Source organism: Corallococcus sp. AB045, from assembly GCF_003668895.1.
Classification (GTDB): domain Bacteria; phylum Myxococcota; class Myxococcia; order Myxococcales; family Myxococcaceae; genus Corallococcus; species Corallococcus coralloides.
Genome location: NZ_RAWN01000035.1, coordinates 1 through 56289 on the forward strand (window position 1 = coordinate 1; position 56289 = coordinate 56289).

Genomic DNA, 56289 nt, shown 5'->3' on the forward strand with positions numbered 1-56289 from the left:
GTGGGACGCCGGTCACGTCGGGTGGGAAGGGTGGGGTGACGGTGGCGCAGTTGCGGCGGATCATGCCGAACCTGTCGCAGGCGAAGGCGGAGCAGTACCTGCCGCACCTGAACAAGGCGATGGCGGAGGCGAACATCAACACGCCCCGGCGCAAGGAGATGTTCCTGGCGCAGCTGGCGCATGAGAGCGGCGAGCTGCGCTACATGGAGGAGATCGCCTCCGGCGCCGCGTACGAGGGCCGCAAGGACCTGGGCAACACGCAGCCTGGAGACGGCAAGCGCTACAAGGGCCGGGGTCCCATCCAGCTGACGGGCCGCGCGAACTACCGTGCGGCGGGCAAGGCGTTGGGTATCGACCTGGAAGGGAACCCGGAGCGCGCGAAGGATCCGGACGTCGCGTTCCGCATCGCGGGTTGGTACTGGCAGTCGCGCAACCTGAACAGCTACGCGGACGCGGGCAACTTCCGTGAAGTCACCCGCCGCATCAACGGCGGCTACAACGGCCTCGCGAGCCGCGAGATGTACTACCGCCGCGCGCAGGACGTGCTGGGCTGAGCCCGTCTGGGGCGCGGGACCCGGGTCCCGTGCCCGGGCGCATGGAGGCGAACGGGTGCCTGTGATTCCGGGCACCTGACCGTGGCGCACCAACTGCACAGGGCACGGGCTCCTCCTTCCTCGGAGCGAGCCTGATGTCCCGAATCGATGCGCCCGGTAGCAGTCCCCTGTCCCCTGAGCCCACGCTTCCCGAACCCGATGCACCCGCGCCCGAACTCCGCGTGGGCACGACCGCGTCCCGCAGGACCTCCGTCAGTGAGAGCAGTGCGTCCTCGCCCTCGCGCAACGAACTGCGGCCCTATGACGGCCCCTCCGTTGCCCCTTCCGTACCCCGTCCCTCCACGCACGCGGAAGGTCCCGCCGTATCCGCGCGCGAGCTCGCGGCCATGGGCGGCAGGCTGCGTTCCCCCTCCGCTCCCGTTCCCGAGGACGTCTATGCCTCGGTCCGCTCGCACCTGACGCGCAGCCTGTCCAACCCCTTCCTCACCGACAGCGATGTGAAGGCCACGCATGATGCGCTCGGCTCCGTGCCTCGCGATGCGTACCGCGCCACGCTGGAGCGCATGGACCGTGACGGGCTGCTCTCCACCTACGTGTCCCGGATGGATGCTCCGTCGCGCCAGGCCTTCCTCGAACAGGCTGCGTCCAACGGCGTCCTCTCGCGGCGCCCGGGTGGAGTGGAGGGACCGCTCGGCATGCCTGGACGCCCGGAGACCTTCGTCAATGATCCGAAGCTGCCCGCTGCCCTTCGCGACGCGGTGAACGCCCACGCCACCGACACGGGCCGTGCCGCTGTCGTCGCCTATGACGCATACCTGCAACGCTACGGCGACGCCGTGGCCCAGGCCGGCAGTCTCCAGGCCCTTCGCACGCTCGGGCCTCCTCAGTCTCTGGACCTGCGTGAGACGTCGCTCGGCCTCTCCTGGTCCGACCCCCAGCGCGAACGCTACGAGTCCGAATGGAAGGCCGGCCTGGGACGCCCCCAACACTCGCTCGTCCAGGCCTACGAGACCGTCACCGCCCGCGCGCAGGTCCTCTCCGGCGAACGTCCCGCCGGTGCCTTCGTCTCCGCCGAAGCGAGCGCGTCCCTCGAGATGCTCCAGTTCAAGCGCACGGCCCATGTCTCCGCGCGCGGCACCACCGACTTCCAGACGCAGGCGGGCATCGCCTCGAAGGCTGGCCCCCTGGGCCTGGAGGTGATGATGGACGCTCACGGCAAGACGGAGGCCCAACTCCAACTGGAGCTGGGTATCGCCAGCGTGAGCCGCGACTCGGAGGGCAAGGTGGAGCTGTCCCTGAAGGCGGGCCCGCATGCCCGTGCCCATGCGTCCCTCAACCCTCGCACCGCGGAGTTCGGCGGCGGCGTCTCCTTCGAAGCCTCCCACAAGGAAAGCCAGAGCCACGCCGGCCTCAAGCTGAGCTACGGCATTCGCGGCCTCACCCCCGAGCGTGCCGCCCAGGCCGTCCGCGACGACATCCCCGGCCTCTTCAGCCGCCCCAAGGACCTGGACCCCGGCGTCGCCTGGGAGGCCCTGCCCTCGGAGCGCCGGGCCCTCTATGAACGGCAGGGCTGGACGCGCGAGGAGTGGGCCCAGGACGCCCGGCGCTGACTACCGCACGGTCATGGCGAGGACTGCGTCGAGCTCTTCGCCGGCGCCTCCTCCGCCTCGGCTTCCGGGCGCAGGGCGATGGCGGTCCACAGCGAGAGGTGCCACGGGACGAAGAGCAGGGCCACGCCATTCGTGAACAGGGCCAACGGGAGGGCGACGAGGGTCCACACCACCGCCGCCGCCCACAGCACCACCGAACTGATGGACTGCAGGTCCCGCGACCGTGAGTGGTGGCCCACCAGGGAGGCCACGGTGAAGAGCCAGAGGACCGCGCCGATGCCGAACGTCACCTCGGGCGCCGCCGGCATCCCGAAGTACTCGAGGAAGAACCACACCGTCACCAGGCCCGCCGACTGGTACAGCGCACTCCCCACCGCCAGGGTGACGTTGCCCGCGGTCAGCCCCGCCGCCCTGCCGTCAGCGCCCTTCGTCTCCAGCAGGTCGGGCGGCAGCTCCATCGCGTACGGATAGCCCATGGCGAGCAGGGACTCCTTCGCCGCGTGCCGCACCTTCATCCCGCCCGAACCCGTGTAGTCCCCCACCGGGTTGCTCCGGTCCAGGAGCCCCAGCAGCAGATCCGCCCGCTCCCGCGGCGGTTCGTCCGGCGCGGGCGGACGGCCCAGACCCACGATGAGCGCGTCGATGTCCGCGCGCACCATCCCCGGCGAGCGCACCTCCTCCAGCAGGAACGTCAGCGGCGGGAACGACTCCGCCGCGATGGACTCGGGAACGTCCGCGGGCGCCTCGTCGACGGAGGAGGGTGACGGCGCGGAACGGAGGGCTTCCTGGGACATGGGTGCTCCTGGAGGACAGTCATCCTCCGGCGGGAGGCCCGCGAGCAAGAGGGGCACCCCCTGTCCTCGGGTGCCATGAGGAGACAGTGTCCGTGGCCCCCCCGGACGCGTCAGCTCAGGACCTTCTCCACCACCACCACGTCGTGCCACGCGCCGTCCACTCGCGCGTGTTTCGCGTGGGTGCCCACCGTGGTGAACCCCTGGTGTTCGAACAGCTTCCGGGTGTGCTCCTGGTCCGCGAGGACGCAGGTGGTGAGCTTGTGGAAGCCCGCGCCTTCCGCGGCCTTCAGCAGCGCCTCCAGCAGCAGCGCGTCCACGCCCCGGCCCCGGGCGTCCTTCGCCACGAAGAGGCTGAAGTCCGCCACGCCCGCGTAGCACTCGCGCGAGCTGTAGGCGCGGGTGGCCGCATACGCGACGACGCGCCCGTCCTCCTCCGCCACCAGCACCGGGTGTCGTCCGTCCTCCTCGCCTTCGAGCGGAGACTCGAAGGTCGTGGGCCGCCGCGCGAGCGCCGCGTCCTGGAGGCCCGCGATGGCGTCCCGGTCCTCGGGCGTGGCGGGCCGCACGGTGGGCGGAGGTGGCGGCGCGCGCGGTGGCACCGGGGCCTCCAGCGGCGGCGGATCCAACGTGTACATCTGGATGGCGCACACCAGCGCCAGGTGCCACGGCATCAGGAGCGCCGTGACGAACTCCCCCTTGAACAGGGCCACCACGGCCATCAACGCCCAGACCACCGCCTGGAGCACGAGCCACACCGACCCGCTGGCCTGACGCTTCAGGTCGCCCCTCGCGATGCCCCACAGCGACACCAGTGAGGGGAACAGCACCAGGAACGCCACGGTGCCGGAGCCCTTGGAGAACAGCGCCTCGAAGTCCCACGGCGTCACGTTCGCCAGCGGCATCACCCGGCGCAGCTGGTACAGCGCGCACAGCGCGACGAAGAACGCCGTGCCCCAGCCGGGCGGCGAGTGCTCCACGGCCTGGGGAGCCGGGGCGTTGGCCGCTCCCTCCGCCTCACCCTCCACCGCCACGGGGGGAACCAGGGCCAGCAGGGCCGCCTCGGCCTCCTGCCAGGACTGCTTCCTCGGGGCGTTGGACGGCGGCTCGGGGCGGTGGGCGTCCTGGGACATGACGGCGTCCGTCTTCCATCACCGGGCCACCCGGGAGCAAGGGGGTGCTGCCTCCGTCCGGAGGACGAGGGAGCGGCCGCCGATGACAGGCCACCTCCCCCTCGCGTGCGCACCCTTCCCGGGCACACCCCTGATTTCTCTTTCGCGACGAGCGAGGACACCCGATGCCGATGGAACGAGCGCAGCGGTTCGTGGACGCACTGTTGAAACTGGAGGAGCACGGCGACATCGAGCCGATGGTCGCCCTCTTCGCCGACGATGCGCAGGTGAGCAACGTCGCTTCACCCAACGTCTTCTCCGGCCTCGACGGCGCCCGCCGCTTCTGGACCGAATACAAGGGCACCTTTGGCCAGGTGAAGTCCACCTTCCGCAACATGATCGAATCCGGTGACCGCGTGGCCCTCGAATGGGAGACGCAGGGCACCGGGCGCAACGGGGCCGCCATCGCCTATGAGGGCGTCTCCATCATCGAGTGGGACGGAGACCGGGTGCGCCGCTTCTTCGCCTACTTCGACCCGCACGCCCTGGGCCAGGAGCTCGCGCACGGCACCGCGCCCCGCTCGCAGGTGCCCTCGACGACACCGGCCTGACACAGACGCGACTTCTGGCGGTCCCTGGGGTTCTTATGGCTGTGGCCATACAGGGACATGCCGACAGCTCAAGGCTCACCCGGACCCTGTGTGCACTTCCGTGCACCCAAACCGCGAGCCGGAGTAGCCTGGGAAGGCATGGCCCCCCCTTTTTTCGACGGGCCGCGTCGTCCCCCGGGAACCCCATGATGACTCGCGTCATTTCTCCCCTCCTGGCCGTCATGCTCCTGGCGGCCTCCCCCGCAGGCGCGGCCCTCGCGCCGGACGCCCCCGTGATGGTCGCCGCGGCGAAGCGCAAACCCGCGAAGCGCCAGCCCCCGCCGGCACCGCCTCCGCCGCAGCAAGCCGCGCCCGCGGCGCCGGTGACGCCGGACGTCACGCCGCCCGTGTCCGCCACGCCGGAGTCTGGTTCGACGGGCTCCGCCGCGCCGCAGGACTCCGGCACCACGCCGTCCTCCGAGCCCAGCCTGGACTTCGACCTGCTCACCCCGGAGGCGGAGGCGTCCGCGGGCCTCTTGGACCCGGACCTCCAGAAGGACCTGGAGACGCGCCGCACCATGCTCAAGCTGCACCAGGGCCTGGGCCTGGCCATGGCGGGCGGCCTCACCGCGGCCACCGTGCTGGGGCAGCTCCAGTTCAACGAGTCGTTCCGGGGCGGCGGGGATGATCGCACGCTGCTTGCCTGGCACCGGGGCGTCGTCATCGGCACGTCGGTGCTGTTCGCCACCGTGGGCACGCTGGGCCTGCTGGCTCCGGATCCGGTGGAGCGCCCGTTCCAGTGGGACACGGTGACGTTCCACAAGATCTTCATGAGCCTGGCGACCGCCGGGATGATTGCCCAGGCGGTGCTGGGCATCCTGGCCACCCACAGCTACGGCGAGATCACGGAGCCGAAGTACGCCACCGCGCACCAGGTGGTGGGCTATGCCACGTTGGGCTGCGTCGCCGCGGGCATCGTCACGCTCACTTTCTGACCCGACCCCCCTGTCGTGAATGTCTCCGTGCGCCGGCCGTTGTGCGGAGACAAGACGTATCCCCCTCTGGAGGACGCCGTGATTGCTCGACGACTCGTTCTTTCCGCTGCCCTGCTGCTCGCGCTGCCCGCCGCCGCGCAGAACGCGAAGATGTACTCGGTGAAGAAGGACGCCAGCTCTCTCACCTACAAGCTCATCCACAAGATGCACACCGTGTCCGGCAAGGCGCCGCCCAGTGAGGGCAAGGCCGTGCTGAAGCCGGACGGCACCATCCAGGTGGCAGTGCGCGCGCAGGTGAAGGACTTCGACTCGCAGAACTCCAACCGCGACACGCACATGCTGGAGGTGACGGAGGCCGCCAAGTACCCGCTGGTGGAGGTGAAGGCCGTGGGCACCGGCGTGAAGCCGCCCGCCACCTTCCCGGGCAGCGTGCCGGTGACCCTCAAGGGCAAGCTGACCTTCCACGGCGTGACGAAGGACGTCGAAATCCCCATGACGGTGAAGTTCGACTCCGAGAAGCAGGTGACGGCGGACGGGTCCTTCAAGATCAGCCTGGAGGGCTACAACATCGAACGGCCCACGCTGCTGCTCGTGAAGGTGGAAGACGAGCTGGTGCTGGAGCCGCACCTCGTCTTCACGGAGGGCACGTGAGCTCGTCGCGTCGGGACTTCTTCAAGAAGCTGCTGGGAACGGGCGTGGTGGTCGCGGGCATTCCGCCCGCGTGCGCGCCCAACATCGACCCCGCGCCGGTGCTGGACGTGCCCATGCCCGGCGAGGACGGCCTCGTGTCGCTGGTGGTGCAGCGCTACCCGGACCTGTCCCGCGAGGGCGGCGCGGTGACGCTGCGCTTCCCGAAGGAGTCCGGGCAGGAGAACCTGCTGGTGATGCACCCCACGGCGGGCACCTACGCGGTGCTGTCCGCCACGTGCACCCACGTGGGCTGCCCCATGGGCTTCGACGGGAAGGAGGCCGTGTGCCCCTGCCACCTGTCGAAGTTCGCGCTCGACGGCACGGTGACGCAGGCGCCCGCGACGGTGCCGCTCACTCAGTACGTGTGCACGTACAACGCGGGCACGCAGGTGCTGAGCATCAACATCTTGGACGGTGATCCCAACTTCCCCGCAGTGGTGGGCGGCAAGTTGGCGCTGACCTTCGAGGAGTTCCCGGACCTCCAGAACACAGGGGGCATGGTGAGCGGCCGGCCCAGGGGCTACGGCAAGCGCATCTTCGTCTTCAAGCTGGAGGACGGGACCTACTCCGCCGTGGACTCCGTCTGCACGCACCAGGGCTGCACCGTGGACTTCGAGGCGAGCATCGACGAGCTGCTCTGCCCGTGCCACGCGTCCACGTTCAGCAAGACGGGCGTGGTCGACCCCGGAGGCGCGGCGACGGTGAACCTGAAGACGTTCACCGCGACGGCGGACGCGTCCGGCGTGGTCGTCAGCTTCGCCTGAAGCACGTGTCGCGGGACGGGAGGCCATGCTCGCCTCCCGTCCTCACGGGTCAGCCTTCAGCGCAGCCGGCTCCAGAACGAGCGCCGGGACGAGATGCGCTCCAGTGCCTCCTGTAGCTCCTCGTCCTGGTCCGCGCGGCTGGCGATGTCCCCCAGCGCGATGATGCCCACGAGCCGGTCGTCGGGCTCCACCACGGGGATGCGGCGCACCTGGCGGCGGCCCATCAGCTCGATGACGCCGTGCAGGTCCTCCTCCGGCAACACCGCCTCCAGCTCCTCCGTCATCACGTCCGCGGCGCGCAGGCCGTCCACGGCGCGCTGACCGGTGAAGGCGCGCAGCGCCAGGTCGCGGTCCGTGACCAGTCCCAGGAGCTGCCCTTCCGCGTCCACGATGGGCACCACGCCGCAGTCCTCGTCCCGCATCAACTGCGCCACCTCGCGCAGGGAGCTGTCGCGGCGGGCGGTGCGCACCTGGCGGGTCATGATGTCGCGTGCGGTGAGCGGCTCGCGCCTCCAGCGGCGGCGTGAAGGGTCGGACGCGGTGGACGTGTCGCGGGAGGCGCGGAGCCTCGGATCCAGGGGGAAGGTCTCCTCCCGCCTGGGGGCCAGCCGTTCGCGCAGGTTCGGGTCCTCGCGCGGCGCCGGTGACGCGCGGCGCGGGCGGTCGCGCAACAGGGGCTCCTCCCCGCCGTAGCCGCTGCGGTCCCACTCGCGGTAGTCGGCGCGCTCGGGGGGCATCTCCTGGACGGTGTCCTCGCCCTGGGTGCGCCGGGGGCCCGCGCCGTTGGCGTAGCGCACGTCCCGGTCGTCGCGGCCGTAGGGGCCGGTGGTGCCGCCGTCGCGCTCGCCCTCGCGGTCCTTGCGCCACATCCCGGTGTCGTCCACGTCCGTGCGCACGCGGCCCATGCGCCACGCGGCGGCGCGGTGGAAGCGCCCCTGACGGTCGGCGGGTGGCTCGTCGCGCGCGGGGCTCCAACCGCTCACGTCGGACTCCGCGCGCTCGCGCGAGCCCGGCGGCGCCACGTCCGGTGAGCGGTGCGTGGCCATGGCGTCGGTGGGAGGCGTGGAGATGTCCGCGCGCCCCAGGTCATGCCTGCCGTTTCCGTTGCTGTAGTCCTTGGTGCCCATGTGCGTCGCAAGCCTCCTCGACTTGCGAACATGGGAAGCGGGCCCGGACGCGCAAAGCTCCAGCCGGCCAGGCGCGGCGCCGCTCGCCCGTCCGCCCTGGCGCGAAATGCAGCCCGAGCGGGACGTCAGACGACGGTGAGCGCGTCTCCCAGGTGCACCAGCCCCCGGAAGTCCTCCAGGTCCGCGCCCGCGTCCGGCGCGGCGATGGCCAGCGCGCCCCGGGGCAGCCCTTCGGCCAGCCTCGCCAGGACCGAGCGGTGGGCCGTCGCGCGCGCGTCCTCCACGCCCGCCAGGTGCTCCAGCGCGCTGACGGCGTCCGTGTCCGCGGCGTTGTTCGCGTGCGGCTTCAGCGCGGCGGCCGGGGCCAGACCGTCGTCCCGCGCCCAGCTGCGGTTGAGCACGTAGCCCGCGAAGGGCAGCCCCTTGGCCTGGAGCGCCTCCTGGAAGAAGGTGGCCTCGCGCAGCGCGGCGGCCTCCGGCGAAGTGACGAGCAGGAACGCCGCGTCCTTCGACGACAGGTGCTCACGCAGCCGGTCCGAGTGCATGCGGATGCCGGCGAACAGGCCTCCGAAGGCGGCGACGAAGGTGCGCATCTCCTGCGCGAAGCCGCCGCCGAAGATGCCGTCCAGCACCTTGCCCACCAGCGCCTGCGCGCCCTGCCACAGCCGGCCCGTGCGGCCTGAGTCCGGACCGAAGAGGGAGATGATCCGCTCGTCCAGGAAGCGCGACAGCCGGCCCGGGGCGTCCAGGAAGTCCAGCGCGTGGCGGCTGGGCGGGGTGTCCAGGACGATGAGGTCGTAGTGGCCCTCCGCGATGAAGCCGTCCAGTGCCTCCGCGGCGGCGTACTCCTGCACGCCCGCGACCAGCTCCGACAGGAAGCGGTACAGGCGGTGCTCCAGGATGGTGCGCGCGGCGCTCTCCGTGGCGGACATCCGGCGCACCATGCGCTCGAAGACGATGCGCGGCTCCAGCATCCACACGTCCAGCCGGCCCTCGCCGCGCGGACCGTCCGCGTACAGGCGCTCCGGAGGCACGCTGGTGGGCTCCGCGCCGTTCTCCTTCAGCCCCATGGCCTCCGCCAGCCGCCGCGCCGGGTCGATGGTGAGCACCAGCACCTTGCGCCCCGAACGCGCCGCGGCCACGCCCAGCGCCGCCGCCGTCGTCGTCTTGCCCACGCCGCCCGCGCCGCACAGCACGAGGATCCGCTTGTCGCGCAGCATGCCGTCCAGGTTCATGGCGTGGCCTCCCGGCCGCCGCGGGACGCGGCTCCTTCGAGTGAGGACTCCAGGAGCTCCGCCAGCCGCTCCACCAGCGCCGCGCCCGTCAACGCCAGCTCCGGCAGGCCCCAGTGGGGCACGCTCACGCCCGCCGCCAGCCGCTGCCGGGCCAGCCGCGCGCGCTCCAGCCGCTCCAGCGCCCGCTGCCCCCGGTGCGGCCCGTGCGTCTCCAGCAGCCGCTCCAGCGCCGCGCGCGACTCCGGCGTGAAGGGGTCCTCCGGCATGCGGTTGAGCACCGCGGCGGACAGGGGCAGGCCCACCTCCTTCAGCTCGCCCACCAGCGCCAGCGTCTCGCTCACCGGCAGGGGCTCCGGCAGCGTGGTGAGCACCACGCCCGTGCGCACGGGGTCCTGGAGCAGGTCCAGCCCTTCACGCACCGCGCGTCCCACGGGCCCGCCCGGCATCAGCGACAGGATGCTCCGCGGCAGCGTGGCCAGCGCCAGCGCGTGACCCGTGGCGGGCAGGTCCACCACCGTGAGCGGGTGCACCCTGCGGCCGTCCGGGTGCGTGAGACGCAGGAGCGCCAGGAGCTGGAACATCAGCCCCATCTCCTTGAGCGCGGGGCCCGCCTCCAGGAAGCGCCGCAGCGCCCGGGAGCGCAGCGCGGCCTCCGCCAGCCACTTCACGGGCAGCGTCTCCTCCAGGAACAGCCGGTGCCCCTCCTGCGCGGACAGGCGCACGAAGGACAGGTTCGGCCCCACCGGCACCACGCGCGGCCCGGCCTCCTTCGCGCCCACCAGCCCCGCGAGCGTGGACGGGCCGCCCTCGTCCGGGGACAGCTCCGCCAGCAGCACCGGCCGGCCCGCGCGCGCCGCCGCCACCGCCAGCGTCGCGGAGAGCGTCGTCTTGCCCACGCCGCCCTTGCCCGACACGAGCACGGCGCGTCTGCTCCACAAGGACTCCAGCACCACGCTCCCATCCTCCGCGCCAGCGGCGCGACCCTTCACGGTGAGCAAGGAAGCGCGTCCCGACAACCGGCCGGGGATGCGCCCAGGGGCGGCCGTCCGTCTGGCCGCCCGCTCCACGAGCATAGCGGCTTTCCGCCCACGCCCCGCCGGGGCCCTGCTTCGCGCTGACCCGCCCGTGACACAACGGCCACATTCCATCGCCATGACGCGACGTGCGAGGAATGACCCGGCCCGGAAGGACACGTGGCGTACGCGTGCGCGTGACCCGGAGGGTTGGACGGGCGGATTCCCTCGGAAAGAAGGGGTCACGGACTGGTGACGGGCCCTGGGTTTTGGGTACCCTGCTGCCCTCTGCGTGGGAGAGGGCATGGCGGTGCTGCGGGAGTGGGTCTTCGGGACACAGCGTGTCTCGCTGGAGGCCTCCGACATCCTCTGGACCAAGGTCCGGGGAGCGTTTTCAGAGACGGATGTGCGGGAGCTGGTGGACGTGTTCCACGAGCTGGGGGCGGGCCCGGACAAGCCCCTGTACCTCGTCGTGGACCTGAGCAGCTCCGAGGGACTGTCGGTCGCGCCGCGCAAGTACCTGGCCAAACACGTGCGCCCCGCGTGGTTCCGCGCGGTCTGCTTCTTCGGCGCCAAGCGCACGCATCGCGAGGTGCTGCGCGCGCTCGTGGCGGTCGTCAACTTCGTCGGCGACACGAAGGTGGAGGCGGAGTTCGTGGACTCGGAGGCCCAGGCCCGCGCGTGGCTGGAGTCCCACCGGCGCCGTCAGGAACCGGCGCCGCGCTGAAGGCGCGCTCGGGCGTCCTTCAGTGGACGGCCCAGCGCTCGGCGATCTCCTCGCACGCGAGCACCACGTCGCCCAGCCGGCGGATGTGCGCGCGCGGCGCGACGAACAGCGAGCCCGCGAACACGTCCACCACGGTCATCAGCCGGTGGTCCGCCGGGCCCAGCCGGCACAGGTGCTGCTCCGCGAAGCGCTGCAAGAGCGTGCCGATGTACTGGCCGCTGCGCTCGTCCAGCGGGTGCGTCTTGGAGAAGTAGAGCTTCATCAACCCCACGCGCGGGTTGCCGTGTTTGTCCAGCCGCTGCACCACCACCTCCGGGCGCACGCTGATGGTGACGCCGGCCATCTCCAGCACGGGCGGCTCCGCGCCCACCGCGCTGATGATGGCGTCGTCCAAATCCAACCAGGGCACCAGGTCCGCGAAGCGCTCCAGCGCTTCCGAGCACAGTTGCATGCGCTGCGCCTCGAACTCCGTCTGCGGCACCGCGCAGGCGAACCGGCGCTGGGACTCCCGCAGCACGTTCAGGTCCAGGCCCCGGCAGAGGAAGTCCGTGATGGCGTGGGACGCCTCCGGATAGCGCAGGTACTGGGCATCCGGCGGGTGCTTCTGGTCGTGGATGATGCGCTTGCGGCGGGCGGGCGTGGCGACCAGGTACTCGCCCAGCTTGTTCACCGAGACTCGCGGCAGTTCACGGGTTTCCGTCATGGTGTTTCCCCCTCTGAATGGCTGTCGGAATGGGTACACAGTACAGAGGGGGTCTGACATCCAATGGACAGCCGGAGCTTGTACGGAAGGGCAGGGGCGCTTCCCTGGACCGGAGGGCTCAGGCGTAGGGTTCTTTCCAGTAGCCGGGGGGAGGACCGCATGGAGCAACAGATTCGCGAGTGGACGTGTGGCGCGCACCGGATCCGCATGACGGCGCCAGACGTGTTGCACACGAAGTACACGGGCGTCGTGGGGCTGCAGGACGCGAAGTGGGCGCTGCGCGTCTACGAGGAGATGGCGGCGCAGGGGCCGTTCTACCTGGTGGCGGAGGTGCCGGGCTCGGAGCTGCCGGCCGAGTCGCGCAAGTACCTGGCCAACAACGTGCGCGCGGAGTGGATGCGCTCGGTGGTGTACGTGGGGTCCGACCTGTCTCAGCGCGTGGTGGGCAAGGCCATGTCCGTGGCCATGCTGCTCACCGGCCACGCGGCCAGCTTCGACACGGTCTTCGTGGACACGATGGCGCAGGCGGATGCGTGGGTGGACGCGCACCGGTTGGATCACGCCCCGCGCCGCGTGGGCTGACGGGCCCCAGGGCCGCGGGCATCCGGACGTGACGAAGGGCCAGGACGGGGCGCAAAGCCCGGTTCCTGGCCCTCGGTGTTTCCGGGCGCGCCCTGGGAAACCTGTCCGACAGTCGGACAGGTTTGGACGGGGCCGGGCGCGACGGAGCGCTTCAGCGCTCGCGGTCGGGCATGCGGTCCGGGTGGCCGTAGCGGTACACGTCGGACACCGGGTTGGTGCCCGCGTCGCTGCGAGGGCCGTCGCCGTCCGGCATGTCGTCGAGCGATGCCCCCGGGGCGCGCTCGCGAGGGTCATACGGACGCAGGCCGCTGGCGTCGTGGAGGCGCAAGTCGCGGTTGTCGTCGTCGTCGTCCTCGGCGCGCGGGTGGATGCCCTTCTCGTCGGCCTCGGTCAGCTCGCGGCGGGGCTCGCGCTCGTCGTCTTCCTCTTCGGTGTCGGGGCGCTGGGGCCTCTGCTCCTCGCGAGGCGTGGAGGGTGTGGAGCCCTGGCCTTCGCGCTGGGGTTCGCTGTCTTGCCGCGGAGTTGTCGGACGCCCGTAGAAATCCTCGGCGGGCTGCGTGGGTGCGGGACGCTTGTCGTTGCTGGCCATGAAGGATTCCCTCCGTCGGAGGAGGTTCGTCATCGTCCCCTGTGTCCGGCAACCCGCTCCGGAAGCGCCCGCCCGGGCCTGGAGGGCAGGCAGCCAGGCATCAGGGCCCTCCTGTGCGCGGTGTCAGGGCGACACGAGGAGGATGCCCCCGGCGAGCGCGGGTGCCTCGTCATCTCCGATGGCACGCACGTGGCCGTAGCCAAGCTGTCCGGAGGTGTTGAAGCCCCAGCACAGCGCACGGCCAGAGGAGAGCACGGCGCACGTGTGCTGGCCGCCCGCGGTGACGGAAGTGACGGGGGCGCCGCCCACGTCGATGACGGCGGTGCCGGGCGCGGAGAGGGAGCGTGTGTTGGCGTACCCCAGCCGGCCCCGGGCGCCGTTGCCCCAGCACTGGAGCTGGCCGGACTCGAGCAGGGCGCAGGTGTGCTGTGCGCCAGCGGCGACCTGGACGGCGCGAAGGCCCGAGCCCAGGGCCACGGGAGTGAGGGGCGTGGCGTAGTCGGGGTTGCCATTGCCCACCTGGCCGTAGGCATTGGCGCCCCAGCAGCGCAGGGCGCCGGTGTCCAGCAGGGCGCAGGTGTGCTGGGTGCCCAGGGCCAGCTGCACGGCGGTGCCGCCCACGTCCACGTCACCCGCTGACGACGGCAACTCGGTGTCACCGACATCGTCGTCACGGTTGTAACCCAGTTGTCCGTAGGCGTTGGCGCCCCAGCAGCGTGGGCGGCCGGAGAAGAGCAGGGCGCACGTGTGGTCGCCGCCCGCGAACAGGTCCTGCACGGGGGCGCCGACAGGGACGTCGGTGGTGGGCGGAGGCTCGTTGTCGCCCAGGGTGTCGGTGTGGCCCAGGCCCAGCTGGCCGTGGGTGTTGTCGCCCCAGCAGCGCACGTGGCCGGAGGTGAGCAGCGCGCAGGTGTGGCGGTCGCCCGCGGTGATGCGCAGCGCGCGGGCGCCGCCCAGGTCGACGGTGCCCACGCTGGCGATGGGTTCGTCGTCACCGATGGTGCGTGAGTGGCCCAGGCCGAGCTGGCCGGAGGCATTGGCGCCCCAGCAGCGCACGCGGCCGGTGGAGAGCAGGGCGCAGGTGTGGCCCAGGCCGGTGGCCAGCTGCACGGCCTTCTCACCCGGAGCGAGGGGCACGGGGCCCTTCGACGCGGGCGTCTCGTCGTCACCGATGTTGGCGGTGCCGGTGTAGCCGAGCCGGCCCTGCGCGCCGCTGCCGAAGCAGCGCACGGAGCCGTCGTTGAGCAGGGCGCAGGTGTGGTTGTCCCCGGCGCGCAGCTGGGCGACGTCGGTGGGGCCGCCGGTCTGCAAGGGCGCGTCGGGGAACTGCTGCGCGCCCAGGCGGTAGGTGGCGGTGGTGCGGGCCCCGGCGGCGTCGGTGACCTGGAGGGACAGCCGGCCCTGGAGCGAGGGCGCGTAGTGCTGGAGGACGGTGGGGTTCGCCTGCGTCGTGAAGCCGGGGGTGGGAGTCACGGGCGCGTCCGGGATGAAGCTCCACGCGTAGTCGAGCGTGAGGGCGGGTTGATCATCCGACACGGTGGCGGACCACGCGACGTCGGAGGAGCCCGCGAGGCGGGACGCGGCCAGGCCCTGGACGACGGGCGCGAAGAGGATGCGCACGGTGGTGCCCAGCGAGTCCGTGGATTGATCCGCGGGAAGGACGCGTGTCACGAACGTGGTGCTGACCGAGTGCCCCGCCGGGTTCGTGACGGTGAGCGAGTGCGTGTAGTCGGTGGGGCTGGGAATGCCGAAGGGCGGCAGGTAGCGGGCGACGAAGGCGCCGGAGGTCCCGGTGAGCGTGAACGTCCCGCTGGAGGGAACGAAGGAACCACCGTTGTTCGCGGCGGTGAGGGCGAAGGTGAGGGACTCGCCGGAGGTGGCCTCGACGAAGAAGGTGACGGTGGCGGGCTGGCCGAAGACGAACTCGCCGGGAAGCTGGATGCGGGGGATGCGCGGCAGGGTGATGGGCGCGCCGTCGTTGGTGGGCGCCAGCGTGATGGCCACCGACTCCCGGTCCGCGATGAGCGTCTGGGTGGTGCTGCCGTGGAAGAGGAGTGCGCTGTTTCCGTTGTAGGCCCGCGCGATGAAGGTGAGGGATTGGTGGCGAGGCAGGGACGGCATGGTGCCGGACCACCCGGAGGGAGAGGGCACCAGGTCGAAGTTGGAGAACAGCGCGCTGTGGCTGGCCGCGTCCTCCACGTCGACGCGGATGCGCGCCACGTCCGCGAAGGTGCTGCCCGCCAGGGCACGCCGTGTCTGGGATTCGGAGCCGACGGCATCCGCCGTGATGTTGAACGTCACGGCGGACGTGGACCCCGGAGGTGTGTCACCCGTGGAGGACGGAGCGGTGCACGCGGCGACGGTGCACAGCAGGAGGAGCGCGAGGGCGGCAGGCTTCGTCATGGCTCACACGGAAGGAAAGCGAAGCGGGCGCCCGGAGGATACCGGGCGCCCGCGAGTATCCAGGAACTACGGCGTGGGCGGCAGGAGCTGGATGTCGCCCACGGTGGACGGCAGCTCGTTGTCACCGATGACCGTGGTGTTGCCCTGGCCCAACTGCCCGGCGTTGTTCTTGCCCCAGCACCGCGCCTTACCCGTGGAGAGCAGCGCGCAGGTGCTGCCGTTGCCCGAGGCGCTGATCTGATAGGCGGTCGCACCCCCGAGGTTCACGGGACCTCCAGGGACCGCCAGGTCCGTCGTGTTGCTGTAACCCAGCTGGCCGTAGGTGTTGCTTCCCCAGCACCGCGTGGCGCCCGTGGAGAGCAGGACGCAGGCGTGCTCGCCACCGGAGGTCACCTGCAAGGCGGTCGTTCCGCCCAGGTTCACCGTCGTCGAGTTGGCGAGGTAGTTGAAGTAGCAGCGGGTCGACGGGTGCTCGGCGCAGTACCAGATGTAGTCACCGTAGAGGTTGTTGCCCGTCTGTCCGTTGAGGTTGTCGCCCCAGCAGATGACGCTGCCCGTCTTCAGCAGGGCACAGGTGTTGCTCCGGCTGGCGGAGATCTGGGCGACAGGCCCCTTGGCCTCGAACGCGGTCTGGCTGCTGGGCAGCTCGTTGTCACCAATGTGGTTGACGTGTGAGTACCCGAGCTGTCCCAGGCCGTTGCGGCCCCAGCAGAGCATCTTGTCGTTGGAGAGCAGCGCGCAGGTGTGGTTGTCGCCCGCGACGACATCCGTGGCGGTGACGTTGCCCAGGTCCACGTCGCCCGCGCTCCAGGGCTGCTCGTCGTCACCGATGCTGTTCGTGTGCCCGTAACCGAGCTGGCCGTACTGGTTGCGGCCCCAGCAGCGCACCTTGCCCGTGGCCATCACCGCGCAGGAGTGCTCCGCGCCCACCGTGATGCGCGTGGCCGGGCCACCCAGGTTGACGTAGCCGAAGCTGGCCACCGGCTCGCCGTCACCCAGGTTGTCCTTGTTGTTGTAACCGAGCTGCCCGTACGTGTTCTGGCCCCAGCACCGCACCAGGCCCGTGTCCAGCACCACGCAGGAGTGGTTGCCACCCGCCGCGAGCTTCGTCCCCTTGCCAAGGATCTTCACCGCGCCGGCCGTGTGCGGCAGTTCGTTGTCACCGATGTTCTGGGTGTTCTCGTAGCCCAGCTGACCGAAGGCACCGTAGCCCCAGCAGCGCACGGAGCCGTCATTCAGCAGCGCGCACGCATGGTCCCAACCCGTGCGGATGCTGTTGATGCCATCCAGCGGCCCTTCGGCGACGGGGTTGTCCGGGAACTGATCCGGGGTGAGCTTGTAGGTGAGCGTGGTGGTGCCGTTGTCGCCATCCGTGACAGCGAGCTTCAGGTCACCCTGCACGGCGGTGGTGTAGTTCTGGAGCGTGGAGGGATTGGTGTCCCCGGTGAACGCGGGCACGGGGTCGAAGGTGGTGCCCGTGGCGGGCGTGAAGCTCCACGCGTAGGTGAGCGCCTCCTTCGCTCCGTCGTCGCTCACGTCCGCGGTGAAGATGACGTTCTGCGTGTCGCGGACCCGCAGGCCGTTGAGGCCGTTGATAACGGGGTTGAAGAGCACTGCGACGGAGGTGTCGATGACGCCGCTGGAGGTCTCCGGAGGCTTCACCTTCGTGGTGAACGTGGTGCTGATGGAGTGGCCCGCGGGGTTGGTCACCGTGACGGTATGGGTGAAGACCGTCTCCGTGCTCACGGTAGGCGGCGTGTACTGGGAGACGAAGGCGCCCGCCGTGTTCTGCAGCGTGATGGAGCCGTTGAGAGGCGAGAAGGTGCCACTGCCCGCGACGGCGGAGGTGATGGCGTAGCGCAGCGCCTCACCGTTCGTGGCTTCCACCGCGAAGGTGATGTTGCCCGACTGGGAGGAGGCGAACGCACTGGGGATGCTGATCTTCCGGATGCGGGGCAGGGAGATGACCGCGTTGTTGTTGGCCGGGGCCAGCGGGACGGTGACGGTCTCGAAGTCGAGATTCAGCGTGGCATCGAGCGAGCCGGAGAACAGGAGGTTCCCGGAGGCATCGAGCGCCCGAGCGAAGAAGGTGAGGGCCTTGGCCTTCGGAAGGAAGGGGAGCTTCCCGGTCCACGCCCCGGCGGAGGTGAAGAGGTCGAAGTTCTTGAAGATGACGAGGCCGCCCGCGCCCTGCTCGGAGACATCGACGCGGATGCTGGCGACATCGGAGTAGCTGAAGGCCTGGGCGGAGACACGGCCCTTCACGGCCTGGCTGAAGATGTCCTGCGCACCGATCGAGACGGTGACCTGGGACTGGGTCTGCTCGGCGGGCGCGGAAGGCTCGGGCGCGCTCGAACCGGAACTACATGCGGCGATCCACGGCGAGGACAGCGACAGCAGCAGCGCGCCCAACATGCCGCGCGACCGGAACCAACGGGGGGATGACCTCTGCACGGAACACTCCTGAAGGCGGAAGGGATTGCGGCCGGAAAAAGAAGCGGGCGCCCCGGTCCTGCGGGCGCCCGCGAGGACGTCAGCGACTACGGCGCGGGAGGCAGGAGCTTGATGTCGCCCGCTGCGCTCGGCTGCTCGTTGTCACCGATGTTGTTGGTGTTGCCGTAGCCGAGCTGACCGTAGTTGCCCTGGCCCCAGCACCGCGCCTTGCCCGTGGAGAGCAGCGCGCAGGTGTGGGTTCCGGACGAGGCCGTCACCTGGTACGCGGTGGCGCCATCCAGGTCCACGGCCGGGCCCGGCGTGGACCGGAGCGCGGTTTTGCCGTCGCCGAGCTGGCCGGAGGCATTGGCGCCCCAGCACCGCACGCTGCCCGTGGAGAGCAGGGCGCAGGTGTGGGTGGAACCGGCGGAGATCTGCAATGCGCTGGTGCCCAGGTCGATGCTCCCGGAGTCCCTGAACAGGGAGTAGCTGAGGGCCTGTCCCGTGCCCAGCTGCCCTGAGCTGTTGAGGCCCCAGCACCGCACGGTCCCCGTCTTCAGCAGGGCGCAGGTGTGGGTCCCACCGGCGGAGATTTGTGAGACCGGACCGGCCGGCTCGAACGCGGGCTGGCTGTTGGGCAGCTCGTTGTCGCCGATGTCGTTGTAGTGGATCTGCCCAAGCTGACCGTAGTTGTTGAGGCCCCAGCAGAGCATCTTGTCGTTGGAGAGCAGCGCGCAGGTGTGGTTGCCACCCGCGACGACATCCGTGGCGGTGACGCCGCCCAGGTTCACATCGCCCGCGCTCCAGGGCTGCTCGTCATCACCGATGCTGTTGACGTGGCCGTAGCCCAGCTGGCCGTACTGGTTGCGGCCCCAGCAGCGCACCTTGCCCGTGGCCATCACCGCGCAGGAGTGCTCCGCGCCCACCGCGATGCGCGTGGCCGGACCGCCCAGGTTGACGTAGCCGAAGCTGGCCACCGGCTCGCCGTCGCCCAGGTTCTGCGTGCTGTTGTAGCCGAGCTGTCCGAAGTTGTTCTGGCCCCAGCAGCGCACCAGGCCCGTGTCCAGCACCACGCAGGAGTGGTTGCCACCCGCCGCCAGCTTCGTGGCCTTGCCGAGGAGCTTCACCGCGCCGGCCGTGTACGGCAGTTCGTTGTCACCGATGTTCTGGGTGTTCTCGTAGCCCAGCTGACCGTAGGCCCCGTAGCCCCAGCACCGCACCGAGCCGTCATTCAGCAAGGCACACGTGTGGGCGGTGCCGTTGCGGATGCTGTTGATGCCATCCAGCGGCCCTTCGGCGACGGGGTTGTCCGGGAACTGATCCGGGGTGAGCTTGTAGGTGAGCGTGGTGGTGCCGTTGTTGCCGTCCGTCACGGCGAGCTTCAGGTCGCCCTGCACGGTGGTGGTGTAGTTCTGGAGCGTGGAGGGGTTGGTGTCCCCGGTGAACGCGGGCACGGGGTCGAAGGTGGTGCCCGTGGCGGGCGTGAAGCTCCACGCGTAGGTGAGCGCGTCCTGGGCACCGTCGTCACTCACGTCCGCCGTGAAGATGACGTTCTGGGTGTCACGGACCCGCAGGCCGTTGAGGCCGTTGATGACGGGGTTGAAGAGGACGGCGACGGAGGTGTCGATGACGCCGCTGGAGGTCTCCGGAGGCTTCACCTTCGTGGTGAAGGTCGTGCTGATGGAGTGGCCCGCGGGGTTGGTCACCGTGACGGTGTGGGTGAAGACCGTCTCGGAAGACACCGTGGGAGGCGTGTACTGGGAGACGAAGGCGCCCGCGGTGTTCTGCAGCGTGATGGCGCCGTTGAGAGGCGAGAAGCTGCCGCTGCCCGCGACGGCGGAGGTGATGGCGTAGCGCAGCGCTTCGCCATTCGTTGCTTCCACCGCGAAGGTGATGTTGCCCGACTGCGAAGAGGCGAAGGCACTGGGGATGCTGATCTTTCGGATGCGAGGGAGGGAGATGACCGCGTTGTTGTTCGCGGGGGCCAGGGGGATGGTGACGGTCTCGAAGTCGAGGTTCAGCGTGGCGTCAAGCGAGCCGGAGAAGAGGAGGTTCCCGGAGGCGTCGAGCGCGCGAGCGAAGAAGCTGAGGGCCTTGGCCTTCGGAAGGAAGGGGAGCTTCCCGGTCCACGCCCCAGCGGAGGTGAAGAGGTCGAAGTTCTTGAAGATGACCAGGCCGCCAGTGCCCTGCTCGGAGACGTCGACGCGGATGCTGGCGACGTCGGAGTAGGAGAAGGCCTGGGCGGAGACGCGGCCCTTCACGGCCTGGCTGAAGATGTCCTGCGCACCGATGGAGACGGTGACCTGGGACTGCGTCTGCTCGGCGGGCGCGGAGGGCTCGGGCGCACTCGAGCCGGAGCTACACGCGGCCATCCACGGCGAAGACAGGGACAGCAAGAGCGCGCCCAACATTCCGCGCGACCGGAACCAACGGGGGGACGTTCGCTTCACTCGACACTCCTTGGCAAGACAGACAGGGGAAAGAAGGCCAATGACTCACAGCGGGCACACGCCGGCCTCACGAGCCCCCGGCGAAGCCCGGAGACACGTTTCCCGTGCCGCGCTCGGAGCGAGCACGGCCGGGGGACGGCATGGAAAACGGAGGGATTGGACAGGCCTACGCCGACCCGGGGGGACCTCCCGGCCCTCGGCGTATGTCTGGGCTACAGCTGGAAACGCAAATCACAGTGCCAGCGGGTGAAAAGGCTGTCACGTCTTTTATTGGTTCTCGCGAAAGCGTGTCAATGTCTGGGTTTGCGCTGACTGGCGGGTAGAATGCGTGTCAGTCGCGGCGGACCCGCGCGGTGACAGGATTTGTCATCCCCCTCGGAACCTCACCCGGAAGAGCGGCTCGGCGGGGTGACGCACCGGGTTGATGAGTGAGAGGAATCAAGCAACTCGCGGAAGCTTCGCCAAACACTGCAATGCTTCATGGCTCGCGCGAAATCAGGAAAAGACAGTCACGGACCTCCTGCGGCACCCCGCTGGTCCCGGGGGACTCGGGTGACCCGCGTCCCAGGGACCCGGTGCCGACGCGAACTCACACCGGTTGGTGGCCGTCGTCGTCGTCCTCGAGGTCGTCTCCCGGTGCCTCTTCATCTGGGCCGGCCAGCTCGTCCAGGTCCTCCACGGGCAGGGGCTCGTCATTCAGGTCCGGCGTCACGTCGTCGCCCTGGAGGAACGGCGGCGGCCCCTCCGGGACGGTGGCCTCGGACGTCATCGCGGCCTCCTCCGCGGTCAGCTCCTCCGGGTGCAGCCCGCCCTCCAGCAGCTCCGCCTGGTTGCGCCGGCCCGTGGCCTCCCGTGCCGCCTCCGCCACCTCCTCCGCCGCGGCCTGCCGCCCGTACGCGGGCGCATGGTCGCGCAGCCACTCCCTCAGTGCCGCCGCCAGCTCCGCCGCCGTGCCGAAGCGGTCCGCTGGGGACTGGCGCAGCGCTCGCACCACCACCGCGCGCAGGCCCTCTGGCACGTCGCGCGCCATGCGCTCCACCTCCCCGGGCCCCACCAGCGCCATCCGCGCCGCCACCTCCGTCAGGGGCATCCACGTGGGCCCCTGGGCCTGCACCGGCGGCAGGTCCGGCGGGGGCGGAGGCGCCGCGTCCCCCTGCGCCAGCGGGTGCGTCCCCGTCAGCACCTCCAGCAGCACCAGCCCCAGCGAGAACAGGTCGCTGCGCGCATCCACGGGCTCGCGCCGCAGCGCCTCCGGCGAGGCGTACGCCACGTCCCCCTTCACCAGCGGGCGGCTGGTGATTTCCCGCCCCGGCAGCGTGGAGAACGCGGCGGTGAAGTTCGTGAGCTTCACCTCGCCATGCACGCCCAGGCGCAGGTTCCGGGGGCTCACGTCCCGGTGCACGATGCCCAGCGGCCGGTTCCACTCATCCCGCAGCGTGTGCGCGTGGTGCAGCGCCTCCGCCACCTCGGAGACCACCCACGCACCGAAGGCCGGGGACATGGGCTTGCGCCGCATGGCCACCAGGTTGAGCACCGTGTCCAGCGACCGGCCCTCCACGTACTCCATCACCACGTGCGGAACGCCCCGGTACGCCTTCAGGTGGTAGACCTTCGCGATGCCCGGGTGGTTGAGCCGGAACGTCAGCTCCACCTCTTCCACCAGCCGCCGCCGCTCCACGAAGCCAGACGGGTTGCGCAGCCGCTTGATGACCACCGGGCCGCCCATCCCGCCCCGGTAGCGCCGCCGCGCCAGCATCAGCAGCTCCCCGGTGGAGCGCACCTCCAGCTTGCGCACGAACTCGAAGGCCGTGCCTCCCACCGTGAACAGCACGCGCGGCCGGCGGGGCACGCCGGGGTTCTCCTCCGTCGTCGTATCGGGCGTCTTCATGTCCTGCCTTCCAACCTCTGAGGTGGAGCGGAAATCGCTCAACCCCGCAGGTAGCACAAACCCTGTGGTGGGGAAAACCTCCAGGGTCGTGTGAAAGTCAGTGGACCCGTAGGGTTCACCTGTCCCGGCGCAATCCCAGACGCCGGAGCCACCGCTCCCACCGCCGCCGCCACGCCAGCCGCCGGGCCACCCACCAGGGCATGGGCGGGGGCAGCGGCGCGGCCAGCCCCAGTGACGGTCCGGGCGGAGGCGGCACGGGCGGCGTGGACGCGCTGGAGTGGGGCGCGGCGCCGGGGATGCGCCGCTCCTGCTCGCGGGTCCAGCGGCGCAGCTCGCGGGCCTCCTCGTTGCCGTCGAAGTACGCGTCGGACTCCTCCGTGACGGCGTCGTGGGGCGGCGGTGTGTTGAACAGCGGCGTGTCCCAGCTGTCCGGGGCGCGCTCCAGCGCCGCGCTCAGGTCGGCGTAGAGATCCGCGCCCATCTGGTAGCGCTCGCTGGCCTCCTGGCGCAGCAGCCGCTCGCAGATGTCATTGAGGGCGCGGGGCACGCGCGCGTTGAGCGCGCGCGCGGACCGCCCCTTGATGTTCTGGATGCCACCCAGCAGCGCCGCGGCTGGCAGGCCCGGGGGATAGGGGAAGTCCCCGGTGAGCACCTGGAAGAGCGTGAGCCCCAGCGAATAGAGGTCGTCCGTGGGCTGGTAGACGTAGCGGGACATGCCCATGGGGTTGTCCAGCCAGTAGCGCAAGAGCTCCGGGCTGCGGTAGCTGGGCGTGCCCGGCGGCGGCCGCCCATCGGTGATGGCCGGGGCGCAGGCGTGGTCGCTGGAGCCGAAGTCCACCAGCACCGGCCGCTCGTCCGACGCGCGCACGATGATGTTGCTGCCCTTGATGTCGCGGTGGCGCACGCCCGCGCGGTGGATGAAGTCCAGCGTCAGCGCCAGCTCCGCGAACAGCCGCGCCACCTGCCGCGCCGTGGGCTCCGCCTCCATCGCCCAGTCCGACAGCGTGGGACCCTCCACGTAGTCCATGACCAGGAACAGGTAGCCCGTGCGCGGGTGCGGCCAGCGGTGGTAGCCGCGCAACGCCACCACGTTGGGATGGGTCATGCGGTGCAGCACGCTCACCTCCTTGAGCGTGCGCGCGTCCACCTGCGAGCCCTCCTCGGAGTCCTGCGGCCCCTGGAGCGCGAACTTCAGCGCCACGTGGAAGCCCCCGGTCTCCGCCAGGAACACGGTGCCGTAGCCCCCCGTGGCCAGGCGCTTCAGCAGCCGGAAGCTGCCCACCACCTCCTGGGGTTGGAGCAGCAGCGGATGTCCTCCCTCCAGGCTCATGGAGTGGCGCCTCCTACGCGGAAGGAAAGCCCGAGTGCTTCGGGATGTGGAGGGTTGAATCTCAGAGGGAGGACGTGGCTGAGAGGATGCATTCGCGAAAGGATGGATGGGACCTGCAAGGTCCATAGCATGGCGGACGCCCCTTGGGGTAGTGTTGGTGCCGTGTCAGGTAGGATGCCGGACACCTGACTTCATGGGAGACACGGTCCGGCCAGGGGTGGTGAGCGGCAATGAACGAGGAGCTGGCCATCACGGTGGGCACCGCGGCGCGACAGGCCCGGGAGCGGCAGGGCCTGACCCAGGGCGACGTCGCCAGCCAGGTGGGCATCGCCATGGAGGTCTACAGCCGCATGGAGCGCGGGCGGGTGCTGCCCAGCTCCACCACCTTGCGCCGCATGTGCATGGTGTTGCGCATCCGCGCGGACACGCTGCTGGGGTTGGATGGGCCCTCGCCCCCGGACGAGGCGCTCACGCTGGCCCTGGCCGACCGCGAGGAGGATCCCCCCTCCCTGCGCCGGCTGGTGCGCGCGCTGAGGCCCCTGGATGAAGAGGGGTTGAAGGCCATGGGGCTCATCATCCAGGGCGCGCTCGCGCTGCGTGAACGCTGACCGAGGCCTCGAAAACTTGCGCCCCGGAGGAGAGATGCAAGGTTTTGCCGCGTGCCCGCCCCGGTGAATGAAAAGCTGAACACGGTGTTTGGAGCCGCCGCCCGAGACGCGCGGCTGCGCTTGGGACTCACGCAGGCGGACGTGGCGGAGCGCGTGGGCATCGCCATGGAGGTCTACAGCCGCATGGAGCGCGGCCGCATGCTGCCCCGCGCCCAGACCCTGCGTCGGCTGTGCGACGTGCTGTCCGTGTCCGCGGACGTGCTCTTGGGCGTGGGCGCCGGTTCCGCTCCGGCTCCGTCCCGGTCCCCGCCGCGCGAGGAGGACTCGCTGGAGCTGCGCCGCCTGGTGCGCACGCTGCGCGACCTGGAGCCCCGCCAGCTCAAGGCCGTGGCGCGCGTGGTGCGCACCGTGGTGTCCGTCATGCCCCCGAATCCGGCGCCCGGGTCCTCGCCCACTCCCACGCCCCGGAAGAAGCCGCGGGCCGCCCGCAAGCGCCGCGCCGGCTGAGGCGGCATCAACAGCAGACAAATCCTCCCGGGCTGCAACCGGATGTCCGCTCGCCTGCACTCCCGACCCGGGGGCCGGGCCTTCGGGCGGGTCCCTCTCCTCAATGGCAGACAAGTGGGGTAGCACGGGAGCTACGCCATGCTTCCTCCCCCGACGCCCGCGGATGAGCCGCGGCGCCTCCAGGCGCTGCGCTCGCTGTGTCTGCTGGACACGCCCGCGCACGAACGCTTCGACCGCATCGTGCGCGCCGCGTCGCACCTGTTCCGAGTGCCCATCGCGCTCGTTTCGCTGGTGGACGAGAACCGCCAGTGGTTCAAGGCCCGCATCGGCCTGGACGGCACGGAGACGCCGCGCGAGCTGTCCTTCTGCGCCCACGCCATCCTCACCCCCACCACCTTCATCGTGCCGGACGCGCTGAAGGACCCGCGCTTCCACGACAACCCGTTCGTGCTGGGTGCACCCTTCGTCCGCTTCTACGCGGGCCACCCCCTGCGCGCCGCGGACGGCAGCCGCGTGGGCACGCTGTGCCTCATCGACTCGCGGCCCCGGGACTTCTCGGACGCGGACCGCGCCGCGCTCGCGGACATGGCCGCCTGGGCGGAAGGGGAGCTCAACGCCCTGAACGAGCGCGAAGCCCGCACGGCGCTGGAGCAGCAGGAGCGCTTCTTCGAAGTCTCCGTGGACATGCTCTGCATCGCCGCCATGGACGGCACCTTCCTGCGCCTGTCCCGAGCCTGGAGCCGCACCCTGGGCTTCTCCGACGCGGAGCTCTACAGCACGTCCCTGGTGGACCTGGCCCTGGAGGAGGACCGCGCCGACACCTCGCGGCACCTGGCCCGCGCCCGGGAGGGCATCCCCGTCCTCCAGTTCGAGCACCGCGCCCGCTGCCGCGACGGCACCTGGCGCTGGCTCCAGTGGAACGCCGTGCCGGACCCGGAAGAGGGGCTGCTCTACGCCGTCGCCCGCGACGTCACCCAGGCCCGCCTCCTGGAGGAGGAGCGCCAGCGCGTGGAGCGGATGAAGAACGAGTTCATCGCCACCGTGAGCCATGAGCTGCGCACGCCGCTCACCTCCATCCGCGGCTCGCTGGGGCTGCTCAGCGGCGGCATCCTCGGCCCGCTGGACTCGCAGGTGGCGCGGATGGTGGGCATTGCCCACAAGAACAGCGAACGGCTGCTGCGCCTCATCAACGACATCCTGGACCTGGAGAAGATGGAGTCCGGCCGGCTGGACCTGAACCTGGCGCCCACGGAGGTCGCGCCGCTGCTCGCCCAGGCGCTCCAGGCCCACCAGGGCTACGCGGACGAATACGGCGTGCGCCTGGAGGCCGTGGTGGACCTCCCCCACGCCCGCGCCCGCGTGGACGAGGACCGCTTCATCCAGGTGCTGGCGAACCTCCTCTCCAACGCCATCAAGTTCTCCCCCCAGGGCGAGCGCGTCATCCTGTTCCTCACCCGCGAGGACGGCGCCCTGCGCGTGGGCGTGCAGGACCACGGCCCCGGCATCCCGGAGGCCTTCCAGGACCGCGTCTTCCAGAAGTTCGCCCAGGCGGACGCGTCCGACACCCGCAAGCGCCCCGGCACCGGGCTGGGGCTGAGCATCGCCCACGGGCTGGTGGCCCGCATGGGCGGCACCCTGCGCTTCACCACCTCCCCCAGCGAAGGCACCCGCTTCTCCTTCGACCTGCCGGAGTGCGAACCCGGGCCCGACGTCGCCTGACGGACATCCGTTTCCCCCTGCCTTCCGTACGGCGATCCAAACCCCTCTCCCTGGAGCACTCCCTCCCATGGCGAAAATCGAGAAGGTCCTGCTCGTGGACGACGAGGACGACATCCGCACCATCGGGCAGCTGAGCCTGAGCCGTGTGGGGGGGTGGAAGACGGTGCTCGCGTCCTCCGGCGCGGAGGCCCTGGAGAAGGCGGGCCAGGAAGGCCCCGACCTCATCCTCCTGGACGTGATGATGCCCGGCATGGACGGGCCCACCACGTTCGGCCGGCTGCGCGCCCAGCCCGCCACCGCGAACACGCCCATCATCTTCATGACCGCCAAGGTCCAGAAGCAGGAGGTGGCGCGCTACCTGGAGCTGGGCGCGGTGGGCGTCATCGGCAAGCCGTTCGACCCCATGACCCTGCCGCAGGAAATCCGCCGCCTGGTGCCCTGATGGAACCCCGCCTGTCCAAACGCTCCGCCGCGCTGGCCGCCGGCGCCCTGGTGCTGCTGTGTGCCCTGTTCGTCCTGGGCCGCCCGGGCTCCACCGCCGACCACGACCACTACCGCACCCAGCTGCGGCAGCTGCGCGTGGCCACGTCGGAGCTGGAGCAGGACGTGCTGCGCCAGCGCGTGGGCATGGCGCAGCTGCATGGCGCGTCCGACCGGGACTTCGACGCGCTGGCCGCCCGCGCCCGTCAGCTGCGCACGGCGCCCGGCTTCCTCCCGGCGGAGGGCATGCGCTCGCTCAACGCATCCCTGGACACGTACCTGCGCGTGCTGGAGGGCTCGCGAGCACTCCTGGCGGCGGCCCGTGAGAAGGACCAGCAGCTCGCCGCCCTGCGGGAGTCCTATCCCGGCGTCGTCGCCGCCACCGCCGCCGCGCTGCCCCAGGGCGCGCCGCGCGCGCACGTGGAGGCGATGGACGTGGACGTGCTGCTCGCCTCGAGCGCTCCGGGAGAGGCGTCGGGCGCCCGCGTGGAGGCCTCGCTGGCGCGACTGGCCCGGGCGCGTGAGAAGCAGCCGCTGTCCGCCCCCGCCATTGCCGCGCTGGATGCCCTGGAGGCCCGCACGCGGGAGCTGATGGCGCTCCAGCGCGCCACGGACGCGTCCTTCCAGGCGCTCATGGACCACGGCGCCACTGGCGAGGCCGAGCGCCTCATCACCACGTACCTCCAGCTCCAGGAGCAGTCCCAGTCCCGCGCGGAGCGCACGCGCATCGTCCTGTTCGGCGTGTGCCTGCTGCTGGTGGTCTACGTGCTCGTCGTGCTGGTGCGGCTGGCGCGGGCGTCCGCGGCGCTGGGCGAGCTCAACCGGGGGCTGGAGGCGCGCGTGGCGGAGCGCACCCAGGCCCTGTCCGCCGCGAGCGCGGAGGCGCGGGCCAGCGACGCGCGCAAGGCGGCCATCCTGGAGGCGTCGCCGGACGGCATCGTGGTGCTGGACGAGTCCGGCCGCGTCGCGGAGTTCAACCCCGCGGCGGCGTCCCACTTCCGCCTGCCGTCCGCGCGGGCGGTGGGCGCGGACTTCCTGTCGCTGGCGCTGCCCGCGTCGCTGCCGGTCTCGCAACGGGAAGCCGTCCACGCCGCGCTCCTCCAGGAGGACGGCGCGGCGCGTCTGGAATCGCCGTGCCTGCGCGCGGACGGCGACGTGTTCCCCGCGGAGCTCACCTTCGCGCGCGTGCACGCGGACGGCCCGCCGCGCACCACCGTCTTCGTGCGCGACCTCACGGAGCGCAAGGCCGTGGAGCGGATGAAGAACGAGTTCATCTCCACCGTGAGCCACGAGCTGCGCACGCCGCTCACCTCCATCCGCGGCTCGCTGGGCCTCTTGGAGAACGGCATCGTGGGGGAGCTGCCCTCGCAGGCGCTGGACATGGTGCGCATCGCGCGCACCAACACCGAACGGCTCATCCGCCTCATCAACGACATCCTGGACCTGGAGAAGATGGAGTCCGGGATGCTGGAGCTGAAGCTCCAGCCGCAGACGGCGCAGGACCTGGTGGAGGCCACGCTCGCGGGCGTGCAGGGCATGGCGGAGACGGCGCACGTCAGCCTGCGCTCGGACGTGGAGGGCGCGCCGCAGGTGAAGGGCGACCGCGACCGGCTCATCCAGGTGCTCACCAACCTGGTCTCCAACGCCATCAAGTTCTCCCCCCAGGGCGCCTCCGTGGTGGTGGCGGCCGGCTTCTCGGTGGACGGCCGGGTGCGCTTCAGCGTCACGGACCAGGGCTCCGGCATCCCGGAGGAGAAGCTCCCCCGCCTCTTCGGCCGCTTCCAGCAGCTGGACGCGTCCGACACCCGCTCCAAGGGCGGCACCGGCCTGGGGCTGGCCATCTCGCAGGCCATCGTGGAGCAGCACGGCGGCCGCATCGAGGTGTCGAGTCCCCCGGGCCAGGGCGCCACCTTCCAGTTCACCCTGGAGGCCCTGCGTGTCGCCGCGCCGGGCGCCACCGCGGCGCTGCCCACGGACGAGTCGCGCCACAACGTGCTCATCGTCACCGCGGACGCGGACCTGTCCACCCTCCTGCGCGGCCTGCTGTCGCACGAGGGCTACCGGGTGGTGCGCGCCGCCACGCTCACGGAGGCCGTGCAGGCGGTGGAGCACGCGCTGCCGGACGCGCTGGTGGTGGACACGCAAATGCCGGACGGTCCCGTGCTGGACTGGGTGCGCCGCCTGCGGGAACAGCCGCGCACGCGCGAGCTGCCCGTGCTGGCCCTGTCCGGGCGCTCGCAGCCGGGGGCGAAGGACGCGGGCACGGCGCTGCTGGTGGACTGGCTGCCCACGCCCGTGGATGAAACCCGGTTGCTGAAGACACTGCGTTACGCCATGCGCCAGCCGGGCCAGGCGCGCGTGCTGGTGGTGGACGACGACGCCACCACGCGCCGGGTGCTGTGCGCGCAGTTCGAACGGCTGGGCGCGCTGTGCATCGAAGCGGCGGACGGGGAGAGCGCGGTGGCGCTCGCGCGCGACACGCCTCCGGACCTCATCGTGCTGGACGTGGGGCTGCCGCGGCTGGACGGCTTCGAGGTGGTGGACATCCTGCGCCAGGGCAAGGGCCGCGCCACGCCGCTCATCGTCTTCACCGGCCGCGAGCTGTCGCGCACCGACCAGCGCCAGCTCACCCTGGGCATCACCCGGCACCTGACGAAGGCCCGCGCTTCTGAAGAAGAGCTGGTGGCCTCCGTGCGGGAGCTGCTCAACGGACTGCTGGCCCGCCGCGACGCCGCGGCCGAGCCTCGAAAGGCGATGCCATGAGCACCGCGCGTAGCGCCAAGACGCTCCTCTTCCTGGAGGATGACCGAGACCTCCAGACGCTGGTCTGCACCTTCCTGCGTGAAAAGGGCTACCAGGTGACGCCCGCTCGCTCCGCCGCGGAGGCGCGCGAGGTGCTCCAATCCAAGCCGGTGGACGCCGCCATCGTGGACGGCCTGCTGCCGGGCATGACGGGCGCGGACTTCATCCGTGAGCTGCGCAAGACGAAGCCGGGCCTGCCGGTGCTCTTCGCGTCCGCCTTCTGGAAGGACCTGAAGAGCCACGAGCTGCTCACGCGCCAGCTGGGCGTGGCGCGCGTGGTGCACAAGCCCTACCGGCCGGAGGAGCTGGCGGTGTGGCTGGAGCAGCTCTTCGCGGTGGCCCCGCCCCCGCCCCCGGAGGCCCAGGACGAGGAGGACGCGGAGCCGGTGGACGACTTCGCGGCCAGCCTGGCCCTCCTGAGCGCGGACTACGGCGCGAAGCTGCCGGAGCGGCTGGCCACGCTCCAGGCGCTGCTCGGCAAGGGGCGCCACGGCGACGCGGCGGCCCTGGATGAGGCCTACGGCGTCGTGCACAAGCTGCACGGCACCGCGGGCAGCTACGGCTTCCGCGAAGTGAGCATCACGGCGGGCGCGCTGGAGGACGTGCTCCGTCCGGTGAAGACCGGGGGCACGCTGGACTGGGCCCGGGTGGACGCGGGCTTCCGCGCGCTGGAGGACCGGGTGTCGCTGCCGGTCCTCACCCCGGAGCTGGAGCCCGAGGAGGCCGTCGTTGCCGCCATGGGCACGCTGCTCGTGGTGGACGAGGACGCGGCCGTGCTCGCGGACGCGAAGCGGATGGGCGAGCGCGAGGGGGTGCGCGTGGTGACGGCCGCCACGCCCCAGGAGGCCTGCGCCACGGTGGAGCGGCAGTGGGTGGACGGGGCGCTCCTGCACATGGGCGAGGCAGGGCTCGCCACCGCGAGCGCGCTCCGCGCGATGGAGGGCCACCAGTCCCTGCCCCTGGCCTTCTCCAGCACGGGCGGGGGCCTGCAGGAGCGCGTGCGCGCGGCGCACGCGGGCGCGTCGCTGTTCTTGCCCCGGCCCTTCACCCAGCAGGACTTCGCCACCGCGGCGGAGCGGCTGGTGGCCACGCGCCGGCTGGAGCGCGCGAAGGTGATGGTGGTGGATGACGACCCGGAGGCGGTGCGCGCCCTCTCCCAGGCGCTGGTGAGCGACGCGGTGGAGGTGGTGGGGCTGGAGAACGCCTACGGCCTGCTGGACGCGCTCGCGCAGCACCGCCCGGACCTGCTGCTGTTGGACGTGCAGATGCCCGGGCCCAGCGGGTTCGACCTGTGCCGCATCCTGCGCCTGACGCCGGAGTGGCAGGAGCTGCCCGTCCTGCTCATCACCGCGCAGGTGGGTCTGGAGTTCCGGCTGGCCGCGTTCCAGGCCGGCGCGGACGACTACCTGGCCAAGCCCGTGCTGAAGGAGGAGCTGCGGGCCCGCGTGCACGCGCGGCTGGAGCGGGCGCGGCTGTCGCGCGAGCGCACGGAGCGCGACGCGCTCACCGGCCTGATGCTGCGCCGCCCCTTCGTGGAGGCGGTGGCCACGCGGCTGTCGGAGGCGCGCCGGAGCGACAAGCCGCTGGCGCTGTGCTTCCTGGACGTGGACCACTTCAAGAAGGTGAACGACCAGCACGGCCACCTCGCGGGGGACCGCGTGCTGATGCGGCTGGGGCGGCTCCTGGGGGCGCGCTTCCGCCGCGAGGACCTGCGCGCCCGCTGGGGCGGCGAGGAGTTCGTCGTCGCGCTGCTGGGCGAGACGCCGGAGAGCGCGAAGGAGATCCTCTCCCGCACGGCGGAGGAGCTGTCGGCGATGACCTTCGAAGGCGACGCGGGCGGGACCTTCCACGTCACCTTCAGCGCGGGGCTCGCGGTGGCGCCGGGTGACGGCACCACCCTGGACGAGCTGCTGCGCGTCGCGGACGCCCGGCTCTACCGGGCGAAGGAGAACGGCCGCAACCGCATCGAAGCGGAGTGACGCCCGCGCGTCACGGCTCCGCCAGCACCAGCAACCCGCGCGACAGGTCCACGACGTACACGTGCCCGTCGCCGGGCACGCGGATGCCGATGGCCCCCTGGTAGAGGCTGTCGGTGCTGCGCGGGTGCGCTTCCTGGAAGGAGTCGAAGGCCGCGATCTCCTTCGGGTGCGCGGGGTCGGCCACGTCGAAGACGCGCACGCCTTCGTGGTACCAGGCCACGTAGAGCCGCGTGCCCACCAGCACCATGTTGTGGATGGACGTCTGCGGGCGCTTCTTCACCTCGCCGATGAGGCGGATCTTCGCCGGGTCGGTGACGTCCAGCACGCGCAGGTGCGCGCCGAAGCGCTCGCCGCCCTCGAAGGCGATGGTGCGCCCGTTGATGGTGCCCACCGCGTTCGCGTGGCTGTACTGGCCGGTGAAGGCATACGTGCCCAGCACGGGCGTCACGTCCGGGCGGGTGACGTCCATGACGACGTAGCCGGTGCGCGTGTGGTTGACGTAGAGCCGGTCCTGGTAGGCGAACGCGTCGTGCGGGTAGCTGCTGCCCGCCTCGCGCGGCACGGAGATGCGGCTGAGCAGTTGGGGCTCCAGCGGCGAGGCCACGTCGAACAGCAGCGTCTCCCCATTGGGGGACGGGGACATGGCGTACAGCCGGTCGCCGTCCACGAACACGGTGTGCACGTCGATAGGGCCGCCGGGCAGCGAGCGCACGTACTGGGGGCTGGCCGGGTTGGTGATGTCGAAGACGACGACGCCGGAGTTGGCGCTGGCGACGTAGAGCGCGTCGCCCTTGGCCCAGACGCCGTTCCAGTAGTTGTCGTTGGGCAGGCTCACGCGGGTGACGAGCGTGGGGTGGGCCGGGTCCGCCACGTTGAAGACGTTCAGGCCTCCGTCCTCCTTCGTGCCCCGCGGCAGGGACACCACGTAGGCGTGGCCCTTGGTGACGTAGACGTCCACGGGGTCTCCCTCCGGGATGGCGGACTCGGAGACGAGGCGCATGTCCCTGGCGCCGGTGTCCTCTTCCTGGTTCAGGTTCATCCGCCGGGCGTGGAAGGTGCCGGAGTAGTCCGGCACGCCGTCGGTGCAGCGCACGAAGCAGCCGGTGATGTGGCCGGGCGCCGGCACGCGGCAGCCCGCGAGCGCGTACCGCTGCAACCGGAGCAGGGAGTTCATGATCTCCCCGGTGATGAAGAACCCCTGGGGGCCCACCTCGTTGCGCACCAGGGGGTCGCCCAGGAAGCTGGGGGTGGTATCCAGGCGGAAGCCCGTGCCGAACGTGCTCGTGGCGTTGTAGCGGAAGATGGCCTGGTAGACGCCGGAGGGCTCCAGGGCGCCCACCGCCTTCAGGTCACAGCCGGTCAGCTTGAAGCTGGCCGGGTCGGTGCAGTTCGCGCTCGGCTCCGAGTAGCTCGCGTCCATGCAGGGCTCGTTGGGGACCACGTCGATGTAGTCGGTGAGCTCGACGGGGGGCTTCGTCTCCGGCGGTCCCGGTTCGGGAGGGTTGGAGTCGCTACAGCCGGACAGGGACAGGGCGCAGGCGAACAGGCCCGTGCCCAGAATGCGAAGGGAAGACGTCATGGGATGAAGGCTCCTGCGCGGAAGCTTCGCGGTCCACGGCCGACGCGAAGCGCGCGGGAAGTCTAGCCCACGGCCCGGAGCGGATGCGCGAGCCTCCCCTATGGCGCTAGAAGCCCACCATGCACCCACGCCGTCCGGACATCGAAGCCGCGCTCGCCGACCTGCGCACCCGCGTTCCCGGGGGGAAGGTGGTGGACCACTGGAGCAGCAATCCTCCCTGGCCCACGCCCGAGCAGCAGCGCCTGCGGGACAAATGGTTGGACAGCATGGCGGAGGCGCTGGAGACGGCGCTGACGCGGCAGGCCTTCGAGCCCATCTCCATCCCCGAAGCGCGGAGCCCCCCGGACTGGGAGTTCATCGTCGCTCACGCGCTGTCGTGTCACGGCGGACAGGTGGCGTCCTTCCCCCAATTCTCGGAGACCCGGCAGCGCGACGGGGAGACGTTCATCACGCTCGGCGCGGACTACGACCAACTGGTCATCTACCGGGGGCCCCTGGAGCTCCACGGCCACGTGCACCTGTCGGGGACCGTGGTCGTGCTGGGAGACCTCATCGTCCATGGTGCCCTGATGGATGGGGACCCGGCGGACTCGGGGCTCGTGGTCATGGGCAACGAACGGGTGCGCGCGCTGTCCGCGGGCGCGGATCATGTCGTGACCGGGGACCTGGAGGTGGAGCTGCTGGTGCCGTCCGGCTCGGATGGCTCGCGGGCCGTTGGCGGAGAGGTCCGTGCGCGCCTGCGGCTGGAGAGCTCCACGGTCGATGAGGAGGCGCGGCGCTGGCTGGAGCCACTGCCGTCCGACAAGGTCCTCAATGACGGCTGGGCGCTGTGCCGGGAGGTGGGCAGCGGCCGGACGAAGGTGCGGCCCCCTCCGTAGGCTTCGGCTCAGGGCTGCTCGGAGAGGATGAGCAGCCCGCGCGTCGTGTCCACGACGTAGATGAAGCCGTCCCCCGGCACGCGGATGCCGATGGCGCCCGAATAGAGGCCATACGTCAACCGCCCCGGCTCCCGCTCCCGGTACGTGTGGAAGTACGCCACCTCGCGGGGGCTGGGCGGCACGGACACATCCAGCACGCGCACGCCCTCGTGGTACCAGGCGACGTAGAGCCGCGTGCCCACCAGCACCATGTTGTGGATGGAGAACTCGGGGCGCAGCGCGTATCCGCCAATGAGCCGCATGTTCGCGGGGTCGGTGACGTCCAGCACCCGCAGGTGCGCGCCCACCAGCTCGCCACCCTCGAAGGCGATGGTGCGTCCCCCGAAGGTGCCCACCGCGTTCGCGTGGCTGTAGGACTCGGCATAGGTATACCGTCCCAGCTCCCGCACGCGCGCCGGGTCGCTTACGTCGAAGGCGATGTAGCCGTCGAAGGTGTGGTTGACGTAGAGCCGGTCGCCGTAGGCGAAGGCGTCATGGACGCCGCCGGGTGCATCTGACGGAGTGATGCGCTCGAGCAGCGCGGGCGCCAGCGGCGAGGACACGTCGAACAGCAGCGTCTGGCTGGTGGGGGCCGGAGCCATGGCGTAGAGCCGGTTCCCCTGCACGTGCACGGTGTGCACGTTGATGGCGCCACCGGGCAGCGCGCGCACGTACTGGGGATTCGCCGGGTCGGTGATGTCGTAGACGATGACGCCGGAGTTGGCGCTCGCGATGTAGAGCGCGTCGTCCTTCGCCCAGACGCCGTTCCAGTAGGTGTCCCCTGCAAGCTGCACGGTCTTCTTGAGCACGGGGTGGGCCCGGTCCTTCACGTCGAAGACCGCCAGTCCGCCGGCCCCGAAGATTCCGCCCGTGGCCACCACGTACGCGTGCTCCTTCGCGATGTAGACGTCCGCGGGGTAGGCCAGCGGGACGGCGGACTCGGAGACGAGGGACAACCCGGAGGCTGCGGACTCACCGGGCCCCCAGGCCTGGGCAGGGCGTATCGCGGTGAAGCTGCCGTTGGTGAGCACCTTGCCCTGCGAGCACTGGACGTAGCAGCCATGGATGCGTCCCGGCTGCGGCCGCTCGCAGCCGGCGAACACGCGCCAGCGCGTGCCTGTCCCGAAGGGAACCTCCGCCGAGAAGAAGAACGCACCGGGTCCCACGTCCTGCTGGACCAGCGGCTGACCGTTGATCCTCCCCACGCCTCCGTCCGAGGGAAGCACCACGGTGTAGGGCGTGAGGTTGGGCCCGTTGGCGGACCGGACGCGGACCTCGTACACGCTCGCGGTGTCCAGGTCCGCGAACGCACCCGCTGGGCACATGGACCGGTCGAAGAGGGCAGGGTCGTCACAGGCGGCGACGGTTTCACCTACCTTCGGATGGAAGACGCAAGCCGAATAGGGCCCGGGATCCACCATGTCGCCCGGGTCGCTCAGCGTCACCGCGCCCCCATCCCAGGCATCCCCGCCCGCATCGGGAACGCCCGCATCGAGAACACCCGCATCGGGGCTGCCCGCGTCGGGAACCCCTGCATCCGCGATACCCGCGTCGGGAACACCCGCGTCGGACGTGCCGCTGTCCGGAGGCGGAAGAGGAAGCGGTGACACGCCATCGCCGTCGGAGAAGCAACCGCTCAGCGCCAGGGGAAGGGCCAGCAACAGCCAACGGGGCAGGAGGACCATGTCCTCCAGGCATACCCAATCATGGCTTCGACGTTCCAGTCGGCCACCACGGCAGGGGTGCCGGGGAAGCAGGCAGGTACGCCATCCCACCGGAGGCGCTCCGGGCCGGATAGGCTCGCGCGCACGTCATGGCCCTCACGCGTCTGGACATCGCAGGCTACCGCTCCGTGCGTCAGCTCCACCTGGAGCTGGGGCCGGTGACCGTGGTGGTGGGGCCCAACGGCAGCGGCAAGACGAACCTGTATCGCGCGCTGTATCTGCTCGCGGCGGCGGCGGAGGGCAGGCTCGCGCGAACGCTGGCGGACGAGGGCGGCACCTCGAGCGTGATGTGGGCCGGCCCCCGTGACCCCAAGAAGCCGGCGCGCATGCGCGTGACGGTGGACCTGGACGACCTCACCTACGAATTGCAGTGCGGCGTGGTGCCCACGTCGCCACCCCAGACGATGTTCACCCTGGATCCGGAGGTGAAGGAGGAGCACCTCTGGGCGCACTCCGGAGGCCGGCGTCTGGTGTTGATGGAGCGCAAGGACCGAACGGCCTTCCTTCGCGACGCGGACGGCAAGCGCATCACGTTCCCCACGGAGCTGTGGGGGTCGGAGTCGGTGATGGATCAGCTCGCCGAACCGCACCGCTTCCCAAGGCTGGGCGAGGTCCAACGCACGTTGAGCGCGTGGCGCTTCTACCACCACTTCCGCACGGACCCGGACGCGCTGCCCCGGCACCCGCAGGTGGGCGTGCGCACGCCGGTGCTCGCGTCGGACGGACGCGACCTCGCGGCGGCGCTCCAGACCATCTGGGAGATTGGCGATGACCGTGCCCTGGAGCAGGGCATCGACGACGCCTTCCCTGGAGCCAGGCTGGAGATTCGAGCGGAGAACGGCCGCTTCAGCCTCTTCCTGCACATGCCTGGCCTGTCGAGGCCCATGGCCGCGCCGGAGCTGTCGGACGGGACGCTGCGCTACCTGTGCCTGCTGGCGGCGCTGCTCAGTCCCAGGCCGCCGCCATTCCTCGCGCTGAACGAACCGGAGACCAGCCTGCACCCGGACCTGCTGGATCCCCTGGGCCGGCTCATCGTGCGCGCCTCCGAGGACAGCCAGATCTGGGTGACGACGCACGCGGAATCCCTGGCGCGAGTCATCGCGGACAAGACCGGCACCTCGCCCGTGCACCTGGAGAAGCAGCAGGGCGCGACGACGGTGAAGCGGAACGGAAACGACGAATGACCCCCGGCCTCTACCTCACGCACAAGCCCGTGGGCGCCACCAGCTTCACCACCGTCCGAGCCTTCCAGGAGGAGGCCCAGGCAACGAGGCCCGGCCGCCGCACGGCGCTGTGCCACGGCGGCACGTTGGATCCGTTCGCGGAAGGGCTGCTGCTGATGCTGGTGGGCCCGGCCACGCACCTCTTCGAACACCTGCACGCGGCGCCCAAGGTCTACGAGGCCCGCGTGGAGTGGGGCACGGAGATGGACACCGGCGACCTGCACGGCCGCCTCGTGCATCAAGGGGACGCGACCGCGCTCACGCCCGAGCGCCTCGATGAAGCACTGCGCCCGTTCCTCGGCTGGACGGATCAAATCCCGCCCGCGACCAGCGCGAAGAAGCTCGGCGGTGAGCCCGCCTACCGCAAGGCCCACCGGGGCGAAGCCGTGGACCTGCCTCCCTCGCGCGTGTACCTGCACACCGCGCGCTGGCTGTCGCACGACCTGCCCGGGGCCAGCATCCTGGAGCTCACCTGCCGGGGCGGCTACTACGTCCGCTCCCTGGCCCGGGACCTGGGACGCGCGCTCGGCTGCGGCGCGCACCTCTCCGCGCTGAAGCGCACGGCCATCGGACCGTGGAAGGACCCGGGACCCGGCGCTCGCATCGAACGGCACGGGCGCGACCTGCTCCCCTGGACGCCCTCGCGAGCCCTCACGGACCAGGACGTGGGAGCCCTGCGCCAGGGCCAGTCCATCTCCGCCACGCCGCTCCAGCCCCCGGACTGGCGCCTGCCACCGGGCTACCCGGAGCCCACGGGCCCGGTGCGCGGCTTCCACCAGGGGAAGCTGACCTTCCTGCTCACCCCCAGGGACGGAGCCCTCTGGCCCGAGACAGAGCTGCGCGGCGGCGTCTAGAACGGGCGGCCCATGGCGCCACCCGACCTGAAGACCGTGGAGCTCACCCCGGAGCTCTGGCCCGACCTGGAGAAGCTCTTCGGCCCCAACGGCGCCTGTGGCGGCTGCTGGTGCATGTACTGGCGCATCCCGGAGGGTGAGCGCTACGACGACGTGCGAGGCCCTGAAGCAAAGCGCCGCTTCAAGGCCCTGGTCGCGAGTGGAGAGGCGAAGGGCGTCCTCGCCTACGCGGACGGCGTACCGGTGGGCTGGGCCACCTTCGGCCCGCGCCGTCACTTCTCGCGCCTGGACCGGGCCCCCAGCTTCACGTGCGACGACGCGGACGCCGTCACCTCCGTGCCCTGCTTCTTCATCCACCGGAGCTGGCGCAACCAGGGCGTGGCCACCGCGCTGCTCGCCGCTGTGGAGGCCGCGGTGCGTCGCGAAGGCGCCGCCACCCTCGAAGGCTATCCGGTGAAACCGCCCAGGGGCTCGGCGCGTATCAGCAACGGAATGGCCTACACGGGCACGCTCCCGTTCTTCCTCAAGCGGGGCTACGTCCACGTCGCGGACCGGCCCGCCGGCAAGCAGCGCGTGCGCAAGGCGTTCAAGCCCGCACGCCGGAAGTGATGCCTTTGGTCACCACCCCGGGGGCGGGGGGATGATGACTGTCATCACCGCTGGTGACTGTTGTCACCACCCCGGCGTTCGCGTCATCGCCGCGTAACCCCATGGAATCCTTAAGGGTGTGCTGGTCCGGGGGGCTGGCACGACGCGAGCAATAGGTCCCGGCATGACCGCTTCCGCAACGGAAGCCGCTCCACCCGGAGATCAAAAATGACCACCATCAAGTCCACCGTCACCGCCACCCTCAACAAGGCGACCGTCAACGACAAGCAGCTCGCGGTCCTGCGCGGGACCTCGTCCCCGGCGAAGCAGGCGGCGGAGATGAAGGCCACCATCAACAACATGAAGTCGCAGATGGAGGGCATGAAGTCGCAGCTGCAGGACCTGCAGTCCCGCCACTCTCACCTGGGTGACCGCTTCTCCACGCAGGGCCACGGCTGCGTGGGCCCGCGTGACAACTGGCAGCCCAAGGACCTGGGCGCCCTGGTGGAGATGAACAAGCTGAACCAGACCTCTGGCCCCATCGGCGCGGAGCAGTTCGCGAACAGCATCGAGGCCGCGGTCGGGGACCTGGACGGCCAGGCCGCCTCCGGTGAGTACCGCGCCGTCGCGGACTGGGCCGCCAACAACCGCGAGCGACTCACCCCGGAAGCCCGCCAGGTGATGGACATCTACAGCAAGTACGCGGCGCTCTCCCAGGCGCGCGGCGAGTCCGGCATCCCCCAGGGCGACTTCAAGAAGATGCTCTCGGAGATGCGCGACGTGGGTGACGCCGGCGCGAAGAAGGCGCTCGCCAACCTGGACAGCAAGACCCAGGGCGGCACGGTGTCCGGCCAGGACATGGCCCGCGCCATCAAGACCGGCACCGCGGACCACGACGGCCAGGCCGCCGGCGCGGAGCTGAAGGAGTTCGAGAAGTGGGCCTCCAAGAACGAGAGCCGCCTGTCCCCGGAGGCCAAGGAGGTCCTGGACGTCTACCGCAAGCACGCCAAGGCGGCGCAGGCCCAGGGCCGCTCCGGCCTCACCGACGCGGAGACCGCCGCCATGAACAAGGAGATGCGCCAGGTGGGCGCCGGTGACGTGAGCGCCCGCAAGGCCACGGAGGCGCTCGACAAGCAGAGCGGCCCCATCTCCGGCGAGGACCTCACCCAGGCCATCAAGGACGGCATCTCCGACACGGACGGCCACTCCTCCACCTCCGAGCTGAAGGAGTTCGAGAAGTGGGCCGCCAAGAACGAGAGCCGCCTCACGCCCGAGGCCAAGGAGGTCCTGAAGACCTACCAGCAGGCCGCGAAGAAGGCCGGCCCGGAGGGCATGACCCAGAAGGAGGCGGACGCCATGTTCAAGAAGATGGAGGGCTTCAAGACCTTCCACGACAGCTCCATGCGCGACGCGCTGGAGGGCCTGGACGCCAAGAAGGGCAAGATTTCCGGCAACGACCTGACCGCCGCCATCGAGAAGGGCGCGGGCGACCTGGACGGCCAGGCGGCCGGCACCGAGTTCACCGACACGATGAAGTGGGCGCGCCAGAACTACGACCGCCTCACGCCGGAGGCGAAGAAGGTGGTCGACACCTACGAGAAGTACGCCACCCGCTCGCAGGCCCAGGGCTCCACGGGCATCGACCAGAAGGACTTCAAGAAGATGATCAACGAGATGAAGTTCGTCAGCAACCCGCGCCCCACGCGCCCCGTGTTCTACGCGGCCTGAGGTGAAGTCGGGGGGAGTTGGGGGGATTTAAAGCAGGGGGGATACAGCCACACGCATCCAGGGTTGTTCCCGCCGGTGACCCGGCGGTGAACCCAAAGGTGCCCCGGACCTTCGGGGGAGGGTCCGGGGCCCTTCTTTTTTCTACAGGCGCGTCAGTGCTTCTTCGCCTTGGCGATGGTGGCGTGCGCTTCCTTCACCACGTTCTCCACGGTGAAGCCGAACTTCTGCTGCAGCGCCTTGATGGGGGCGGAAGCGCCGAAGCTGCGCATGCCGATGATGCTGCCCGTGTGTCCCGTCCAGCGCTCCCAGCCGAACGCCGCGCCCTTCTCCACGGAGACGCGAGCCTTCACGCCCGGGGGCAGCACGCTGTCCTGGTAGTCCTGGGGCTGCTGCTCGAACAGCTCCCACGAAGGCATGCTCACCACGCGAGCCTTCACGCCCTCGGCCTTGAGCTTCTCCGCGGCCTCCACCACCAGCGCCACCTCCGTGCCCGTGCCGATGAGGATGACGTCCGGCGAGCCGCCCTCCGCCTCCAGCAGCGTGTACGCGCCCTTGGCCACGCCGGACGCGGGAGCGAACTTCGTGCGGTCCAGCGTGGGCACAGGCTGGCGCGACAGCACGAGCACCACCGGGTGGTGCTGCTGCTGCGCGATGTAGCGCCACGCCTCGGTCACCTCGTTGGCGTCACCGGGGCGCAGCACGATGTTGCCCGGCACCGCGCGCAGGGACATCAGCTGCTCCACGGGCTGGTGCGTGGGGCCGTCCTCGCCCAGGCCAATGGAGTCGTGCGTGAAGATGTGGATGGACGGAATCTCCATCAGGGACGACAGGCGCATGGAGGGGCGCTCGTAGTCACTGAAGATGAGGAACGTGGCGCCGTAGCCGCGCACGTGGCTCAGGTTGAGGCCGTTGACGACGGAGCCCATCGCGTGCTCGCGCACACCGAAGTGGATGTTGCGGCCCGAGTACTCGCCCGGCTTGATGGACGTGGACGCGGAGATGTACGTCTTCGTGGACGGGTTCAGGTCCGCGGAGCCGCCGACGAGCCACGGGTAGTTCTTCGCCAGCGCGTTGAGCACCTTGCCGCCGGACTCACGGGTGGCCATGCCCTTCGCGTCCGCGGGGAACACGGGCAGCTCCTTGTCCCAGCCCTCGGGCAGCTCGCGCTTGAGCAGCGCCTCCAGCTCGCGAGCCAGCTCCGGGTGCTGCTTGCGGTAGTCCGTAAGGGACTTCTGCCACGCGTCGTGCAGCGCCTTGCCACGAGCGCCCATGCGCTCCTGGAAGCGCTCGCGCACGCCGTCGGGCACCAGGAACTGCGCGTCCTCGGGCCAGCCGTAGGCCTTCTTGGTGGCCTTGATTTCCTCGGCGCCCAGGGGCTCGCCGTGGGCACTGGCGGAGCCCTGCTTCTTGGGCGAGCCGAAGCCGATGAACGAGTTGACGATGATGAGCGTGGGCTTGCCGCGCTCGTCCTTGAAGGACTTGTAGGCCTTGGACAGCGCGTCCAGGTCGTTGGCGTCGGTGACCTTGAGCACGCGCCAGCCGTAGCCCTCGAAGCGGCGGCCCACGTCTTCGGTGAAGGCCAGGTCGGTGCTGCCGTCGATGGAGATGTGGTTGCTGTCGTAGATCCAGCACAGGTTGGGCAGCTGGAGGTGGCCCGCGAGCGAGGCGGCCTCGGACGCCACGCCCTCCATCATGTCGCCGTCGCCGCAGAGGGCGTAGACGTCATGGGTGAACAGGTCGAAGCCGGGCTTGTTGAAGTGGGCGCCCAGCCACTTGCTGGCGATGGCCATGCCCACGCTGTTGGAGACGCCCGCGCCCAGGGGGCCGGTGGTGGTCTCCACGCCGGTGGTCCAGTGGTACTCCGGGTGGCCCGGGGTGGCGGAGTCCAGCTGGCGGAAGTTGCGGATGTCGTCCAGGGACACGGCGGGGACGTCGGTGACCTTGGCGTCCTTCACGCGCTTCACGCCAGCCAGGTGCAGCAGGCTGTAGAGCAGCATGGACGCGTGGCCATTGGACAGGATGAAGCGGTCGCGGTCCGGCCAGTTCGGCGTGGCCGGGTCGTAGCGCAGCTCCTGCTGCCACAGCTGGTAGGCCACGGGAGCCAGCGCCATGGGCGCGCCCGGGTGGCCGGAGTGGGCCTTCTCCACCGCGTCCATGGACAGCGTGCGGATGGTGTTGATTGCCTGGGTATCGATTTTCTCGGTCGTCATGCGGCCTCCCGCGCAGGACTGCGTCGCGGGCGCACCATGCCGTAACTGGAGCCGCCGCGCCGCACGAAACACGCCCGTCCGTCGGCAGGTACACCGACGGTCGGGCGGGGGACTATTACCCTGCCTTTATTACTCGCCCTTCTTCAGCAGCGGGAGCAGGTCCGGGATGGAGATGCCCAGCAGGATGTACCGGCCGCCATCGGAAGGAGCCCAGGCGTAACCGAAGTGGAAGGCCCGGGCCAGGTTGACGCCGACGCCCAGGGCCAGCCGGACGTTGGCATCCTCTTCGGCGGAGCTCGTCGAGGCGTTGCCCGCGATCAGGGAGACGGAGGGAGCCACGGCGAAGTATTCCGCCAGGTTGGGGAAGGTGCGCGTGTTGAAGCTGAGGGTGAAGGGGAACGTGACCGCCACGGACGCGGAGCGATTGGGGCTGATGGGCAGGGCGAAGGAGACGGGAATGCTGGACGTGGCTTCGACGTCGCGGGGCGAGGCTTTCTGCGCGGCGGAGACGATCTCCGTGATGACGGGCGCGGTGGTGATGAGCCCCAGGTTGTAGACGTTGAAGGAGTCGTTGAAGACGACGATGTCGGCGCGCTCGGGGACCCGGTAGATGACGCGGAAGGTGACGCGCTGGTTGAGGTAGTCCTTCCAGGGCACCAGCAGCTTCCGGGTGCAGCCATCCTGGAAGCCCAGGTCCACCTTCGCCTTGCGCGTCTTGCCGTCCTTGCCGTCGGGGACCTCCAGCTCGAAGACCCAGGGGCTCTTCATGATGGAGCCATAGGGAAACTGATAGCAGTGGGGGTAGCTCAGCCGCAGGGCGACCTCCGCGTCCTGGTCGATGAGGTCCGCCAGGGGCTGCACCGCTCCGCCCGCTTCTTCGACGAGGAGCAGCGAGCCCACGCTCTTGACGATGGAGAGGGAGAGGGCGTCCTTCACCTCGACACGGACGTTGTCGTAGTCGGGCTCGGAGGTTTCGGACACCAGGGAGCGCCCGAAGCTGGAGAAGCGGTCGTTAAGTCGTCGGACAATGCGGTCCGACAGCGCCCGCTTGTGTGCCTGGCGGAAGGAGCTGACGGACTTGTCCTTCTCATCTCCGAACAAGAAGGGGTTTTCAGAAGGAGGGGGATACTTGCGCGTCCTGGCTTCGCCCCACGCGATGCCTCCGCGCGCCTTGTCCGCCGAGTCGTAGCAGAACGTGTAGATGAGGGATGGCCCTGACTCTCCAGCACGGAGAACACGCCGCTGGAAGGTTTGGGGCGCTGCGGGGAGAGTCGTTTTCGTGCTGTCTTGATGGGGTGGCGGCGGGCTGTGATGTGGCACGCCTTGAAGCGTCGCGTCTTGCTCGCTTTGGAGCAGTGCCCCCTCTTGGAGGCAGAGGAACTCCGCGGTGTAGACGGCCTCCACGGTGATCTTGAGGTTGGAGATGGGCTCAGGCCGGTCGTCGCCCCGCCAGCGCACGAGGACGAACTCCCGGTCGGGGAGCTTCTCGATGTTCTCCTTGAGGAGCTCGGTCTCCGCCTGGACCGCGCTGGATTCCACCTTGAAGCGCAGCCGGCTGAAGAGGGACAGGGCGCTCAGGGACACGCCATCGGTCTTGAAGTGCACCACGAGCCGGTCGAGCCGGTGTTGCTCCCCACCATCGGGCAGCAGTCCGTTCTGGGTGACTTCCAATCGAAGCGGCTTCGCCGTCTCCGACATGGGTTCATAGACAGCCAGGTACTCATAGGGCTGCGCGGAGGCGCTCAAGGAGCAGAGCAGACACAGCAAAGCCAGGAGTCGGGGCAGCACGGCCCCGCCAGTTCGTTCGTGCATGGCGATCCTCAAGGGCGGGTCCGGCCGGACGCGGTGCTACGAAATCGGGCGTCGGCCTGACAGGAATCGCTGTTGAGCAAGTCACATGCCGCCCGTGCGCCAGGGCAAGGCCGCGAGACATTGGACGAACCCGGCCACCTGCCCGGCCAAGGTGGCCGAATTCGTCCACTTCAGGCAGGCGTTACGACCCGGGGGCAGTCATCTGCCCATGACTGGACGCCAAGGCACGCCTGTTGCTTGGATGGTCAACGCAAAAAACAGCCTGAGGAGGCGTGCCATGTCAGGAATCGGGAAGCCGAAGGATGAGGAAGTGTCTGCTGAATCCCCCCAGGCCTTCTCACGGGACGTCTTGAGAGGGGTCTACAGCCAGCTCTTCAAGAGGCCCGTGCCGGCGGAGAAAACACATTCGACGGAGCAGGATGTGGGGCTCCAGACCCGTGAGGAGATCTGCGGGATCATGAGGTCCGCACGGGGCAGTGCCACGAACGACACGACGGCCCGTGTGAAGGCAGACGCAAAGCTCAATGACCTCTATGTTGCTTCCAGGTCTGAAACTACGTCGAATTCGACCCTGAGTCAGAATCAATGGGATGGCCTCAAAGAGGCGTTCTCACCCAGATATGCGCTGCTGCAAGACATCCAGATTCCGAACGCGATGAAGCCCAATGAGCCGAACGAGTATGGTGTCCTCAAGTTCGGTTCTTACGAGCTGGCGCTTCTCTATCACTGGTTGTTCCGGCATGAGGACAGCCACCAGGCGCATAACTATCTCCATGCGTTGAAGAGAGCCGCCCTTGCTGAATGGCCAAGGGCCATTGAGGTTGTGCTGGGAGTGCTCTTCAATGACGAAGCCTTCACGGGCTTCGTGTGGCCACGAGTGAACAAGCAGGGACAAACTGTGCCCAAGCTTGTCACGCTTGATATCGACGAGGCGGTTGTTGCTCAGATGGTTTCGCTGCTAGCGAACAGGAAACTGTCGGAGCTGGAGCCCTATGAGGAAGGAGGCGTGTGTATCATTGGCGCTCCCTTCGACAAAGGCAACATCTGCTACTGACCCCATGGGCCCCAGCGACCTCGAATACTCCATCACGCTCGAAGCGCTGCCCAGGGACCTCCAGCCCTTCGCGGAGGAGCTCCCCTTCCACCTGGGCCTGACCGCCCACCCCGAAGGAGGCTGGGACGACTACAGCGCCTTGTCCCCCTTCCAGCGCCTGCCGTTCTACGCGTCAGAGCGCCCGGGCCAGGGCCTCGCCCCAGAGCTCCAGTCCCGCTACCTCCGCGCCCACCACCGCGGAGGCTTCTTCGGGCTCCTCATCGACCGGCTCGACGACGGTCAGGTCGCACCGCGCCCGGAGTGGCCCCGCCTCCGTCAGGCCCTGTTCGACCAGTGGCTGCAATCCCTGACGGAGGCGACCGGAAACGAAGTCCTCGCGACCGAGGCCATCAAGGTGGCCCTGGAGGACTGGGCCGAGGCCGTGGCCACCGAGAAGGCCCTGCTGTCCCGCCGCAGGCTGTCCATGGCCCAGTACGCCTGCCTCGTGAGCCAGAAGGTGTCCTGGCTGGGAACCAGCGCCTTCTGCCTCCTGCTCGCCCACGGCGACCCCTCGCGGCTGCCCTCGTTCCGCCGAGCCTTCGACCTGCTCCTGCTCAGCTCCCAATGTCTCGACGATGCCCTCGACGCGGACGAGGATGCCCGGCTCCACGGCATCGGTTTCCCAGAGGCCCTGGGCCATCCACCCCGAGGCTTGCTGCGCACCGCGCCCGGCGTGGCCCGGCTCGGGGCGGCCGTGGCGCGCGAAGGCGGCTTCCACGAATTGGGCGCCTGGCTTGCGGACCGCGCACGTTCCCTGGATGAATCCCATTCCGGGAAGTCGTCACTCCAGGCGGAGATGAGCGCTCTCGCCTTGATGGCGGCCGTGACACAGCTCTATGGGGGGCCCACCGTCACGAGCCCATGAACCCGCTGGGGCAAGGAGCCCGGGGCCATGACGTCTGGCGTGACGCGCAGCCGGTGGTGGACCGTCCTCCTCCTCGCCATCCTGGGCGTAGGGCTGAGCGCGGGGGTTGCATGGCAGGTGTCGACCACGCTCGGCACCCCCTTCGCCTCGCTGCTGGTGGACCCCTACGGAGCCTTCTCCTCCGTCTACCTGCCCACGTGGAGCGAGGGCCGCCGGATGCCCTTGCGCCACCCGGACCTCCTCGTGGCCTGCGAGGGAATCCCCCTGGACGGAGACGTCGCGAAGTCAGGGCTGCCCGGAACGCAGCTGAGCGCCTGTGTCCAGGAGGCGGAGCGGCAGGGCCACTCCCACGTGGCGCTGACCTTCCTGCGGCGAGGAGGAGAACGCCTCACCCTGAGCCAACCCCTGCGCCACTTCGGAGCGGAAGAAGGCCTGTTCCTCTTCGGGGTCTACGCCCTGGTGGGAGGCTTCCTGCTGTGGTCCGGCCTGCTGGTGTTGCTGCTCGCGGGCCGGAGGGACGGAGCGTTGGCCTACGGCGTGCTGTGCATCTCCAGCCATGTCTTCCTGCTCACGCTGTTCGACTACCACACGCGAGCCACCTTCATGCCGCTCTTCATCGTGTCGCGTCTGGGGACAGCGGTGGGCAGCGTGTGGTTGGGCTACGCTTTCCCGGAGCGGCCCGTGCGCTTGCGTCGCTTCTGGCTGACCGCGCTATGGCTGCTGGCGGTGGCGGCCGTGCTCGCGGCGGCGTGGCTGCTCATGGCTCCAGGTCTGGGCCTCGACACAGCCCGGGTTCGGCACTGGGTGGACGTCGCGTCCCAGGGCTCGCTGCTGGTCTGCGGAGTGGCCATTCTCGTCCGGCTCCGAGGCAGCACCGGACGCGCGCGGGCGGAGCTGCTCGCGGCGGCCTGGGGACTCGCCGCGCTCCCGGTCGTGCTCGCGGTGATTGTGTTCTCGGGCCGGGGCTTCTACCTGGTGGTGCCCTGCTTCATCGCGTTGCTGCCATTGTCCATTGGCTACGGCCTCATCCGGCACAACGTGCTGGCGGTGACCGCGGTGCTCACGCGGCGGTTGCTGGCCATTCCCCTCGTGCTGGCGGGACTGCTCGCGGCCTCCTTCGCCTGGCTCGCGACGCGGCGGTTCCTGGATGTCTCCACGGTGTCGCAGGCGCTGCCGCTCCTGGTCGCGCTCGCCACCTTCCTGGCCCTGGTCTTGCTCGGCAGACCGCTCGTGGTCCGACTCTTCTTCCCTGCCACCCTCCAGTTCCGTCCCACCGTGGAACAGCTCAGCGACGAGCTGTCCGCCCCACGTGAGCCCGGTGCCCTCCGGGACACGCTGGAGCGAGTCGTCCGGCGCTGGTTGCCCACGGGGCAGGTTCAGGTCCTCGACCTGGGAGAATGGTCGACGGTGGAGCACCTGCCCGAGGACGCGCTGACCAACCTTCAAGCAGGCACGCACCTGTGGACGCAGGAGGGCCCCTGGCACCGGAGGCTCCTCGTCCCCATGCGCTCATCAGGAGAGCTGCGGGGCGTCTTGCTGCTGGCCCCCAAGCATCAGGCCGCGCTCTACACGAACGCGGACCTGGAACTGCTCCACACCATCGCCAGCCTGGGCGGAGTGGCGCTGCACAACGCCCAGGTTCTCCAGGAGCTCGACGTGCTCCGGCAGGCGCAGGTAGGCGCGGCGCACGAGGAGAAGCGGCTCGCCCTCGCGGTGCTGAGCGCGGAGATCTCCCACGAGATTGCCTATCCGCTGAACTTCTTCCGCCACCTGCTCCGTCAGGGAGGCCAGTCCCAGCCGCTGGAGCCCGAGGACGTCGACATCGGCCGGGAGGAGATTGAGCGGCTGGAGCGCATGCTCGGGTCCCTGCGCCGGCTGTCACTGCCGCCGCCGCGCGTGGAGCCAGTGGCGGTGCTGCCCCGAGCCCGCCGCGCCCTGGACCTCATACGAGATCAGGTCCAGGCAAGGCGCATCGCCGTCACCGTGGACATCCCCGAGTCGCTTCAACTGCTCGCGGAGCCGGATGCCATGGTGCAGCTCTTCGCCAACCTCCTGCGCAACGCCATCCAGGCGGCGGGGGAGGGTGGGCAGATGGGAGTGCGAGCCTGGGAGGAGGGCCCGGAGCAGCTCCTGGAGGTCTGGGACTCGGGCCCGGGCATCCCGGAGGCCGCGAAGGAGACGCTGTTCGACCCCTGGGTGACGACGCGCAAGGAAGGGCTGGGCCTGGGCCTGTCCGTCACGCAGCGAATCGTGCGGCGCTTCGGCTGGAACATCGCCGTCCACCGCGAGCAGGGACGCACCTGCTTCCGCATCCACGCCCGTCGCCTCGCGGACCCCCGTTCGCTGGAGAGTGCATGAAGATCCTCATCATCGATGACCAGCGCAGCGCACGGCGGGTCCTCACGACGGTGCTGTCATCCATGGCGGGCCTGGAGTTCCGGGAGGCCGCCAGCCTCGACGAGGCGCGAAGGTGTCTCTCCGCGGAGTCCATCGACGTGGCGCTGGTGGACATCCGCTTGAGCGCGGACTCACGCAACCGCGACGGACTCCTCCTCATCGAGGAGATTCGCAAGCGCACGAGCGCGGTCCCCATCGTCGTCACCGTCTCCAACGAGATGGCGGAGATCCGCACCGCGATGCGCCTGGGCGCCTACGACTATGTCCTCAAGGACGATCTCTGCGCGGAGCTCATCGTCCCCATCCTCGAAGGGCTGCGAGACCGGCGAAGGTTGGAGCAGGAGGTGCAGGTCCTCCGCGCGCGCGAAGGCGCCCAACGGATGCCGGGGATGGTGGGAGGCTCCGCCGCGCACCAGCGCATGCTGTCCCTGGTGCGTCGGGTGGCCCTGTCGGACCGCCCCGTCCTCGTCCTGGGCCCCACGGGCGCCGGAAAAGAAGGCGCGGTCCGAGCGCTCCACGCCTTGGGGCCCAGGCCGGACGCGCCGCTCCTGGAGATCAACTGTGGCGCCATCCCCGAACAGCTCATGGAGTCACAGCTCTTCGGCCACGAGCGAGGAGCCTTTACCGGAGCGGAGCGGCGGCAGGACGGCCTGATGAAGGCAGTAGGGCAGGGGACGCTCTTCCTGGACGAAATCGCGGAGCTGCCGCTGAGCCTCCAGGCCAAGCTCCTGCGAGTGCTGGAGGCCGGGCACTTCCGCCCCATCGGTGCGACGGCGGAGCAGCCCTTCCAGGGCCGGGTGGTGGCCGCGACGCACGCGGACCTGGATGAACTGGTGCGCCAGCGGCGGTTTCGCGAGGACCTCTACTTCCGGCTCAACGTGCTGGAGGTCCGGGTGCCCTCGCTGGAGGAGCGGCGCGAGGACATCCCGGCGCTGCTCGCCCACTTCGTCCAGCAGCAGCGGCGGCCCCTGCGCTTCTCCTCGGAGGCCGTGGACCTGCTCACCCGGATGGCCTGGCCGGGCAACGTGCGTCAGCTGCGCAACCTCGTGGACCGGTTGGCGGTGTTCGCCGAGACGGACGAAATCACCCCCGACGTGCTCTCGGAACTGCCGGGCCGGCCCAGCCAGGGCACCTCGCGCGAGGACCCTCTGAAGGAGCTCGTGCGGACAATGCTGCGGATGCCCGACGCGGGAGACAAGCTGGCGCGTCTGGAGCAGGCGATGATCACCGAAGCCATGACACTGGCGGAGGGCAACAAGAGCGCGGCCGCGCGACTCTTGGGTGTGCACCGCAAGGCCATCGAGCGGCGCCTGGGCCGGAAGGAAGACGAACCCCTCTCCGGCCCGGAGCCCTGACGGACGCGCCGCCTACCGCCGCGCCATCGCACCCCGGGGCGTCTTCCCGCGGGTGAGGTGGGTCACCGCCTCACCCAACCCCTCCACGGTGAGGGAGAACATGGGGAACACATTGGCGATGACCGCGATGCTGCCCGAGCGCCACGACCCGCGAGGCTCCGGGTTGAGCCACACGTTGCGCTCGAAGTGCTGCGCCAGTTGCATCAGCCACGTGAGCCCTTCCAGGCCCTCCTGGCGGTACTGGCCATTGGCATCCGTGCGGATGCCCAGCTCATACGGGGCCATGGACGCGTCGCCCACCATCACCAGCTTGTGATGTCTTCCCACCTGCGCGGTGAGCTCCGGCACGGTGATGCCGCCCGTCAGCTGCGGCGTGGCGTACAGCTTCCCGTAGACGCAGTTGTGGAAGTAGTAGGTGCGCAGCTCCTTGAAGTGCGTGGCCTGGCTGGCGACGCTGAACAGCCGGCTCACCAGGTGCGCGTACGGGTCCATGGACCCGCCCACGTCCATGCACAGCACCACGCGCGTGTTGGGCCTGCGCGGCGGACGCGTCACCACCTCCAGCTCGCCCGCGTTCTTCGCGGTGGCGGCGATGCTCTCGTCTATGTCCAATTCCTCCGCCACGCCCTCGCGCGCGAAGGCCCGCAGCTTGCGCAGCGCCACCGCCATCTGCCGAGTGTCCAGCACCAGGTCGTCGCGGTAGCCCGCGTACTTGCGAGCCCCGGCCTGCCACAGCGCCTGGCCCTGACGTCCGCCCGTGCCGCCAATGCGCACGCCCTGCCGGGCCATGCCGTTGTTGCCAAAGGCAGACGCGCCGCCCGTGCCCACCCAGCGCGTGCCGCCGTCGTGGCGCTCGGTCTGCTCCTTCAGGCGCTGCTCCAGTTGGCGGCGCAGCTCCTCCGGGTCCCACTGCTCCAGGAGCGCCAGCTCCTCCGGGCTCAGGTCGGTGCGCTCCTTCGCCTCCTCCAACCAGGACAACAGCTCCTCGGTGAGCTTCAGCGCGTCGGAAGCGACGCCCTGGAAGTGCGCGAGGAACGCCTGGTCAAAGGCATCCAGCTGCGTCTCCGAGTGCACCAGGAGCGCGCGAGCCACGTGGTAGAACCCATCCAGGCTGCTGTCATGCAGCCCGGCCTTCAGCGCCCCGGCCAGGGCGAGCGCCTCCTGCGCGCCCACCTTCACCCCGCGCTTTCGCAGCTCGTAGAAGAACGGCAGGAACATGGCGTGGCCCCCGTGCCCTTTACGCGCGCGTCCGCCGGCCGCGTCCGAAGGCTTCCGCCACCGCCACCAGGTCCTGCTCCTTCTTGAGCAGCGCGCCCAGGAACGGCAGCTGCTCCTCCAGCTTCAACTCCACGATGCCGTTGGCCTTGAGCACCGAAATCCAGTCGATGAGTTCGCTGGTGGACGGCCGCTTGCGCAGGCGCGTCATCGCGCGCAGCTCGTAGAAGACCTTGAGCGCCTGGTCCGCCAGCGCGGAGTCCAGCCCCGGGTGGTGCACGTCCACGATGCGCTGCATGAGCTCGCGCTCCGGGAAGTCGATGAAGTGGAACACGCACCGGCGCAGGAACGCGTCAGGCAATTCCTTCTCGTTGTTGCTGGTGATGAGCACCACGGGCCGGTTCTTCGCCACGACCTCATCGTTGGTCTCGGAGATGCGGAAGCGCATCCGGTCCAGCTCGTGGAGCAGGTCGTTGGGGAACTCCAGGTCCGCCTTGTCCACTTCGTCGATGAGCAGCACCACGCGCTCCGGAGAAGCGAACGCCTCGCCCAGCGGCCCCATGCGGATGTATCGCCGGATGTCTCGCACGTCCCCGTCCCCGAAGCGCGAGTCATACAGCCGCTGCACGGTGTCGTAGACATACAAGCCGTCCTGCGCGCGCGTGGTGCTCTTCACGTGCCAGGTGAGCAGCTTCAATCCCAGTCCCTGGGCAATCGCTTCCGCCAGCAGCGTCTTGCCCGTGCCGGGCTCGCCCTTGACCAGCAGGGGGCGCTGGAGCGTGAGGGCGCAATTGACGGCCGCCTGCAGGCCCTCGCTCGTGAGGTAGGAGTCGGTGCCGCGGAAGCGAACGGGAGTGGGAACCGGAGTCATGGATGGTTCCTTTAACATCCTGGGGAATGTTTCCATCCCTAGACGGGCGGATGGGTGTATATCCTGCCCCACATGGCCCCACTTTCCCTTGAAACCGAACTTCGCGACATGGTCCGCCGCGAGTTGCAACTGCAACTGGCTCCCGTTCAGAAGGCCGTGGCCCGTATGGCCAAGGGGCTGGATGCGTTGGATGCACTGCGCGCGGTGACCGACCGCCTGGCGCCGCTGTCCAGCCGCCTGGGTGCCGTGGCGGGCGTGCGCACGCCCACGCTGGCGCCGGAGCCGGTTGCCCGCCGCCGTCCGGGCCGTCCGCCAAAGGCCGCCGCGAAGGCCGCGCCCGCCGCGAAGGCCGCGCCCGCGAAGGCCGCGCCCGCCGCGAAGATGCCGGCCGCGAAGATGCCGGCCGCGAAGGCCGCGCCCGTGAAGGCGCCCGCCGCGAAGTCTCCGGGTCGTCCGCCCAAGGCCGCCGCCGCGGAAGACAACCAGGCCTGCGCCGTCATCGGTTGCAAGCGCCAGAGCCGCTCCAAGGGCTACTGCTCGGCGCACTACCAGAAGCTGCGCCTGCTCATCCGCACCGGCCGCCGTCCGGACGCGTGGGTGGATGGCGCGAAGCCGCAGTCGGTCCCGGACGTCACGCTGCCGCGAGGTCGCGCGGGCAGCCAGGCGCTGAAGGAATCGGCGAAGCCGGCCGCGCCCGCGGTGCCGCCCAAGCCCAAGGCGTGGGTGCGCAAGAAGGGCTCCAGCGGCGGCATGGTGTCGCTGACCTGACGGAGGACGTCGTCCGTGGCCCTCCCCGCGTGACGGGTCGCCCCGAGCGGCCCGCCGTGCGTGCGTCAACCCCGACGCGGGTTGCTTCCTTCGATTGACATGCGGGCCGTGGCGGTGTGAATCCCGGCCCCATGAGCGAGCAATATCCAGTCACCGTCGCGGTCCGCCGTCCCGACGGTTCGGTGGAGCAGGTTCGGGTGGGCACGGCGTACAGGAACGGCGAAGGCTTCACGCTGCAACTGGGCGAGCTGTCCATGAGCGCCACGCCCGTCGCGGCGTCGGCCCCGGCGTATCGCCGTCCCGCGGCCTCGGGCGCCCCGTCCGGTGGTGGCGGCGACGGCACGCTCCTGCCCAACTACGGCCGCAGCAAGGGCGCCCCCGTCTACGGCGCCAGCCTCCAGGACCTGGAGTTCTACGCCAACGGCGCGCGCCGCTCCCTGTCGGACCCCAGCAAGTCGCGCTGGCACGACAAGGAGCGCCAGCTCCTGGCCTCCATCGAGGCGGAGATCGCCCGGCAGCGCGGTGAGGGCGGCGGCGGTGGCGAGCCCCCCGCGCGCGGTGGCGGTGGAGGCCGGGGCGGTGGCTACGGCTTCGGCAACCCGCCGGACGACGGCGACATCCCGCCCCCCGGCGACGACGACAACATCCCCTTCTGAAGAAGCCACGGACCCCCGCGGCCCAGAATAAGGGGTCGCGGGGAGATCCAATCGGTCCGGGCCCGCGCAATAAGAAGAGGAGCCCGGCGCGGCTTGCTGGCGATGTGGCCCCTTGCCGACTCGCGGGTCATTGATATTGCCGGCCCAATGGTAGATACGGTCTGTGTATTGGATGTCACCGGAAGTGAATTGACACATCGCGTGTGATTCATTCCACGTCGATAGCTTCACTTCTGAAGTATTCCGCATCCTGCGGATTTCACAGGCCTCCTGGGCAGTTCTGTCCTGGCCTGTACTTCACGAATGACGCGTCCAGAAACAGGAACTCCGTCTTTCCAAGGGCTTAGGAAGTGGCCTGGAACGTGCTCTATGCACGCGTGCCAGGGAATCCATCCCGTCCGGCAAGGCTGTGAAATCGCGAGGCCATGGAAATGACCGAACGGGTGTGTGTGGTGGGCGCGGGTTCGTTCGTCCCAGCACGGACCATCTCCAACGAGCGGATCGCGAAGGCAATCCCCGGTTGGTCGGCCGCCCGCATCGAAGAAAAGATTGGCATCAAGGAGCGCCGCTTCCTCTGGGACTTCGACGATGAGACGGGCCGCGCCATCCCGCCGCCAGACGACGTGCTGGGGCGCTTCTATCCGGCGACGAACACGGACATGTGCGAGGTGTCGCTGCGCCAGGCCCTCTCCCGCGGCGGCGTGGATCCGAAGGAGCTGGACGCGCTCTTCGTGGTGACGTGCACCCCGGACGCGCCGCATTTCAACCACGACGCCATGGTGCTGCACGAGCGGCTGGGCCTGCGCGAGGACGCCTTCGCGCTGGTGGTGGACGACGGCTGCGGCGGCACGCCCTACGTGCTGGACCTGGTGCGCAAGATGATGGAGGGCGGCCGCTTCCGCACGGTGGCGGTGGTGGCCTCGGCGTTCACCTCGCCGCTGCTCAACCGGGAGGTCTACACGGACGAACTGCCGCCCACGCCGGGCCGCCCCAAGGCGCTCAACGCCTACCTGTCCATGTATGTCTTCGGAGACGGCGCGGGCGCGGTGGTGCTGCGCAATCAGGAGGGTGACGAGGACGGTCCGGGCATCCTCTCCTCGTTCTCCGGCAACGCGTACGCGGAGCTCGTGACGCGCCGGGGCGGCGGCATGCTGAAGCTGCCCTATCAGCCGGGTCGCACGCGCCCGTCCGACATGGCCTTCGTGGTGGACGGCTTCAAGGTCGCGCGCAGCTACCCGGAGTACATGCAGAAGTGCCTGGACGCGGTGCTCACACCCACGCTGCGTGAACAGGTGAAGCGCTACTACTTCCACCAGCCCAACAAGCGGGTGATGGATTCGTTCGTGACCCGGGCGGGTCTGCCGAAGGAGTCCGTGGCCTGCAACGTGGATCGCATTGGCAATACGTCCGCGGCCGGGATGTTGATTCTCCTGGCGGACGACCTGGAGCAGGGTCGTGTTGCACTCGGCAGTGGGGACCTGGTGGTGGTGGCGGCTGTCGGTGCCAACGTCCATTATGGGGCCCAGCTCGTGCGGCTGTAGCGCGCACGGGTGTTCATCTCCTCCCCCCCGGAGATTCCCCCCTCTATGAGTGAGCAGCGCAAGGAAGTCGCGGTACTGGAGCCGGCCATTGCCCAGGACCTGGAGAAACGCCTGTCCCTGGCGACCCCCGACGACACGGCCCGAGGCATGTTCTTCAACGGCGCGTTGAACGCGGTGCGCATCCTGGGCGGCGATGCCGCGGTGGAGAAGTGCCTGGCGGTGGTGCAGGAGAAGAAGTTCGTCGACTTCTTCAACTACCCGGTGGCGGGCTTCCTGAAGCTGTCCTTCACGGGAGCGCAGCTGATGGGCCCGCAGCTGGGCGGCTTCGACGCGATGTTGCGCAAGATGGGCACGCAGGCCACCACGGACTTCCTGTCGTCGGCGGCGGGCAAGACACTGTTGCTGCTCGCGGGTGACAGCCCCAAGCGGCTGGTGACGAACCTGCCCACGGGCTACCGCGCGGCGGTGAGCTACGGCGAGCGCAGCGTGGAGTGGTCCAGCGACCGCGCGGGCAAGCTCATCATGAGGCGGGACTTCATGCCGCCCGCGTACCACGAAGGTGTGCTCCAGGCGGTCATCGAGGCGCTCGGTGCCCGAGGCGTCCAGGTGAAGGGCCGGCAGACGGGCCCGGTGGACACGGAGTACGCGCTGTCCTGGCAGTGACCGGAGCACGACCCACGCAGTCCTCGCTGTCCTCGACGAAGGATGGGTTTGGACATGTCCCAGGAACAGGCAGGAGCCACGGTGCGGCTGCAATCCGGCGACGAGTGGGTGTATGCCTTTCGCTCGCAGGAGGACGCCGCGACGCCGCCGGATGAAGCGGTGTGCGCGGCGGCGCCCTTCACGCCCACCGTGAAGCTGGGCGCGGGCCTGTATGTGCCCGCGGGCGATGGCGGCTACGAAAGGGTGGGCTCGGCCACGGCCTGCTTCCGGCTGACGGACCGGGCCTTCACCCCGGGCACGCAGGTGCCGTTCTACGCGCGCTTCCTCCTGCCGGTGGGAGCCTTCACCGCGCAGGGCGAATGCGTGCTCGTGAGCAACGACCAGCCCCAGGCGGGCGTGGTGCTCGCCGGAGGCGCGCTCAAACTGGTGGAGGTGCCGCCGGGTTTCGTGGGCGGCGTGCTGACGAACCTGAGTGTGTTCAACCCGCTCAAGCTGCCCGGCTTCGCCACGGGCTCGTACTACACGCTCTACACCTTCCGGAAGGAAGGC

At 70.0% G+C, this 56289-nt stretch carries 46 protein-coding genes (1 of these 46 only partly in view); 28 read left to right on the plus strand and 18 right to left on the minus strand.

Going from position 1 to position 56289, the window contains the following annotated elements; genetic code table 11:
* Window positions 1-554 (plus strand): glycoside hydrolase family 19 protein (locus D7Y21_RS11135; RefSeq protein WP_199735398.1); only part of this gene is annotated, 554 nt, incomplete at its 5' end.
* Between the two features lie 134 nt (window positions 555-688).
* On the plus strand, window positions 689-2164 hold the full coding sequence (locus tag D7Y21_RS11140; protein ID WP_147469256.1) for a hypothetical protein: 1476 nt from the start codon (window positions 689-691) through the stop codon (window positions 2162-2164).
* An 11-nt stretch (window positions 2165-2175) separates the two neighbouring features.
* Here D7Y21_RS11140 and D7Y21_RS11145 read toward each other — a convergent pair whose 3' ends face one another.
* Both D7Y21_RS11145 and D7Y21_RS11150 read right to left on the minus strand, forming a co-directional pair.
* Window positions 2176-2958 (minus strand): hypothetical protein, encoded by a 783-nt coding sequence (locus D7Y21_RS11145; protein WP_121713067.1) that lies wholly within the window; start codon window positions 2956-2958, stop codon window positions 2176-2178.
* 110 nt (window positions 2959-3068) lie between these two features.
* Entirely contained in the window at window positions 3069-4088 is a 1020-nt protein-coding gene (locus D7Y21_RS11150; RefSeq protein WP_121713070.1) for a GNAT family N-acetyltransferase, read from the minus strand.
* A gap of 164 nt (window positions 4089-4252) precedes the next feature.
* Between D7Y21_RS11150 and D7Y21_RS11155 the strand changes: the two genes are divergently transcribed.
* The 4 genes from D7Y21_RS11155 to D7Y21_RS11170 all read left to right on the plus strand — a co-directional run bounded on the left by D7Y21_RS11155 (window position 4253) and on the right by D7Y21_RS11170 (window position 7106).
* A complete protein-coding gene (locus tag D7Y21_RS11155; RefSeq protein WP_121713072.1) occupies window positions 4253-4678 on the plus strand; it encodes a nuclear transport factor 2 family protein in 426 nt (141 codons plus the stop codon).
* Between the two features lie 185 nt (window positions 4679-4863).
* Window positions 4864-5652, plus strand: a complete 789-nt coding sequence (locus D7Y21_RS11160; protein WP_120564549.1) for a hypothetical protein — start codon at window positions 4864-4866, stop codon at window positions 5650-5652.
* 78 nt (window positions 5653-5730) lie between these two features.
* Complete coding sequence (locus D7Y21_RS11165) at window positions 5731-6303, plus strand: YceI family protein (protein ID WP_120564548.1); 573 nt, start codon at window positions 5731-5733, stop codon at window positions 6301-6303.
* Complete coding sequence (locus tag D7Y21_RS11170; protein WP_120564547.1) at window positions 6300-7106, plus strand: ubiquinol-cytochrome c reductase iron-sulfur subunit; 807 nt, start codon at window positions 6300-6302, stop codon at window positions 7104-7106. The genes D7Y21_RS11165 and D7Y21_RS11170 overlap by 4 nt, the downstream gene beginning before the upstream one ends.
* A gap of 56 nt (window positions 7107-7162) precedes the next feature.
* On the opposite strand, the gene D7Y21_RS11175 is transcribed toward D7Y21_RS11170, so the two are convergent.
* From D7Y21_RS11175 to D7Y21_RS11185, 3 genes are all read right to left on the minus strand, one after another.
* Entirely contained in the window at window positions 7163-8233 is a 1071-nt protein-coding gene (locus D7Y21_RS11175) for a CBS domain-containing protein (protein WP_199735399.1), read from the minus strand.
* Between the two features lie 125 nt (window positions 8234-8358).
* On the minus strand, window positions 8359-9468 hold the full coding sequence (locus D7Y21_RS11180) for an ArsA-related P-loop ATPase (RefSeq protein ID WP_121713074.1): 1110 nt from the start codon (window positions 9466-9468) through the stop codon (window positions 8359-8361).
* Window positions 9465-10418, minus strand: coding sequence for an ArsA-related P-loop ATPase (locus D7Y21_RS11185; RefSeq protein WP_120564769.1), 954 nt, complete (start codon window positions 10416-10418; stop codon window positions 9465-9467). The genes D7Y21_RS11180 and D7Y21_RS11185 overlap by 4 nt, the downstream gene beginning before the upstream one ends.
* A 367-nt stretch (window positions 10419-10785) precedes the next feature.
* Between D7Y21_RS11185 and D7Y21_RS11190 the strand changes: the two genes are divergently transcribed.
* The gene (locus D7Y21_RS11190) at window positions 10786-11208 is read left to right on the plus strand and encodes an STAS/SEC14 domain-containing protein (protein ID WP_121713076.1); all 423 of its coding nucleotides are present in this window, start codon (window positions 10786-10788) and stop codon (window positions 11206-11208) included.
* A 19-nt stretch (window positions 11209-11227) separates the two neighbouring features.
* On the opposite strand, the gene D7Y21_RS11195 is transcribed toward D7Y21_RS11190, so the two are convergent.
* Complete coding sequence (locus D7Y21_RS11195; RefSeq protein WP_120564543.1) at window positions 11228-11911, minus strand: hypothetical protein; 684 nt, start codon at window positions 11909-11911, stop codon at window positions 11228-11230.
* Window positions 11912-12070: 159 nt separating this feature from the next.
* Here D7Y21_RS11195 and D7Y21_RS11200 point away from each other — a divergent pair, with 159 nt between their 5' ends.
* Window positions 12071-12493 (plus strand): STAS/SEC14 domain-containing protein, encoded by a 423-nt coding sequence (locus D7Y21_RS11200; protein WP_120564542.1) that lies wholly within the window; start codon window positions 12071-12073, stop codon window positions 12491-12493.
* Window positions 12494-12644: 151 nt separating this feature from the next.
* Here the strand turns inward: D7Y21_RS11200 and D7Y21_RS11205 are convergent, their stop codons facing one another.
* The 6 genes from D7Y21_RS11205 to D7Y21_RS11230 form a co-directional block, all read right to left on the minus strand.
* Window positions 12645-13082, minus strand: coding sequence for a hypothetical protein (locus D7Y21_RS11205; RefSeq protein WP_121713078.1), 438 nt, complete (start codon window positions 13080-13082; stop codon window positions 12645-12647).
* A 123-nt stretch (window positions 13083-13205) separates the two neighbouring features.
* On the minus strand, window positions 13206-15485 hold the full coding sequence (locus D7Y21_RS11210) for an RTX toxin (RefSeq protein ID WP_121713080.1): 2280 nt from the start codon (window positions 15483-15485) through the stop codon (window positions 13206-13208).
* Window positions 15486-15551: 66 nt separating this feature from the next.
* A complete protein-coding gene (locus D7Y21_RS11215; protein WP_121713082.1) occupies window positions 15552-17900 on the minus strand; it encodes an RTX toxin in 2349 nt (782 codons plus the stop codon).
* Window positions 17901-18025: 125 nt separating this feature from the next.
* A complete protein-coding gene (locus tag D7Y21_RS11220; RefSeq protein ID WP_121713084.1) occupies window positions 18026-20329 on the minus strand; it encodes an RTX toxin in 2304 nt (767 codons plus the stop codon).
* A gap of 628 nt (window positions 20330-20957) precedes the next feature.
* Window positions 20958-22256, minus strand: coding sequence for a serine/threonine-protein kinase (locus D7Y21_RS11225; protein ID WP_120564537.1), 1299 nt, complete (start codon window positions 22254-22256; stop codon window positions 20958-20960).
* A 115-nt stretch (window positions 22257-22371) separates the two neighbouring features.
* A complete protein-coding gene (locus D7Y21_RS11230) occupies window positions 22372-23586 on the minus strand; it encodes a serine/threonine-protein kinase (RefSeq protein ID WP_120564536.1) in 1215 nt (404 codons plus the stop codon).
* 230 nt (window positions 23587-23816) lie between these two features.
* On the opposite strand from D7Y21_RS11230, the gene D7Y21_RS11235 reads away from it, so the two are divergent.
* The 6 genes from D7Y21_RS11235 to D7Y21_RS11260 all read left to right on the plus strand — a co-directional run bounded on the left by D7Y21_RS11235 (window position 23817) and on the right by D7Y21_RS11260 (window position 31681).
* Complete coding sequence (locus D7Y21_RS11235) at window positions 23817-24194, plus strand: helix-turn-helix domain-containing protein (RefSeq protein ID WP_120564535.1); 378 nt, start codon at window positions 23817-23819, stop codon at window positions 24192-24194.
* Between the two features lie 51 nt (window positions 24195-24245).
* On the plus strand, window positions 24246-24701 hold the full coding sequence (locus D7Y21_RS11240; protein ID WP_121713086.1) for a helix-turn-helix domain-containing protein: 456 nt from the start codon (window positions 24246-24248) through the stop codon (window positions 24699-24701).
* A gap of 138 nt (window positions 24702-24839) precedes the next feature.
* Window positions 24840-26420: an ATP-binding protein gene (locus D7Y21_RS11245; protein WP_121713088.1), complete on the plus strand. Its 1581-nt coding sequence runs from the start codon at window positions 24840-24842 to the stop codon at window positions 26418-26420.
* Window positions 26421-26487: 67 nt separating this feature from the next.
* A complete protein-coding gene (locus D7Y21_RS11250) occupies window positions 26488-26862 on the plus strand; it encodes a response regulator (protein ID WP_014400722.1) in 375 nt (124 codons plus the stop codon).
* Complete coding sequence (locus tag D7Y21_RS11255; RefSeq protein ID WP_120564532.1) at window positions 26862-29663, plus strand: ATP-binding protein; 2802 nt, start codon at window positions 26862-26864, stop codon at window positions 29661-29663. Before D7Y21_RS11250 ends, D7Y21_RS11255 begins: the two co-directional genes overlap by 1 nt.
* Window positions 29660-31681, plus strand: a complete 2022-nt coding sequence (locus tag D7Y21_RS11260) for a response regulator (RefSeq protein WP_121713090.1) — start codon at window positions 29660-29662, stop codon at window positions 31679-31681. The genes D7Y21_RS11255 and D7Y21_RS11260 overlap by 4 nt, the downstream gene beginning before the upstream one ends.
* A 10-nt stretch (window positions 31682-31691) precedes the next feature.
* Here the strand turns inward: D7Y21_RS11260 and D7Y21_RS11265 are convergent, their stop codons facing one another.
* On the minus strand, window positions 31692-33260 hold the full coding sequence (locus tag D7Y21_RS11265; protein WP_121713092.1) for an LVIVD repeat-containing protein: 1569 nt from the start codon (window positions 33258-33260) through the stop codon (window positions 31692-31694).
* Window positions 33261-33379: 119 nt separating this feature from the next.
* On the opposite strand from D7Y21_RS11265, the gene D7Y21_RS11270 reads away from it, so the two are divergent.
* Window positions 33380-34138, plus strand: a complete 759-nt coding sequence (locus D7Y21_RS11270) for a hypothetical protein (RefSeq protein ID WP_121713094.1) — start codon at window positions 33380-33382, stop codon at window positions 34136-34138.
* A gap of 8 nt (window positions 34139-34146) precedes the next feature.
* Here the strand turns inward: D7Y21_RS11270 and D7Y21_RS11275 are convergent, their stop codons facing one another.
* Complete coding sequence (locus D7Y21_RS11275; protein WP_199735404.1) at window positions 34147-35862, minus strand: LVIVD repeat-containing protein; 1716 nt, start codon at window positions 35860-35862, stop codon at window positions 34147-34149.
* A 128-nt stretch (window positions 35863-35990) separates the two neighbouring features.
* On the opposite strand from D7Y21_RS11275, the gene D7Y21_RS11280 reads away from it, so the two are divergent.
* The 4 genes from D7Y21_RS11280 to D7Y21_RS11295 all read left to right on the plus strand — a co-directional run bounded on the left by D7Y21_RS11280 (window position 35991) and on the right by D7Y21_RS11295 (window position 40294).
* Complete coding sequence (locus D7Y21_RS11280; RefSeq protein ID WP_121713096.1) at window positions 35991-37085, plus strand: AAA family ATPase; 1095 nt, start codon at window positions 35991-35993, stop codon at window positions 37083-37085.
* Window positions 37082-37978 (plus strand): tRNA pseudouridine(55) synthase TruB, encoded by an 897-nt coding sequence (truB, locus tag D7Y21_RS11285; protein WP_121713098.1) that lies wholly within the window; start codon window positions 37082-37084, stop codon window positions 37976-37978. Before D7Y21_RS11280 ends, truB begins: the two co-directional genes overlap by 4 nt.
* A gap of 12 nt (window positions 37979-37990) precedes the next feature.
* Window positions 37991-38587 (plus strand): GNAT family N-acetyltransferase, encoded by a 597-nt coding sequence (locus D7Y21_RS11290; RefSeq protein ID WP_121713100.1) that lies wholly within the window; start codon window positions 37991-37993, stop codon window positions 38585-38587.
* Between the two features lie 207 nt (window positions 38588-38794).
* Window positions 38795-40294 carry a hypothetical protein gene (locus tag D7Y21_RS11295; RefSeq protein ID WP_121713102.1) on the plus strand — a complete coding sequence of 500 codons (1500 nt, stop codon included), beginning with the start codon at window positions 38795-38797 and terminating at the stop codon, window positions 40292-40294.
* Window positions 40295-40446: 152 nt separating this feature from the next.
* Here D7Y21_RS11295 and tkt read toward each other — a convergent pair whose 3' ends face one another.
* Entirely contained in the window at window positions 40447-42504 is a 2058-nt protein-coding gene (gene tkt / locus D7Y21_RS11300; RefSeq protein ID WP_199735402.1) for a transketolase, read from the minus strand.
* A gap of 129 nt (window positions 42505-42633) precedes the next feature.
* Window positions 42634-44316, minus strand: coding sequence for a hypothetical protein (locus D7Y21_RS11305; RefSeq protein ID WP_147469257.1), 1683 nt, complete (start codon window positions 44314-44316; stop codon window positions 42634-42636).
* Window positions 44317-44593: 277 nt separating this feature from the next.
* On the opposite strand from D7Y21_RS11305, the gene D7Y21_RS11310 reads away from it, so the two are divergent.
* Genes D7Y21_RS11310 through D7Y21_RS11325 form a run of 4 tightly spaced genes read left to right on the plus strand, consistent with a single transcriptional unit; the run spans window position 44594 to window position 50026 of the window.
* Window positions 44594-45370, plus strand: a complete 777-nt coding sequence (locus tag D7Y21_RS11310; protein WP_121713107.1) for a hypothetical protein — start codon at window positions 44594-44596, stop codon at window positions 45368-45370.
* Between the two features lie 4 nt (window positions 45371-45374).
* Window positions 45375-46274, plus strand: coding sequence for a hypothetical protein (locus D7Y21_RS11315; RefSeq protein WP_121713109.1), 900 nt, complete (start codon window positions 45375-45377; stop codon window positions 46272-46274).
* Between the two features lie 27 nt (window positions 46275-46301).
* Window positions 46302-48632, plus strand: coding sequence for a GAF domain-containing sensor histidine kinase (locus D7Y21_RS11320; protein WP_120564520.1), 2331 nt, complete (start codon window positions 46302-46304; stop codon window positions 48630-48632).
* Window positions 48629-50026, plus strand: a complete 1398-nt coding sequence (locus D7Y21_RS11325) for a sigma-54 dependent transcriptional regulator (RefSeq protein WP_120564519.1) — start codon at window positions 48629-48631, stop codon at window positions 50024-50026. The genes D7Y21_RS11320 and D7Y21_RS11325 overlap by 4 nt, the downstream gene beginning before the upstream one ends.
* 12 nt (window positions 50027-50038) lie before the next feature.
* Here D7Y21_RS11325 and D7Y21_RS11330 read toward each other — a convergent pair whose 3' ends face one another.
* Together D7Y21_RS11330 and D7Y21_RS11335 are read right to left on the minus strand one after the other, a co-directional pair.
* Window positions 50039-51244 carry a VWA domain-containing protein gene (locus D7Y21_RS11330; protein ID WP_121713111.1) on the minus strand — a complete coding sequence of 402 codons (1206 nt, stop codon included), beginning with the start codon at window positions 51242-51244 and terminating at the stop codon, window positions 50039-50041.
* A 19-nt stretch (window positions 51245-51263) separates the two neighbouring features.
* Complete coding sequence (locus D7Y21_RS11335) at window positions 51264-52112, minus strand: MoxR family ATPase (RefSeq protein WP_120564517.1); 849 nt, start codon at window positions 52110-52112, stop codon at window positions 51264-51266.
* A gap of 72 nt (window positions 52113-52184) precedes the next feature.
* Between D7Y21_RS11335 and D7Y21_RS11340 the strand changes: the two genes are divergently transcribed.
* From D7Y21_RS11340 to D7Y21_RS11360, 5 genes are all read left to right on the plus strand, one after another.
* Window positions 52185-52880 carry a vegetative protein gene (locus tag D7Y21_RS11340; RefSeq protein ID WP_199735403.1) on the plus strand — a complete coding sequence of 232 codons (696 nt, stop codon included), beginning with the start codon at window positions 52185-52187 and terminating at the stop codon, window positions 52878-52880.
* Between the two features lie 131 nt (window positions 52881-53011).
* Entirely contained in the window at window positions 53012-53536 is a 525-nt protein-coding gene (locus tag D7Y21_RS11345) for a hypothetical protein (protein WP_121713115.1), read from the plus strand.
* A 431-nt stretch (window positions 53537-53967) separates the two neighbouring features.
* Window positions 53968-55077, plus strand: a complete 1110-nt coding sequence (locus D7Y21_RS11350) for a 3-oxoacyl-ACP synthase III family protein (RefSeq protein ID WP_120564767.1) — start codon at window positions 53968-53970, stop codon at window positions 55075-55077.
* Window positions 55078-55122: 45 nt separating this feature from the next.
* Entirely contained in the window at window positions 55123-55740 is a 618-nt protein-coding gene (locus tag D7Y21_RS11355; RefSeq protein WP_121713116.1) for a DUF2378 family protein, read from the plus strand.
* Window positions 55741-55794: 54 nt separating this feature from the next.
* Window positions 55795-56289, plus strand: partial view of a hypothetical protein gene (locus tag D7Y21_RS11360; protein WP_121713118.1) — the 5' portion only. The gene runs 21 nt beyond the window's last position; the window shows 495 of its 516 coding nt (coding positions 1-495); it begins with the start codon at window positions 55795-55797; its stop codon lies beyond the right edge, outside the window.

What these genes read in the sequence shown, in the direction of transcription:
- D7Y21_RS11140 (WP_147469256.1), top strand. Translation starts at nt 689, where the DNA reads ATGTCCCGAATCGATGCGCCCGGTAGCAGTCCCCTGTCCCCTGAGCCC.
- D7Y21_RS11145 (WP_121713067.1), bottom strand. Translation starts at nt 2,958, where the DNA reads ATGTCCCAGGAAGCCCTCCGTTCCGCGCCGTCACCCTCCTCCGTCGAC.
- D7Y21_RS11150 (WP_121713070.1), bottom strand. Translation starts at nt 4,088, where the DNA reads ATGTCCCAGGACGCCCACCGCCCCGAGCCGCCGTCCAACGCCCCGAGG.
- D7Y21_RS11155 (WP_121713072.1), top strand. Translation starts at nt 4,253, where the DNA reads ATGCCGATGGAACGAGCGCAGCGGTTCGTGGACGCACTGTTGAAACTG.
- D7Y21_RS11160 (WP_120564549.1), top strand. Translation starts at nt 4,864, where the DNA reads ATGATGACTCGCGTCATTTCTCCCCTCCTGGCCGTCATGCTCCTGGCG.
- D7Y21_RS11175 (WP_199735399.1), bottom strand. Translation starts at nt 8,233, where the DNA reads ATGGGCACCAAGGACTACAGCAACGGAAACGGCAGGCATGACCTGGGG.
- D7Y21_RS11180 (WP_121713074.1), bottom strand. Translation starts at nt 9,468, where the DNA reads ATGAACCTGGACGGCATGCTGCGCGACAAGCGGATCCTCGTGCTGTGC.
- D7Y21_RS11190 (WP_121713076.1), top strand. Translation starts at nt 10,786, where the DNA reads ATGGCGGTGCTGCGGGAGTGGGTCTTCGGGACACAGCGTGTCTCGCTG.
- D7Y21_RS11195 (WP_120564543.1), bottom strand. Translation starts at nt 11,911, where the DNA reads ATGACGGAAACCCGTGAACTGCCGCGAGTCTCGGTGAACAAGCTGGGC.
- D7Y21_RS11200 (WP_120564542.1), top strand. Translation starts at nt 12,071, where the DNA reads ATGGAGCAACAGATTCGCGAGTGGACGTGTGGCGCGCACCGGATCCGC.
- D7Y21_RS11205 (WP_121713078.1), bottom strand. Translation starts at nt 13,082, where the DNA reads ATGGCCAGCAACGACAAGCGTCCCGCACCCACGCAGCCCGCCGAGGAT.
- D7Y21_RS11210 (WP_121713080.1), bottom strand. Translation starts at nt 15,485, where the DNA reads ATGACGAAGCCTGCCGCCCTCGCGCTCCTCCTGCTGTGCACCGTCGCC.
- D7Y21_RS11215 (WP_121713082.1), bottom strand. Translation starts at nt 17,900, where the DNA reads ATGTTGGGCGCGCTGCTGCTGTCGCTGTCCTCGCCGTGGATCGCCGCA.
- D7Y21_RS11220 (WP_121713084.1), bottom strand. Translation starts at nt 20,329, where the DNA reads ATGTTGGGCGCGCTCTTGCTGTCCCTGTCTTCGCCGTGGATGGCCGCG.
- D7Y21_RS11225 (WP_120564537.1), bottom strand. Translation starts at nt 22,256, where the DNA reads ATGAAGACGCCCGATACGACGACGGAGGAGAACCCCGGCGTGCCCCGC.
- D7Y21_RS11230 (WP_120564536.1), bottom strand. Translation starts at nt 23,586, where the DNA reads ATGAGCCTGGAGGGAGGACATCCGCTGCTGCTCCAACCCCAGGAGGTG.
- D7Y21_RS11235 (WP_120564535.1), top strand. Translation starts at nt 23,817, where the DNA reads ATGAACGAGGAGCTGGCCATCACGGTGGGCACCGCGGCGCGACAGGCC.
- D7Y21_RS11245 (WP_121713088.1), top strand. Translation starts at nt 24,840, where the DNA reads ATGCTTCCTCCCCCGACGCCCGCGGATGAGCCGCGGCGCCTCCAGGCG.
- D7Y21_RS11250 (WP_014400722.1), top strand. Translation starts at nt 26,488, where the DNA reads ATGGCGAAAATCGAGAAGGTCCTGCTCGTGGACGACGAGGACGACATC.
- D7Y21_RS11255 (WP_120564532.1), top strand. Translation starts at nt 26,862, where the DNA reads ATGGAACCCCGCCTGTCCAAACGCTCCGCCGCGCTGGCCGCCGGCGCC.
- D7Y21_RS11260 (WP_121713090.1), top strand. Translation starts at nt 29,660, where the DNA reads ATGAGCACCGCGCGTAGCGCCAAGACGCTCCTCTTCCTGGAGGATGAC.
- D7Y21_RS11265 (WP_121713092.1), bottom strand. Translation starts at nt 33,260, where the DNA reads ATGACGTCTTCCCTTCGCATTCTGGGCACGGGCCTGTTCGCCTGCGCC.
- D7Y21_RS11270 (WP_121713094.1), top strand. Translation starts at nt 33,380, where the DNA reads ATGCACCCACGCCGTCCGGACATCGAAGCCGCGCTCGCCGACCTGCGC.
- D7Y21_RS11275 (WP_199735404.1), bottom strand. Translation starts at nt 35,862, where the DNA reads ATGGTCCTCCTGCCCCGTTGGCTGTTGCTGGCCCTTCCCCTGGCGCTG.
- D7Y21_RS11280 (WP_121713096.1), top strand. Translation starts at nt 35,991, where the DNA reads ATGGCCCTCACGCGTCTGGACATCGCAGGCTACCGCTCCGTGCGTCAG.
- truB (WP_121713098.1), top strand. Translation starts at nt 37,082, where the DNA reads ATGACCCCCGGCCTCTACCTCACGCACAAGCCCGTGGGCGCCACCAGC.
- D7Y21_RS11290 (WP_121713100.1), top strand. Translation starts at nt 37,991, where the DNA reads ATGGCGCCACCCGACCTGAAGACCGTGGAGCTCACCCCGGAGCTCTGG.
- D7Y21_RS11295 (WP_121713102.1), top strand. Translation starts at nt 38,795, where the DNA reads ATGACCACCATCAAGTCCACCGTCACCGCCACCCTCAACAAGGCGACC.
- tkt (WP_199735402.1), bottom strand. Translation starts at nt 42,504, where the DNA reads ATGACGACCGAGAAAATCGATACCCAGGCAATCAACACCATCCGCACG.
- D7Y21_RS11305 (WP_147469257.1), bottom strand. Translation starts at nt 44,316, where the DNA reads ATGCACGAACGAACTGGCGGGGCCGTGCTGCCCCGACTCCTGGCTTTG.
- D7Y21_RS11310 (WP_121713107.1), top strand. Translation starts at nt 44,594, where the DNA reads ATGTCAGGAATCGGGAAGCCGAAGGATGAGGAAGTGTCTGCTGAATCC.
- D7Y21_RS11315 (WP_121713109.1), top strand. Translation starts at nt 45,375, where the DNA reads ATGGGCCCCAGCGACCTCGAATACTCCATCACGCTCGAAGCGCTGCCC.
- D7Y21_RS11320 (WP_120564520.1), top strand. Translation starts at nt 46,302, where the DNA reads ATGACGTCTGGCGTGACGCGCAGCCGGTGGTGGACCGTCCTCCTCCTC.
- D7Y21_RS11325 (WP_120564519.1), top strand. Translation starts at nt 48,629, where the DNA reads ATGAAGATCCTCATCATCGATGACCAGCGCAGCGCACGGCGGGTCCTC.
- D7Y21_RS11330 (WP_121713111.1), bottom strand. Translation starts at nt 51,244, where the DNA reads ATGTTCCTGCCGTTCTTCTACGAGCTGCGAAAGCGCGGGGTGAAGGTG.
- D7Y21_RS11335 (WP_120564517.1), bottom strand. Translation starts at nt 52,112, where the DNA reads ATGACTCCGGTTCCCACTCCCGTTCGCTTCCGCGGCACCGACTCCTAC.
- D7Y21_RS11340 (WP_199735403.1), top strand. Translation starts at nt 52,185, where the DNA reads ATGGCCCCACTTTCCCTTGAAACCGAACTTCGCGACATGGTCCGCCGC.
- D7Y21_RS11345 (WP_121713115.1), top strand. Translation starts at nt 53,012, where the DNA reads ATGAGCGAGCAATATCCAGTCACCGTCGCGGTCCGCCGTCCCGACGGT.
- D7Y21_RS11350 (WP_120564767.1), top strand. Translation starts at nt 53,968, where the DNA reads ATGACCGAACGGGTGTGTGTGGTGGGCGCGGGTTCGTTCGTCCCAGCA.
- D7Y21_RS11355 (WP_121713116.1), top strand. Translation starts at nt 55,123, where the DNA reads ATGAGTGAGCAGCGCAAGGAAGTCGCGGTACTGGAGCCGGCCATTGCC.